A 53,862-nucleotide genomic window follows, 5' to 3' on the forward strand; every position below is an offset into this window, starting at 1 on the left:
GAGCGTTGGGACGACGCCATCGCCGCCGCCCGCGCGGTGCCCGACGGCGACATCGAGTACGTCGCCGAGAAGGCGCCGCTGCACAGTTACCTGATGAAGGGTCTCTACGAACTCAAGCTCGGCTGAGGAGCCTGCCATGTCCGAAAAGGAACGCGACCGCGAAACGCACGAGTCCGGCGGCCCCGGGAAGTCGGGACGGCCGAACGAGAACCCGCCCAACGCGCCGAAGCAGAACCAGCCCCCCTACGACGAAGGGCGCTCGGAGGGCGGCAGGGCTCCGGGCCACCCGAAAGGCTGAACTGCCGACAGTGGTACTCCCGAGGGGCATTTGCGCGAATATCGTTAAAATGTTCCAAGGGTGCGGAGGACGCGCGTGTCCTGGACCGCATACCTGGAACGAGCCGTGACTGCCGCCGAACGTGCCATCGCCGAGCTGAAGAGCCTGATTCCGGATACGCCGGGCCCGCGGCGGGTCGCGATCGAGCGCATCATCGCCCGGTTGGCGACCGCCTGCGGGACCGGCGATTTCCTGGACGTTCGCATGCCTCTCCCCCCGGAGCCGGCCCCGGCACCGGTCAGGCCGGCGGCTGCATCGGCGTCTCGACCGTCTGGGGCGGCCCTTCGATCAAGGGCTGGAGCGTCGGCGCGAGCCCCTTCAGCAGCTGCGCGGGCAGGGCGCTGGTGAAGCGGTAGCGCGCCGCTTCCGGCCCGCGGACATGGGCCGTGATCGTCCCGAAGAACCTGTCTCCGATGAAGAAGACGAAGGTCGCGGTGCGGGCGACGACCCGGTCGCCGTAACGGTGGTCGCCCGTGCCGGTCTTGCCGCCGACGGGGAGGATCTCGCCCGAGCCGGTGGTGAACGCGCCCTTGAGGCGGCGGGCGGTGCCGTTCTCGGCGACGTCGACGAGGGCGCGCCGCACGGTCGCGCACAGTTCGGGCGACAGCACGCGCTCGCCCGGCCCGGGCGAGAAGCCCATCACCGTCTCGTAGGGCGTGCCGGCGGCCATGCGCAGTCGCTCGACCCGCAGGGTCGGCAGCCTGACGCCGTCGTTGAGGATGATCCCCATCAGGTCGGCCAGCGCGCCCGGACGGTCAGCCGAGCTGCCGATCGACGTGGCGTAGGACGGGACCAGGCTGCCGAACGGATAGCCGAGGCGTGCCCAGGCCGCATGGATGCGCTTGAACGCGTCGGCCTCCAGCAGGATGCGGATGCGCGAGTCCTGGGCGTGCTTGCGGCTGGTCTTGAACAGCCAGGCGTAGGTGTCCTGGCGCTCCTGGGCGGAGGCGGCCACGATCTCCGCGCGCGGCGCGTCGGGGCGCGTCTGGAGATAGTTGACCAGCCACAGCTCCAGCGGGTGGCGCCGGGCGACGTAGCCCCGGTCCGCGAGGTTGAATTTGCCCGGCGCGTATCTCTCGTACAGGCGATCGAGCTCGCGGTCGCTCAGGCCGGCATTGGGCAGCCTGGCGCGCATGAAGGCCGCGAAGTCCGCGAAGGATGCCTCGGGGCGGACCGAGCGGAAGGTGACGGCGAGGCGGGGCGGCGCCGCCCGGACCCGGCTCGCCAGCAGCGCCAGCGCCTCGTCCGGCGTCTTGCCCCGGTAGTCGGTCATGAAGCGGTTCAGGAAGACCGTGCCTTCCTGGTCGGCGAAGCGCATCAGGTAGTCCTGGCGCGCGGGGTTGTTGGCGTCGGTCAGGGGATTGCTGCCGTCCCCCCGGCCTTCGGCGACGTAGTACTGGACGATGTCGCGCATCATCCGGATGAAGGGCAGGTTGATGCTGTGCCGGATCGCCTCGGCGACGGTCGGGACGGAGCCGTTGTCCTTGCCGTCGAAGTTCTGGAAGGTGTGGACGCCGCCGCCGGTGAAGAACCGCTCGCCCGGGCTCGCGGAATAGCGCCGCTGCATCGCCGCGTCCAGGAGTGCCGTCACCGACCGGTCGTTCGCCGCCGCGAGCTGGCCCGCGACCCAGCGCGTCAGCGGATCGTCGCCCTCCGATGCCACCGCCCGGAGCTCGGCGCGCGGCAGGTGGCCGTAGCGTCGGTGCAGCTCCTCGACGATCTCGAGATAGGTGATCATGGTCCTGAGCTTGGCCGTCGAGCCCAGGTCGAGCTTCGCCCCCTCGTTGATGTCGAGCGGCTGGTCGAGGTTGTCGGCCTGGACCCGCACGTAGTTTGCGTCCTTGCCGCGCTCGTACAGCACGACGCTGTAGATCACCTTGTCCGCCGCCGCCCCGCCGGTGTCGAGCAGGCGAAAGCCGATCAGCCCGAACTCCTCGACGAAGCCCGGCTCGCCGAGCCGCTCCAGCACGCGTACGACCTGGTCCTGCATCGGCGCGTCCAGGGTCGTCTCCGCGCTGAGGTCCAGGCGGTCCAGCTCGTACAGGCTCGGCACGCCCATCAGGCGGAGCAGGCGGGTGCGGATCGCGTTCGCCGCCTTCTGCTCGATGAAGGAGACGCCGGGCGGGCGCGGCGTGTCGGTCCGGAAGACGAGACGCGTCGCCAGTGCCGCGTCGCGCAGGTCCTCGTCGATGACGCCTTGCCGGGCGAGCAGCCGCAGATGGCTGTTGGCGAGCTGGTCGAGCGCCGCCCGGTCGGCGATCAGGTAATGGCTCGGCCGCCGCTGGGCGAGCAGCAGGCCGAGCACCTGCTTGTAGACGCGGGCCTTCTCGGCCAGCGCGCCCGGGTCATTGGCCGGCGCGGACAGGACGCGGGACGCGTGGTCGAGCTCGGTGCCGAACCACGCCCACAGCCCGTCGCCCAGGCCGTTGACCTCGCCGAAGCCCGGCCGCGCCGTGAGCGGCGTGGAGTTGAGATAGTCGACGACGATGCGGCGGCGGGCATAGGTGGTGTCCTGCCCGTCCAGATACGCCCGTACGCTGGCCGAGGCCATCTGGCGCAGCTTCTCCGACGCGTCCGTCGTCTGGCCTTCGGGGGAGTGGCGGTATTTCTCGATCTGCGTCGCCAGCGTGCTGCCGCCCGGGATGCGCATTCCGGGATTGAGCCACTGCGCCGGCAGCCCGAGGGCGGCGTAGACGAACCGGTCCCATTCGACCGCGGGGTTGTGGGTCGGGGACGGCGCGCTCAGCAGTTCGCGGTTCTCGATGAACAGCAGCGTGCCCACGACCAGGCCGGGGATCGACTCGAAGCTTTCGAACACGCGCTCGGGGAACCGGGCCGAATAGATGGTGCGGCCGCCGCGGTCCTGCAGCGTCAGGCCGGCATGGGTCTTCTCGTGGAAAACCGCGAAGCCGCCGCGATGAACGAAGTCCACCAGCCGCTCCGACATCCGGGCCTGCCGCTCGACGGCGTAGCCGCCGGCCATCAGGCGGTCGGCGTAGCCGGGCACGCGGGTGTAGCCGAGCCGGTCGTTGTAGGGGCCCTGGACGGGGAAGGCGATGCTCGGGCTCGGCCCCGGCTCCACCTCGTAGGTCAGCTCGCGCGCGAATTTCGACAGCAGGCCGGCCTGCAGCCAGGAGCTGCGGATCTCGGCCGATGCGAGCCAGGCCACGCCGGCCAGCGCACCGAGCATTACCCCGCCGATCAGCAAACGCTCCCAGATCGACAGCCGCATCGAAGCCGTGCCTTCCTCATGACGGGCGCGGCTTTCCTTGCCGCGGACCAGCGACCGTCGAGTTTAGGCAGGATTGGTTAACAACGCGTATCGGGACGGCCGCGACAATCGCAGGATGACACGGGCCGGAGCGGCTTCCCGCCCGGAACGGTTGCCGGGGGAGACCTTCAATCGGCGCGGCCGCGCGCCTCTATCGGCATGCTGCCGGCGAGCATGCCGCCGCGGGTGCAGTGGAAGGCGTCGTGCAGGTTGATCGTCGGGTCGCAATGCGGCACGACGAAGAGGATGCGCTCGCCCGTCCGCGGGGCGGCGGCGCCGTCCGGCAGCACGACTCGGCCGAATTCGTCGCCCGCCGGCTCGTAGACGGCGCCGGGCGGGGCGCCGGCCGCGACCAAGGGCATCGGGCCGTCGAGCGGGAAGGTCTTCGAGCCGGCATCGACCGTCGCGATGCCGGGATGGTTGGCGCTCACCACCTGCGCCAGCACGAACAGGGCGTTGCGGAAGGGTCGCCGCCCGTCCCCCGTGAGGTCGACCGCGTCGTACTCGACGTCGCTGAACAGGTAGGAGCCCGGCTGCAGGTCGGTGTAGAGCCCGAACCGAGGGTCGATCGCGAAGGTTCCGGTCCCGCCGCCGGTGACGATCGGGCAGGGATGCCCCTGCGCCGCCAGCGCGTCGCGGGTCGCGCGCAGCACCGAGGCGGCGTCGGCCGCGCCCTGCCGGCGCTCCGCGAAGCCCGGGATGTGCTGGACGTGACCGGCATAGCCCTGGACGCCCCGCAGCGACAGCGCCGAGGCCGCGGCCCGGACGCGGCGCGCCGTCTCCAGCGCCATCGGGATGCCGGTCACGCCGGTGCGTCCCCGGACGGGATGGACGTCGACGTCGATCAGCACGGCGAGCGGCTCGCGCCCGCCGGCGAGCGCGGCCGCCAGGGCGTCGGCCTGCTCCGGGCTGTCGACGACGACGGTCAGGCCGGGGCGGCGCGCGTGGAGTGCCGCCAGCCGGGCGAGCTTGCGCGCGCCGGCGAGGGGCGAGGTGACCAGCAAATCCCCGATCCCCGCATCGGCCAGCACCTCCGCCTCGCCCAGCTTGGCGCAGCACAGGCCGACCGCGCCGTCGGCCATCTGCAGCCGGGCCAGCGCCGCGGATTTGTGCGTCTTGGCGTGGGGCCGCAGGCCGATCCCGGCTTGGCGGGCCGACGCGGCGAGGACGGCCCGGTTCCCGTCCATCGCGTCGAGGTCGAGCACGAGGGCCGGGGTGTCCAGCGGCAGTTCCAGCAACGGCTCCAGCAGCGGCTCCGGCAGCCGTTCGGGCGCCACCTCAGGCCGTTCCCGCCGCATCGCGCAGGTGGCCGGCGACCTCGGCCCGGGGCAGTTCGACCTGGGTGCCGCGCGTCAGGTCCTTGACGGTCGCGGTGCCGCGCGCCGCCTCGTCCGCGCCGATCAGGACGGCGAAGCGGATGCCGACGCGGTCGGCGTATTTCAGCTGCTTCGCGATCTTCGCCGGTTCCAGGGTCAGCTCGGTGTTGATGCCGGCGGCCCGCAGCTCGGCCGCGAGGCTGTAGCTCTCGGCGGCCAGCGCCGGGTCCATCAGCGCCACGAGCGCCGCCGCGGTGCTGGCATGGGCGGCGATCACCCCCGCCTCGCGGAGCTGGTAGAACAGCCGCGTCGCCCCGATCGAGATGCCGACGCCGGGCAGCCGCGAGCGCGTGTAGTTGCTGGCGAGGTTCTCGTACCGCCCGCCCGAGCAGACGCTGCCGATCCCGGGATGGTCGTCGAGGAAGGTCTCGTAGACCGTGCCGGTGTAGTAGTCGAGCCCGCGGGCGATGGCGAGGTTGACCCGGTAGTGCCGCTCCGGCACGCGCAGCGCCGCCAGCCCGTCGAGCACCGTCTCCAGCTCCGACAGGCCGGCGCGGAACGTCTCGTCCGCGATGTCCATCCCGCGCAGCGCCGCGACGACGTCGGCATTGCTGCCCGACAGGCCGATCAGGTCGAGGATGCGCGCGGCCGTATCGGCTGCCAGCGCCAGCTCGCCGCCGGTCAGGCTCTCCAGCACCTTGTCCCGGCCGACCTTGTCGAGCCGGTCGATCTCGCGCAGGACCAGCGCCTGGCGCCCGGGCTCGCCGATGCCGAGCCCGGCCAGCAGGCCGGCGAGGATCTTGCGGTTGTTGAAGTTGATCGTGAAGCCGCCGACCTTCAGGTCGCTGAAGACCTGGTGGATCACGGCCGGGATCTCGGCGTCGAAGGCGAGCGGCAGGGCGTCCTTGCCGATCACGTCGATGTCGCACTGGTAGAACTCGCGGAAGCGGCCCTTCTGGGCGCGCTCCCCGCGGTAGACGCGCTGCATCTGGTAGCGGCGGAACGGGAAGGCCAGGTCGTGCTCGTGCTCGGCGACGTAGCGCGCCAGCGGCACCGTCAGGTCGAAGCGCAGCGCCATCTCGGGGTCGCGGCCCTGCTGGCGCGCGCCGGTGGACTGGACGAAGTAGACCTGCTTCTCGGTCTCGCCGCCGCTCTTGGTCAGCAGCACGTCGGTCAGCTCGAACACCGGGGTCTCGACCGGCAGGAAGCCGAACCGCTCGTAGCCGCGCCGGATGGTGTCCAGGAAGGACTGGAACGCGATCTGCTCGCCGGGCAGCAGCTCCATGACGCCGGACGGCGTCCTCGGTTGGATCAGGCTCATCTTGCGCGGACTTCCACGGGAAACGACGGGTCGGGCGGCAGTTTTAGCGGCTTTGCCGGCCGGACGCCACGCCGGAAGCGACGAAAGCACCCTCGCGGATGTTGAGCGCGGGGGGCAAAGCCCCTAAAAGGCGGGGATTCGAAACCTGGGATGCCCATCATGCCCGCCGGCCGAGAGACCGACCGCCTGATCCTGCGCCGCCCCGACGACTGGCACCTGCATCTGCGCGAGGGGGCGATGCTCCGCGCGGTGCTGCCTTTCACCGCGCGCCAGTTCGGCCGCGCGATCGTGATGCCGAACCTGAAGCCGCCGGTGACGACGGTCGCGCGGGCGCAGGCCTACCGCGACGAGATCCTGGAGGCCTTGCCCGAAGGCGCCGGCTTCACGCCGCTGATGACCTGCTACCTGACCGACGGCACCGACCCGGCCGAGGTCGCGCGCGGCTTCGCCGAGGGCGTCTTCGCGGCGGCCAAGCTCTATCCCGCGAACGCGACGACCAACAGCGCCCACGGCGTCACCGACGTGGCGCGGATCCGCCCGGTGCTGGAGCGCATGCAGGAGATCGGCATGCCGCTGCTGGTCCATGGCGAGGTGACGGACGCCGAGGTCGACGTCTTCGACCGCGAGGCCGTGTTCATCGACCGCGTGCTGGCGCCGCTGCTGCGCGACATGCCGGGCCTGCGCGTCGTGCTCGAGCACGTCACGACCGAGGACGCGGTCGCCTTCGTGCGCGCGAACGCCGGCACCGGCCGGCTCGGCGCGACGATCACCGCGCATCACCTGCTGATCAACCGCACCCACATGTTCCAGGGCGGCATCCGCCCGCATCTCTACTGCCTGCCGATCGCCAAGCGCGAGCGGCACCGCCTCGCGCTGCTGCGCGCCGCCGCCTCGGGCGAGGCGGCCTTCTTCCTCGGCACCGACAGCGCCCCGCACCCGGTCGCGGCCAAGGAGACGGCCTGCGGCTGCGCCGGCATCTTCACCGCCGCCACCGCCATCGAGCTGTACGCCCAGGCCTTCGACGAGGCCGGCGCGCTCGACCGGCTGGAGGCGTTCGCCAGCCTGAACGGCCCGCGCTTCTACGGCCTGCCGCCGAACGAGGACACGATCGAGCTGGTCCGCGAGCCGGCCCCGGTTCCCGACCTGGTCGAGGTCCCCGGCGGCGAGGCGGTGCTGCCGTTCCGCGCCGGCGAGCGTCTGCCCTGGCGCCTCGCGGGCTGAACTCACGCGTGAGAGTGCCTCGCCGGCACGGCGTGGGGGAGGTTGTCCGGCAATGCCGGATAGTTGCGGCTGGCCTTTTGGGCGGCGGCGGGTGTAGGCTGGTCGATGGAATTCGAATGGGACGGCAACAAGGCGGTCGCGAACATCGAGAAGCACGCGATCGACTTCGTCGACGTCGTCGACGTCTTCGAGGATGGCCGCCTGTTCGTTGAGGTCGACGGTCGATTCCCCGAGCCTCGCTGTCGAGCGATCGGGATGGTCGAAGGCGTTGTCCTGTCCGTCGTCTACACGATGCGGGGCGACGTGTGCCGCATCATTTCCGCCAGGAGGGCGAGCCGCCGTGAGCGAAGAGCGTATCGTTCGCTATGATCCCAAGAGGGACCGCAAGCCCGAATCCCGCACGGATTGGGACCGCGTGCGTGCCATGTCCGACGACGAGGTCGAAGCCGCCGCCGCGGCCGATCCGGACAACCCGCCTCTGAGCGAGGCGCAACTCGCCGACGTCTTCCGACCGGCCGACCTGCGCGAGCTGCGGCGCTCGCTCGGGCTGAGCCAGGCGCAGTTTTCGCGGCGCTACGGCATACCGATGGCGACGCTGCAGGATTGGGAACAGGCGCGGCGCGTGCCGGATACCGTCAGCCGCAACTATCTCCGCGTGATCCGGCGCGACCCGGAGGCGGTTGCAAAAGCGCTGGCGTCGTGACCCGGCGCGCTCGGGCGATCTGGGTTGCCCACGGCGCACCCGCAGCCTAGAAAGGCGCCAATTCACACCCAGGAGCCCCAGCCATGACCCCGCTTGCCGCCCAGCCCGATCCCGACCTGGTCGCGACCCTCACGGCCCGCATGCTGATCGAGATCAAGGCGGTGCATTTCAACCGCGAGACGCCGTACATCTTCACCTCCGGCTGGGCGAGCCCGGTCTACATCGACTGCCGCAAGATCATCTCCTTCCCGCGCGCGCGCGCCGCCGTCACCGACTTCGCGGCCTCGACCATCCTGCGCGAGGTCGGCTTCGAGAGCCTGGACGCCGTCGCGGGCGGCGAGACCGCTGGCATCCCCTTCGCGGCCTGGATCGCCGACCGGCTCGGCCTGCCGATGCAGTACGTGCGCAAGAAGCCCAAGGGGTTCGGCCGCAACGCCCAGATCGAGGGCGACCTGGAGGAGGGCCAGCGCACCCTGCTGGTCGAGGACCTGACCACCGACGGCAAGAGCAAGGTCAACTTCGTCAACGCGCTCCGCAACGCGGGGGCCGAGGTGGCGGACACCTTCGTCGTGTTCCACTACGGCATCTTCCCGCAGAGCGTCGAGACGATGCGCGAGATCGGCGTCCGCCTGCACGCGCTGTGCACCTGGTGGGACGTGCTGCGCGTCTCCAAGCAGCACGGCTATTTCGACCCCGCGACGATCGACGAGGTCGAGAAGTTCCTGCACGCCCCGGTCGACTGGTCGCGCACCCACGGCGGCAAGTCCGAGCTGGGGTGAGCTACTCCAGCGCGTCGGCGAGGAAGCGGTCGACCTCGGCCCAGGCGGCGGCGCGGATCTCCGCGCGCTCCATCAGCACCTCGTGCATCGCGTCAGCCAGCACGTGCACCCGGCAGTGCCGGTACCGGGCGCACGCCGCCCGCTGGCTGTCCGGCGGCACGACCACGTCGCACCCGGGGACGAGGGCCAGCATCGGCGTCTCGACCCCCACCGCGGCCTCGGGGCGGGCGAGCTCGGCGAGAGAGCGGTAGGTCGCGTCCAGCCAGCCATGGGTGACGCCTCCGACGACGAGCGCGGGGTCGTGCCGGAACCACTGGTGATGGACGGCCCACGAAGCGGGGTCGCTGGTCACCGGGTTGGCCGCGAAGCTATGGCGGGCGGGGTCGTAGTCGCCCTGGCCCGGCAGGTAGCGGGCACCCAGGCCGAGGCGGACGCCGGCGCGCGCGAGCGCCCGGGCGACCGGCCGCGGAACCCATCCCGGTTGGGTGTAGATGTCGGTCATCGGCGCCGAGAGCACCACGGCGTCGAAACCGCGGGGAGACCGGGCCAGATGGCGCAGCAACAGGTGGGCGCCCTGCGAATGGGCGCAGGCGACCAGCGGACGGCCCGCCTCCGGCACCGCGACCGCCTCCAGGAACCGGGCCAGGTCGTCGAGCCAGAGGCCGTAGTCGCAGACGTGGCCGCGCTGGCGCAGCGGCGGGTCCTCCGACAGCAGGCGGCTCGATCGTCCCTGGCCGCGCCAGTCCATCCCGATCGCCTGGAAGCCGCGCTCCCGCCACGCCCGCGCGACGCCGTCGTATTTCTCCAGGAACTCCGAGCGGCCGTGCAGCAGCACGACCGTGCCCCGGCAGGCGTCCGGGGCCGGCCATCGCGCGTGCCGGATCCAGCCGCCGTCCGGCAGGTCGAGGCGGGCGAAAAGCGGCGGCGGCTCGCCCAGGCGCGGCGGCAGCGGCAGGTCGGCGGCGGTGATGCCTTCCGCTGTCGGGTCTCTGGGGTCCGGGTCTCTGCGGTCCATGAGGGGGAGGGACCACGGAAGGGTGGGGCTTGGCAAGCCGGCGCGTGCCTGTATCGTTGAGCCTCCCAACCGGAGCGGAAGATCGATCCATGAGCTATGCAGCGCGGCCCCGGCTCGACCCGAGCTGGGAGGCGGCGGTCGGCGGCGAGTTCGACCAGCCCTACATGCGGGCGCTCGCCGCGTTCCTCGATGGCGAGGCGGCGGCCGGCAAGCGGATCTTCCCCGAGCCGGCCCTGGTCTACGCGGCGCTGGAGCTGACGCCGCTGTCGGCGGTGCGGGCGGTCGTCATCGGCCAGGACCCCTATCACGGCTCCGGCCAGGCGCACGGGCTCGCCTTCTCGGTGCGGCCGGGCACGCGGCCGCCGCCGAGCCTGCGCAACGTCTTCAAGGAGCTGCGCGCCGACCTCGGCATCGCGCCGCCGGGGCACGGCAGCCTCGTGCGCTGGGCCGAGCGGGGCGTGCTGCTGCTCAACACCGTGCTGACCGTCGAGGAGGGGCAGGCGGGCTCGCATCGGGGGCGCGGCTGGGAGCGCCTGACCGACGCGGTGATCCGGGCCGTCAGCGACCGCCGCGACGCCGTCGCCTTTGTCGCCTGGGGGCTGCCCGCGCGCCGCAAGGCCGACCTCGTCGACGGCGGCCGGCACGAGATCGTGTCCAGCGCCCATCCCTCGCCGCTGTCGGCGAGCCGGGGCTTCCTCGGCTCGCGCCCCTTCTCGAAGGTGAACGCCTTCCTGGAGCGCCGCGGGCAGGCGCCCATCGACTGGCGCCTGGACTGACCCCCGCTCCTACTCGTCCCCGCCTTGCAGCCGGCGGGAACGCCTTGCGATCTCCATCAGGACGCCGAGCCCGCCGGTGGCGAGCCGCCGCCCGGCGAGCAGGGGGGCGAGGGCGGCGCGCGTCCCCATGCCGCGGACGTGGACCCGGCTGCGGCCCAGCGCCGCGAGCGAGCCGCGCGCGACCGCCAGCGGGTCTTCCGCGCCGGGCAGCCGGCCGGCGCGGAAGCCGGAGCGCCGGCCGAAATCGGTGCGGGTCGGTCCCGGGCACAGCACCTGCACATCCACCGGCTCGCCCTCCAGCTCGACCGCCAGCGCCTCGCCATAGGCGAGCACGAAGCTCTTGGTCGCGGCGTAGGTGGCCAGCAGCGGCACCGGCTGGAACGCGACCGTGCTGGAGACGAGGACCAGGCCGCAGCGCCGTCCCTCGGCCCGCGCCCGGCCGATCATGCCCGGCAGCAGCGCTCTCGTCAGCACGGCGACCGCGACGGCGTTCAGCTCCACCGTCGCCTCCTCGGCCGCGGCCGGGTTGTCGACGACACGGCCGAACGGCCCCGTGCCGGCGTTGTTGACCAGCAGGTCCACGCCGAGCCGTTCCGCAGCCGCGGCCACGGCCTGCCGGCCCTCGCCGGTCGTCAGGTCGGCCGCGAGCGTCTCGACCTCGCGGCCCGGCCAGCTCGCCTCGTCGCGCATCGCGGCGAGCGCGTCCTCGTGGCGGGCGACCAGCAGCAGCCCCGTGGAGCGGGGCAGGGCGCGGGCGAAGGCGGCCCCTATGCCCTTCGTGGCACCCGTGACGAGTGCGGATCGGTACTGCATCGGCGGTCCTCCTGCATGTGGCCCCCATGTCGGCCGGGGCGGCAGCCCCATGTTCGGCCGGGGCGGCAGCCCCATGACGACAGGGCGGCAGCCCCCTTGACGATAGAGACGGTAGGGGCGGCGGCAAGGGGCGTCGATCGTCCGTACGGCGAGGCATCCGGCCTTTTTTGCGGGCCGGGCGGCGCCGGCCGGCCCTGAGCGGCGTTGACGGTGCCGGCTGCGCGCGCGATCCTGGCCCTGGTCGAAACCCGGATGGAGTTGCCGCCATGCACAAGCTCGCACTCGCCGCCGCCTTTGCCCTCCCGCTCTCGCTCGCCGCGGGGACGGCGCTCGCGGACTGCGCCGGACACGCCAGGGTCGCCGAGGCGCCGAAGCCCGCCCCGACGCAGCAGACCGTGCAGGCGCCCGCTCCGGTCGCGACGGTCGGCCAGGGGACCTGAGACGAAGCTCCCTCGGGGGAGAAGGAAAGGGGCTTCCCGGTCGCGGGAAGCCCCTTTTCTCATGATGGGGATGGACATCCCCGTTGCCGGGGGAAGCTGATACGCAACGTGCGTCACTAGGGCCATCCCCGCGCATGCGGGGCGACCGGCCAGCTATGCCGCGGATCGCGGCAAATGTCAAAGCCGCGAATGGCGGTGAATGTCGAAGCCGCGAATGGCGGCGAATGTCAAATCCACCCTCCCGAAGCGCGTTTGGCATCCGAGTCGGCCCCGCCCCGCGCGAACACCTGCGGATGCAAGCTCCCGCGTGCGCAGGTCCCGGTAGCGGGCGGCCGGCGGCGGATGCGGCGGAACGCGGGTGAATGCTAGGAAACCGGTTCGTTTTCGTCTAGCATGCGGTCGCATTCCGTCGTTACATCGGAAATGAATTTGACACGAGCCCGGTTTCATAAAAAGGTCACGGAGGTCTCGTGCATCGGGACATCCGAATGAATGTTTTCGCCGACCCCCTGTTCAGCGTCCGGACGCCCGGCGGGACGATATCCAGGCTGTCCTGGGCCGGCCTGCTCGCGGCGGCGGAGGACGGGTCGCTCCACGACCTGGTCCGCCTCCAGGCGCACCAGCGCCCGCGGGTCGTGCTGGAGCTGGCGGTGTGGCTGCATCTGCTCCGGCGCTTCTCGGGCGTGCGGCCGCTGACCGTCCCGGCCGCCCTCGCGGCGCTGAGGCGCGAGGGCGCGCTCGGCGCCGGCGCGCTGATCCCGGAGGAGGACGAGCCCGGCTTCGCGCAGCCGGTGGTGTCGGGCGCCGAGCGCGGATCGTGGATGGAAAAGCCGCTCGGCCTCGTCGACACGCTGTTCACCGGCGTCGGCCACGAGGCCAAGGGGCCGGTCGACCGCGTGGCCGCGCCCGAGGACGTCGTCTTCGCCCTGCTGTCGGGTGGACAGAAGATCTTCGTGAAGGACAACCCCGACAGCCTGCGCTGGGGAGTGCCGGTCGTCGTGCCCGTGGACGCGACGGGCGGCCTGGCCTTCGGCGTCCGGGCGCTGGCGGACGCCTACGATGCCGCGGGCCTGCCCGCGGATGCGCCCTGGGCCCGGTCCCGGCACCTGTCGGACCACGTGCTGTGGCTGCGGCCGTTGTCGCTGGCGCCGGGGGCGGCCCCGCTCGGGCCGGGCGAGGTCGCGTGGCCCTTCCTCGACGTCGCACGCCCGATCCGGCTGGCGCCCGGCCCGGACGGGCGGCCGGTCGCGCACCAGTTCCCGACCATGCGCCGTATGGTGGCGCCGGAACTGGCCGCGATGCTCGCCGATCCGGGCGTGCCGATGCAGCGCGGCAGCAAGCCGTTCCGGCTGGTGATGCGCCGGCCCGACCACCGTTTCCTCCATGCGGTCCTGTTCGGGCGCGAGGACGTCGATCCGGCGCCGATCGCGCTCGCGCCGCCGCCGGGAACGCGGGCGCTGCGGATCGGCGCCGTCGCGTTCGAGACCGGCAAGACGCGGGGCGTGCTGGATCTTTCGATCCGCGTGCCGACGCCCGTCGGGCCGCCCGGTGCTGCGGGCGAGGCGTCGCGGCTGGCGCTGCGGCTGGTGGGGCAGGTCGCCCGCGGCGCGTTGCGGCCGGCCTTGCGCCGGTTGCTGCAGCCCCGTGCCCAGGACCGGCTCCGGCCGCTGGAAAGCGGCGGCGTCGTCGGCCGGCGGATCGACGCCGCGGTGCGCCGGTTCGAGGACGCGGTGACGCGGCGCAGCCTCGAATGGGTGTTCGAGGCGGCGGCCGATCCCGACCCGGAGGCGTCCCTGGTCCCGGAGCTGAAGCGGGACCTTGCCGCCGCCGCATGGTCCGGTTTCGACGAGGAGATCGCGGGCGGCGACCCGGCCCGGCCGGACGCCCAGCTCGCGCTCGCGCGCGCCCGGCTCGACCTCGCGGCGCTGCTGGGCTCCGCCCTCGACCTCGATGCCGATCTCCCCTCGGCCGATGGCGCGGGGGACGGGGCGGCGGCCCGCGTGGCCGACGCGCTCGGCGAGGCCATGCGCCGGGACCCGGACCTGCGCGGCATGGACCCGGACCGTCCGCCGCTCGCCTATTGGTCCCTGCTCGCCGGTCCGGCGGTCCCTTCGGGATGGGCGGAGGCGGAGGCGCTGCAGCCGGCCTGGCGCGCCGTCCTGTCCGCCTTCGCGGCCGTGCCGCACCGCCCCGGCGCGCGCTGCGCCGGACGGGCGCTGGCCGAAGCCGGGTTCGGCACGGCCCGCCTCTCCGGCCTGCTGGAGGCGCGCGGCCCTCTTCTGCTCGCCGCCTTCGCGCAGGCGTGGCGCTTCCTCGCCGCCGCCGGAACGCCGGCCGTCGACTGGGGGAACGCGTTCGCCCTCCTGGCCGCCGACGCTTCAGGCGACCGGGAAGGCGAACGCCGGGCCCGCGCCCGGCTGGCGCTCGCCGCCGCCGGAGCCCTGCGCGACGCCGGCCGCCCGGCCATGCCGTCCGCCGCCTGACCCATACCGTGTAGATCCAGGAGCCTTCATCGCATGTTCGTCCAGATCCACGTGCTCAAGGACTACAGCGCCGCCCTTCCGAACCGCGACCTGTCCGGGCTGGCCAAGCGCATGCCCTACGGCGACGCGCTGCGCCAGCGCATCTCCTCCCAATGCATCAAGGCGGCGCTGCGCTCGCCGGACGCCGTCCTGTTCCGCACCGGGCCGGACGGGTCGCTGGCCGAGGACACGCTGCCGCGCCTGGGCGCCGATCTCGGCCTGGGCATCTCGTGGCGTTCCCGCCTGATCTTCCCGCGCCTCGTGCTGCCGCGCGTCGCCGAGCGGATCGGCGACCGGACGCTCGCCGGCGCCTATGTCGATGCCGTGGCCGGCCTGTTCGCCCGCAGCGCCAAGGGCGCCGAGGACGAGGACGGCGACCTGGATGCCGACGAGGGTGCGGTGGCCGGGGCCGAGCCGGCGGAGCCCGGACGCCTGCGGCAGCCGATCGTGCTCGGCGAGGCGGAGATCGACGCGATCGCCGCGACCACGGCCGAGCTGGCCCGGCACCGGGTCGACCCCAAGCTGTTCGCCGACCTGCTCTTGAAGGAGCGCGGGCTGCGCAAGCTGCCCCAGGCCGTCCAGGATGCGGTCGAGCGGATGCGCGCGATGCGCCGGCATTGCGGGCTGGACGGGGCGCTCTTCGGCCGCATGGCGACCAACGAGATGGTCTCCAACGTCGAGGGCTGCGTCGCCGTCGCCCATGCGCTGACGGTCCACGGCATCCAGAGCCAGCCCGACTACTTCTCCGTCCGGGACATGCTGAACCGCGACGACGAGGCGGGCGCGTCGCACACCAACACGACGGAGCTGACCTCGGGTCTGTTCTATTCCTACGCGGTCGTGGACCTGGGCGGGCTGGCGCGCAACCTCGTCGGGCTCGACGCACGCCAGCGCGCGGGGATCGTCGGCTGGCTGGTCCGCGCGTTCCATTCGGTCGAGCCGGCGTCCAAGCGCGGCTCGACCGCCCCCTTCGGCACGGTGCACGAGATGGTGGTGGAGATGGGGCGCCGCCAGCCGCGCAGCCTGATGGGGGCGTTCCAGAAGGCGATCGTGCCGCTTGCCCGCTCGGAGCTGAGCCTGAGCGAGCGGGCGGTGGCCGTGCTCGGCGACTACCGCGCCCGCATGGGCGCGCTCTCCGGCGCGCCGGAGAGGAGTTGGACCCTGACGGCTTCGGCGGCCGGCCCGCTGCCCGCCTTCGAGGCGCTGGCGGCGGAGGTCGAGGCGGCGGTCGCGGCGCAGGGGCCGGCGCGCACCGGCGCTTCGGCGGAGCGGGCGGCATGAGGCGCTTCCTGCACCTTCATTTCGACGCGCCGATGATGAGCTTCGGCGGCATCCGCATCGACGCGCTGCCGGACGCGTATCCCGTGCCGACGGCCTCCATGGTCGCCGGCCTGATTGCCAACGCCTTCGGCGTGCTGAGGGCGCAGACGGACCTGCTCCAGCGGCTGCAGGACGCGATCGCGGTCGCGAGCGGCGTGGTCCGCCACGGCACGCGCGTCGTCGACTTCCAGACCGCCGACCTGGGCAAGCCGCACATGCGCGGGCCGATGTGGACGAGGTCCGGCCCGCCCTTCGCCCGCGCCGGCCAGGGCGTCGCCGAGAAGAGGCAGCTCCAGTGGCGGCCCTACGTCGCCGACGCGGACGTCCACACGGTGGTGTGGTGCGTCGGCGACCCGCCCTGGACCCTGGAGCAGATGGCCGAGCGCATCGCGGAGCCGGCGCGCCCGCTCTTCATCGGCCGGGCGAACTGTCCGCCGGTGCGGCCGCTGTGCCCGGGCATCGTCGAGGCCGAGACCGCCGAGGCCGCGTTGCGTGCCGCGGCCGGCGACCGGCTGCGCGAATTGCACCTGCCGCTCGACGAGGCGGGCATGGAGCCGGAGGACCGGCTGGTCAGCGTCCATGGTCGCCGGCTGTGGGACCTCAACGTCCATGCCGGGGCCGACCCGGTGGTGGTCAGGACCGTGAGGGCGGCATGACCGCGATCGAGGTCGCGCAGGTGCCGATCGGCCTGCCGGCGGCGGTCCGCTGGTTCCGGGAGATCTGGCCGGCCGAGGGGCCGTGGGCCCGGGACGAGGGCTTCCTCGTCAAGTCGGCGCTGACGGAGCTGTTCGGTACCGAGGCGGCGCCCCGGCCATGGCGCGTGCAGACGCGCCTGGACGACGGGCGGGTCCTGGTCGTCGGCTATTCCCGTCACGACGCCCAGGCCCTGCGCGAGCGGGCGCTGCTGGCGCTGCCCGGCCTGCGCGCCGCGGTGGAGGCCGACGCGATCATGACCGCGCCGCTGTCCGTGCCTGCGGCGGGGCGGCGGGTGCAGGGATGGGTCTCGCTGTGCCCGACCCGGCGCACCGACCTGGCGGCTGACGGCGCCGCCGGCCGCCGGCGCGAGCTGGACGCCTATCTGGCCGAGGTCGAGCGGGCGCGGCGCGAGGGCAGGCCGCCGCCCGCGCGCGAGGAGGTCTATGCGGACTACCTGCGCGCGGCGCTGGCGGGCGCCATGGACGTCGGGCCCGTCGCCCAGCGCGCGTTCGCGATCGCCCGCATGGCGCGCAAGGACGCGGCCGGCCGGCCGATGCGGCAGGTCGGGTTCCCCTCGGCACTGCTGCAGTTCGAGGGCACGGTCGCGGACCCCGGGCTGCTGCGCGAGAGGATGGCGTCGGGCATCGGCCGCGCCCGCGCCTTCGGCTTCGGCATGCTGCTGTTGAGGCCGTCGGGCGGCATGACCTGACCGGCACGGCCGCGACGCAGCCGCGCCCCGGCGTTTCCGTCAGCGTCCCCGGGGCGCGATTTGACTCCCGCGCGCCCGCATCGGTAGTATCGCGCCGCAATACGGGCAGGGCCGGGGCATAGATGGACGACGTGCGCAAGACTCTCGACGGCCTCGCCGGCTACTTCATCGAGGACCTGTCGGTCGGCATGTCGGCGGCCTACGCCAAGACGATCACCGACGCCGACATCGTGCTGTTCGCCGGGGTGTCGGGCGACACCAACCCCGTCCACATGAACGAGGACTACGCGCGCGGGACGATGTTCGGCGGCCGCATCGCCCACGGCATGCTGTCGGCCAGCTTCATCTCGACCGTGATGGGCACCCGCCTGCCGGGGCCCGGCTGCATCTACATGACCCAGAACCTGCGCTTCAAGGCGCCGGTACGCGTCGGCGACACCGTCGTCGCCCGGGTCACGGTCGCCGAGCTGATGCCGGAGAAGCGGCGCGCCGTGATGCAGACCGTCTGCACCGTCGGCAAGACCGTCGTGATCGAAGGCGACGCCCTGGTGATGGTCCCCTCGCGCGTCTGACGAGCCCTTCCCCGCCTGCGGGCCCGCACCCGGTGCCGATGGACGGCGGGCCGGAACTGTTGGTATTCACAGCCGCGGATTTTTGGGCTAAGCGAGGGTGGGCCGAGAGGGGGGCCCGTGATGCGTATCTTCAGACACACGGGCTGCCTGCCCGCGGACGCCCGCGGCGCGGTGGCAGCGCTCGGCAATTTCGACGGCGTGCATCTCGGCCACCAGGCCGTGATCGGCACGGCCGCCGGCATCGCGGGCCCGGCCGGCGCGCCGCTCGCGGTGCTGACCTTCGAGCCCCATCCCCGCCGCGTGTTCCGCCCCGACGACCCGCCGTTCCGGCTGACGCCGTTCCGCATCAAGGCCCGCCAGATCGAGGCGCTCGGCGTCGACCTGCTGTTCGTGGTCCATTTCGATCCCGACTTCGCGAAGCGGACGGCCGAGGCCTTCGTCGAGGAGGTGCTGGTCCGCGACCTGGGCGTGCGCCACGTCGTCGTCGGCTACGACTTCGTCTTCGGCCGCGGCCGGGGCGGGAACGTCGGCCTGCTGTCCGCGATGTCCGGCCGGCTCGGCTTCGGCGTCACCTCCGTGGAGCCGGCGACCGGCCCGGAAGGCACGGTGCTCTCCTCGACGCGCGTTCGCACCCTCCTGGCGGAGGGCCGCCCCCGCGACGCGGCCCTCGTGCTCGGCCGGCCGTGGGAGATCGAGGGCCGCGTCGAGGGCGGGTTCCAGCGCGGCCGCACGATCGGCTTTCCGACCGCCAACGTGGCGCTCGACGACTATCTCCGCCCGGCCTTCGGGGTCTATGCCGTCCGCGCCGGGATCGACCGGGGCGTCGGCACGGACTGGCTGCCGGGGGTGGCCAATCTCGGCCGCCGGCCGACCGTCGGCGGCACGGCGGAACTGCTGGAGGTGCATCTGTTCGACTTCGGCGGCGACCTCTACGGCCGGCACCTGCGCGTCCAGCTCGTCGAGTTCCTGAGGCCGGAGCGCAAGTTCGACGGCCTCGACGCGCTCAAGGCGCAGATCGCGCTCGACGCCGAGGCGGCCCGCCGGCTGCTTTCCAGCGGCTGAGCCGTCCGACACTCCTGGCCATGGACCGCCCATGAACCCCGCAGAGATCCCCCAGGTCGCCACCCCGGTCATCGCGATAGACGGCACCGCCGCCAGCGGCAAGGGCACGGTCGCGCGCCGCGTGGCCGAGGCGCTCGGCTTCGACCATCTCGACACCGGGGCCCTCTACCGCGCGGTCGGGCTGGCCGTCCTGCGGTCCGGCGGCGATCCGGGGGACGCGGCGGCGGCGGCGCGCGCGGCCCAGTCGCTGCGGCCGGGCGACATCGGGGGCCTGATCGGCGACCCGGCGCTGCGCAGCGAGACGACCGGCTCGGCGGCCAGCAAGGTCGCCGTCGTGCCGGCCGTGCGCGAAGCGCTTCTCGACTTCCAGCGCGGCTTCGCCGGCCACCCGCCGCGCGGCCGCGGCGCGGTGCTGGACGGGCGCGACATCGGCACGGTCGTCTGTCCGGACGCCGCCGCCAAGCTGTTCGTGACCGCGGACGTGGAAGTACGTGCCGAACGCCGACTCAAGGAGTTGCTCGGCCGCGGCGCACCGGCTATATATGCCGCTGTCCTGGAGGACATGAGGGAACGCGACGCGCGAGACAGCCAGAGGGCGGTGGCACCGCTCCGGCCGGCCGCCGACGCGTTTCTGCTCGATACGTCGTCCCTCGATGCCGACCAGGCGTTCGAGGCGGCCATGTCCTTCATCAGGACGAAGGCCGGGATCGGCTGAGATCCGGCCTTTCGACGATCCAGGACGATAATCCAAGTCGCCGGGCATGGGGTCCGGCGCGGCGGACGGTTCCCTGTTAACACGAGTGTGCCGACAGGGAGCCGGGCGCTTTCGTATCAACCAAGGAGTTTCAATGGCACAGCTTGCAGCCAAGTCCGACAGCATGGGCGACAAGGAAAGCTTCGCCGCCCTGTTGGAGGAGTCGCTCGGCACGTCCGACAGCCTCGAGGGTACCGTCGTCAAGGGCCGGGTCGTCTCGGTCGAGAACGACATGGTCCTGATCGATGTCGGCCTGAAGTCCGAGGGCCGCGTCCAGATGAAGGAATTCGCCGGCCCCGGCGGTCAGCCTGCCGAGCTGAAGGCTGGCGACACGGTCGAGGTCTACCTGGAGCGCATGGAGGACAAGAACGGCGAGGCCGTCCTGTCCCGCGAGAAGGCGAAGCGCGAGGAGGCCTGGACCCAGCTCGAGAAGGCGTTCAACGAGCAGCAGCGGGTCACGGGCATCATCTTCGGCCGCGTCAAGGGCGGCTTCACCGTCGACCTCTCGGGCGCCGTGGCGTTCCTGCCCGGCAGCCAGGTCGACATCCGTCCCGTCCGCGACATCTCCCCGCTGCTCGGCACCCCGCAGCCGTTCCAGATCCTCAAGATGGACCGCTCGCGCGGCAACATCGTCGTGTCGCGGCGCGCCGTGCTCGAGGAGAGCCGGGCCGAGGCGCGCTCGGAGCTGGTGGCCAACCTCAAGGAAGGCCAGGTGCTCCAGGGCGTCGTCAAGAACATCACCGACTACGGTGCGTTCGTCGACCTGGGCGGCGTGGACGGCCTGCTGCACGTCACCGACATCGCGTGGCGCCGCATCAACCACCCGTCCGAGGCGCTGCAGATCGGCCAGACCGTCACGGTCCAGGTCATCCGCTTCAACCCCGAGACCCAGCGCATCAGCCTCGGCATGAAGCAGCTCGAGGCCGACCCGTGGGAAGGCGTCGAGGCGAAGTATCCGGTCGGGGCCAAGTTCAAGGGCCGCGTCACCAACATCACGGACTACGGCGCGTTCGTGGAGCTGGAGCCGGGCATCGAGGGGCTGGTCCACGTCTCCGAGATGTCCTGGACCAAGAAGAATGTCCACCCCGGCAAGATCGTGTCGACCTCCCAGGAGGTCGAGGTGATGATCCTCGACGTCGATCCGCAGAAGCGGCGCATCTCGCTGGGCCTCAAGCAGTGCCTGGAGAACCCGTGGGAGTCCTTCGTGGACAAGTACCCGGCGGGGACCGAGCTCGAGGGCGAGGTCAAGAACATCACGGAGTTCGGTCTGTTCGTGGGCCTTCCGGGCGACATCGACGGCATGGTCCACATGTCGGACATCGACTGGAACAAGGCCGGCGAGGAGGCGATCGCCGAGTTCAAGAAGGGCGACCACGTCCGCGTCAAGGTCCTCGACGTCGACGTCGAGAAGGAGCGCATCAGCCTCGGCATCAAGCAGTTGGGCAGCGATCCGTTCGAGTCCGCGGCGGCCGGCCTGCGCAAGGGTGAGGTCGTGACCTGCACCGTGACCCAGGTGACCGACAACGGCATCGAGGTTTCGGTCGGCGACGGCTACCAGGGCTTCATCCGCAAGTCCGACCTGTCGCGCGAACGTTCGGAGCAGCGCCCCGACCGCTTCGCCGTCGGCGATAAGGTCGACGCCAAGGTGACCCAGGTCGATCGCAGCTCGCGCCGCATCGGCCTGTCGATCAAGGCGAAGGAAGTCGAGGAGGAGAAGCAGGCGATGGCCGAGTTCGGTTCGTCCGACAGCGGCGCCTCGCTCGGCGACATCCTCGGGGCCGCCCTGCGCCGCAGGCAGCAGGAAGGCGACGAGTAGTCCTCGTCTCCGAGCCAGACGGGAAGGGCCGCCGCGGGAGACCGCGGCGGCCCTCTTCGTTTCTTCGTAAATGCTTGTTCCAGAGACACTTAGCTTGACGGTTGCGCCTCCGGTTTGGCACGCTCGTTCCGCCCGGCGTGTTCGACCGCATGCGCGACCGCGCGTTCGGGAGGGCCGGGGAAAGCCAACGGAACGATCGATGACCAAGTCGGAGCTGATCCTGCGTCTGGCGGAACGCCACCCCCATCTCCTGCAGCGCGACGTCGAGCGCATCGTCACCACGATCTTCGACGAGATCTCCGCGGCGCTCGCGCGCGGCGAGCGGGTCGAGCTGCGCGGGTTCGGCGCCTTCTCGGTGAAGCGGCGGGACGCGAGGGTGGGGCGGAACCCGCGCACCGGTGCCAGCGTTCAGGTCGATGAGAAATTCATCCCGTTCTTCAAGACCGGCAAGCAGCTTCGCGAGCGGCTGAACGCGGAGTGAACGCCCGCGTCGCACTGGGAGACCGTCTTTGCGCCATCTGTCCTGGGTCATCACCATCCCGCTCGCGCTTCTCGTCATCTCGTTCGCGGTCAGCAATCGCGACGAGGTCTCGCTCGGCCTGTGGCCACTGCCGGGCCGGATGGAAGTGCCGCTGTTCCTGGTCGGGCTGCTGGGGCTGCTGATCGGCTTCCTCGCCGGCGGCATCGTCGCCTGGGTGGCGGGGCGCCGGCACCGCGTCGCGGCGAGGCGGGAGGCGCGCCGCGCCGCCCGGCTGTCGCAGGAACTGGACGACGAGCGCCGGCGGCACGCGACGGCGGAGGCGAAGCTGGCCGAGGCGGCGCGCGAGGTGTCGGCCGCGGCGTCGGCGCTGCCGGTCGGACCGTCGGCCAAGACGCGCCTGGAGCTGGCCGGCCCGAAACAATGATCCTTCCGGCGGCCGCGCGCCGGAACACGTGACGCGAGGAAGTCCGCGATGCGCATCATCAGTGCCGCCGAACTGGAGGCCGTGCTCGATTTCGGCCCCCTGGTCGAGAGATTGCGCCGGATGTTCCGCTCCGGATGCGAGGCACCGGTGCGTCATCACCACACGGTGCCGACCTTGGGCCAGCACGCCGCGACGCTGCTGCTGATGCCCGCCTGGCAGATGGGGCGCCACATCGGCGTCAAGATCGTGACCGTGTTCCCGGAGAACGGCGAGAAGTCCCTGCCCTCCGTGATGGGGGCCTATCTGCTGCTGGACGGCAAGACCGGCACGCCGCTGGCGCTTCTGGACGGCCCGACCCTGACGATCAAGCGGACGGCCTCGGCCTCGGCGCTGGCGGCCTCCTATCTCGCGCGGCCCGACGCGTCGCGCCTGCTGATGGTCGGCACCGGGGCGCTCGCGCCCAACCTCGTGCTCGCCCATGCCACGGTCCGGCCGATCCGCGAGGTGCTGATCTGGGGCCGCTCCGTGGCCAAGGCCGAACGGCTGGCCCGGGCGCTGGGCCGCAAGGGGCTGTCCGTCTCGGCCACCGACGACCTCGAGGCGGCGGCCCGCGGCGCCCACGTGATCTCCTGCGCCACGCTGGCGCGCGAGCCGCTGATCCGGGGCGAGTGGCTGCCGGACGGCTGCCACCTCGACCTCGTCGGCGGCTTCACGCCCGAGATGCGCGAGGCCGACGACGAGGCGGTCCGGCGCGCCCGCGTCTTCGTCGACACCGTCGAGGGGGCCACGAAGGAGGCGGGCGACATCGTGCAGCCGATCGCCGCCGGCGTGCTGGACGCCGGGGACATCGCCGGCGACCTGTTCGCGCTGACCCGCGGCGAGCGGGCCGGCCGGCGCTTCTACGACCAGATCACCCTATTCAAGTCGGTGGGCACCGCGCTGGAGGACCTCGCCGCGGCCCAGCTCGCGGTCGAGCTCGTCTGACCGGAGAAAGGATTTCCATGCTGCCCGCGCACCGCATCTTCGCCGCCGTCGACACTACCGGGACCGAGGAGGCGTCGGCCCTGATCGGGTCGCTCGCGGGCTCCGTCGGCGGCATCAAGCTCGGGCTCGAGTTCTTCGTCGCCCGCGGGCCGGACGGCATCCGCGCCGCGATGGGCGGCACGGGCCTGCCGCTGTTCCTGGACCTGAAGCTGCACGATATCCCCAACACCGTCGCGGGGGCCGTGCGGGCGGCCGTGCCGCTGGCGCCGGCCTTCCTGACGCTGCACGCGTCCGGCGGGCTGGCGATGATGCGGGCCGCGCGCGACGCGGCGCAGGACGCGGCGGCCCGGGCCGGCGTCGCGCCTCCCCGCCTGCTGGCGGTCACGGTGCTGACCAGCCTCGACGACGCCGATCTCGGCCGGGTCGGGCAGGCGGGCCCGGCCGCCGACCAGGTGGTGCGTCTGGCCGCCCTCGCGGCGGAGGCCGGCATCGACGGGATCGTCTGTTCGCCGGCCGAAGTCGCCGAGCAGCGCCGCCGCCACGGGCCGGGCTTCGTGCTGATGGTGCCGGGCATCCGGCCCGCCGGTTCGGACGTGGGCGACCAGAAGCGGGTCATGACCCCGCGCGAGGCGGTGGAGGCCGGGGCCGACTACCTCGTGATCGGGCGGCCGATCACGCAGGCCGCCGATCCCGCGGCGGCCGCGCGCGCGATCGTCGGAAGCCTGTCGTGACGGTCGCGGTCAAGATCTGCGGCATCGGCGATCCGGCGGCGATGACCGCGGCGGTGGAGGGCGGGGCGCGCTGGGCCGGCCTCGTCTTCTACGAGCGCTCTCCCCGCCACGTCGCGCCGCCGCTGGCGGCCGAGCTGGCGCGGATGGTTCCGACGGGGATACGCACGGTCGGCCTGTTCGTCGACCCCGACGACGAGTATCTCGCCAGCGTCGTGACGCGGGTGCCTCTCGACCTGATCCAGCTCCACGGCGAGGAGACGCCGGCGCGCGTCGCCGCGATCCGGGCCGCCCATGCGATCCCGGTCATGAAGGCGCTCAAGGTCGGCGAACCGGGCGACCTGGACCGTGCCGCCGCCTATGCGGGCAGCGCCGACCGGCTGCTGTTCGACGCCCGGCCGCCGGCGCGCGTCTCGGCGCTGCCGGGCGGCAACGGGATCCCGTTCGACTGGACGATCCTCGCCGGCCGCAGCTTCCCGCTGCCCTGGATGCTGTCCGGCGGGCTGACGGCCGCCAATCTCGGCGAGGCGGTCGCCGTCAGCGGGGCCGGCGCGGTCGACGTCAGCAGCGGCGTCGAGGACCGTCCCGGCCACAAGGACCCGGCGCTCGTCCGGGCGTTCCTGGCCGAGGCGGCCCGTCTCTGACCGGAAGTGGCCAAGTGACGCTCGTTCAACTGATCATCGGCTTTGCGCTCCTGATGGGCGGGGGCGAGGCGCTGGTGAAGGGCAGCGTCGCCGTCGCCCGCCGCCTCGGCATCTCGCCGCTGGTGATCGGGCTCACCCTCGTCGGCTTCGGCACGTCGATGCCGGAGCTGGTGGCGAGCGTCCAGGCCGCCCTGATCGGCTCGCCCGGCATCGCCGTCGGCAACATCGTCGGCAGCAACATTGCAAACATCCTGCTGATCCTCGGCGTCTCAGCCGCCATCCTGCCGGTGGCGACGACCCGCGAGGCGTTCCGCCGCGACGGCTCGGTGCTGGTCGGGGCCAGCGTGCTGCTCCTGGCCGTGGCCTTGTACGGCTTCCTCGACCGTCTGGTCGGCCTCGGCTTCCTCGCCCTGCTCGCCGCCTACGTCGTCTACACCTACGTCTCCGAGCGGCGCAGGGAGGACGCAGCGGCGCGGATGCACGCCGCCAGGGCGCAGGAGCGGCCGGACCTGCCGCCGCGCGGCCTCGGCCTGGGCTTCGGCCTGCTGCTCGCGGCGGGCGGCATCGCGGCCGTCGTCGTCGGCGCGGACCTGCTGGTCGGCGCGGCGCTGACGGTCGCGCGGGCGGCCGGCATCTCCGAGACGGTGATCGGCCTGACCCTGGTCGCCGTCGGCACCTCGCTGCCCGAGCTGGTCACCTCGGTGATGGCGGCGCTGCGCAGGCACGGCGACGTCGCGTTCGGCAACGTCGTCGGCAGCAACATCTTCAACATCCTCGGCATCGCCGGGGTGACGGCCGTGGTGAGCCCGTTCGCCGTCCCGGCCGAGATCGTGCGCTTCGACGTCTGGGTGATGGTCGGGACCACCCTGCTGCTGGTGGTCTTCGCCGTCACGGGGTGGCGGGTCAGCCGCCGCGAGGCCGCCGTCTTCCTGGCCTTGTACGCCGCGTACCTCGCGGCCCAGCTCTCGCCCGGCGCCCGGACGCTGCTGGGGCTCGCCTAGAAGGCGTCGCCCCGGGCAGCGGCCGGCGTCAGGCCCGCGCTCCCTGCGCCTTGATGTGCGCGACCATCTGATCGACCACGGTGCCCCAGCCCTCGAAGAACCCCATGTCCTCGTGGTTCTTCCGGGCTTCCTCGTCGCCATGTATCGCGATGGCCGTGTACTTCGTTCCAGCCCCGTTCCTGGCAAGCTCCAGCACGGCGGTGAAGAAGGGCTTCGCGGCCGGGCGATATCCGGGCAGGAGCGCATCCGTGAAGATCAGCCGCTCGTTCGGCGTCACTTCCAGATAGCAGCCGGCGTTCGGGAACTCCTTGCCCTCGGGCGAGCGCATGACGGTGCTGAACACGCCTCCCGGACGCACGTCGAGTTCGCAGGCGGTGATGGTCCACGGCTTCGGCACGAACCATTCGCGCAGGTGCTCGGGCGTCGTCCACGCCTTCCAGACGAGTTCGACCGGGACGTCGATCTCGCGCACCAGCACGAGGTCGAGTTTCGGGTCGATCTTGATCACGGGCGACGTCATTCGGATTCCTCCTCCTTCATTTTCATGAGATAGCTGTCGAGCTGGTCGAGGCGGCGTTCCCACAGCTTGCGCTGTCGCCCGAGCCAGTCTTCCACCAGCTTGAGCGGCTCGGGTTCGAGCTCGTAGGTGCGCACGCGGCCGACCTTGCGCGAGCGCACCAGACCGCTTCGTTCGAGCATCCTCAGGTGCTCGACGAAGGACGGAAGGGCCATGTCGTAGGGCGCCGCCAGTTCGCTCACCGAAGCCGGCCGGGAACTGAGCCGTTCCAGGACATGTCGGCGCGTCGGATCGGACAGGGCGCGAAAGACGCCGTCTATCATGCCCGCCGTCGGGATCTGCCGTCCCTGCTCCTGGCTGCGGCCTGCCTGCGGCATCGCTGCGTTCTCCTCCGGTTTCGCCCCCCGCGCTCCGGCTCTCCGTGGGGCGTTGATACATGGACCAGATACTTAGGGCAATCCCTAAATATAACGACCCGGCAGGGAGCGGGGCATGCGTCGGGAGCATGCCGTGCGGGCCGTGGTCGGGATCGGATATGGGCGTGGCGGGATGGTCGAGAAGGCGGGAAGCCGGCGCGACGGCGCGTCCGTCACGCCGGTCCCGCGCAGGCTTCCCTCGGCGGCGCGGGCCTAATCGCGTGCCGCCGGCTCCTCCGTGCTGCGCCGCTTGGCCGGGGAGCCGGGCACCCACCAGCGCGGCGCCTCGGCGGGGACGGCCCCTTCGGGCTCGCCCCGCGTCTTCAGCACCGAGATCAGCATCGAGCCGCCGATCAGCGCCGCGGTGACGCCGAGCGCCAGCGCCGTCGGCACCTTGTAGATGTCCATGATCAGCATCTTCGTGCCGATCGCGATCAGGACCAGGGACAGCCCGTATTTGAGGTAGTGGAAGCGGTGGATCACCGAGGCCAGACCGAAATACAGCGCCCGCAGGCCCAGGATCGCGAACACGTTGGAGGTCCAGACGATGAACGGGTCGGTCGTGACCGCGAACACGGCCGGGATCGAATCGACCGCGAAGACGAGGTCGGTGATCTCGATCAGGATCAGCACGAGGAACAGCGGCGTCATCATCCGCACGCCGTCGCGGACGACGAAGAAGCGCTCGCCTTCGTAGCCCTCCGTCATGCGGAAACGGGAACGGACCAGCCGGACGACGCGGTTGTTCTCCATGTCCGGCTCCTCGTCGACGGCCCGCAGCATCCGGATGCCGCTGAACACGAGGAAGGCGCCGAACAGGTACATGATCCAGTGGAACTCCTGGACCAGCGTGGTCCCGGCCAGGATCAGGATGCCGCGCATCACCACCGCGCCCAGGATGCCCCAGAACAGCACCCGGTGCTGGTGCTGCGGCGCGACGGAGAAATGCGAGAAGATCAGTACGATGACGAAGATGTTGTCGATGCTGAGGCTGTATTCGATCAGGTAGCCGGTCAGGAACTCCAGCGCCTTGCCCGAACCTTCGAAGTAGAGGATCCCGGCGCAGAACATCATCGCGATGACGAAGTACGCGCCGCAGCGCGCGAGCGCCTCGCGGCCGGTGATGGTCTTCGCGCCCTTGGTGAGGACGCCGAGGTCGAAGGCCAGCAGAGCGGCGATAAGGGCCGCGAAGCCCAACCATGGCCAGATGGATGCGTCCACGGGACGTCTCCTGATGAATCGCTTCGGAAAAGGGGGCGGCTCGGCGGCGAGGCCGTCAGTTCGGCGCCGGCGGCGGTATCGAGGTCGTTCCGGTCATCGTCTTGTCCAGCAAGGGGCGCGAACGCCCGCCCGATGCCGCTCTCGGCGCGGGGGCCGCGGGAAGCGTACCGGCTCTCACGGGAATGGTCGCGGGAGCGGCTTTCACGCGGCCGCCGTGACGGGCGGCTCAAGTGGAAAGTCCGACATCGCAGCGCCGGGCGACGCTGCCAGAGGGGCCCGGACCCGGCCCGTATGTAACTCGGGCGCGCCGCCGGTTCAAGCGCGCTCGCGCGCCGCCGGTTCAAGCGCTCCCGCCGGCTCGTGCCGGGCGTCCCCAGCCCGGTCTTGGAAAATCGGGACGCCGCCGTTATGGTGGCGCCTTGATCGGGGACGGGGTTCCTTCCGTTCCGCGCAAGTCGAGACTGGACCCGTGACCGCTTCACAACAGCCGCTGAACACGTACCGTGCCGGCCCGGACGAGCACGGCCACTTCGGCATCTACGGCGGACGCTTCGTCGCCGAGACGCTGATGCCGCTGATCCTGGACGTGGAGAAGGCCTACGAGGCCGCCAAGCGCGACACCGCGTTCAAGAACGAGCTGCGCTATTACCTGACCCAGTATGTCGGCCGGCCGAACCCGCTCTACTTCGCCGAGCGCCTGACCCGCGAGCTCGGCGGCGCCAAGGTCTACTTCAAGCGCGACGAGCTGAACCATACCGGCGCGCACAAGATCAACAACTGCATGGGCCAGATCCTGCTGGCCCGGCGCATGGGCAAGCGGCGCATCATCGCCGAGACCGGCGCCGGCCAGCACGGCGTCGCGACCGCCACGGTTTGCGCGCTGTTCGGCCTGCCCTGCGTCGTCTACATGGGCGAGGTCGACGTCGAGCGGCAGAAGCCCAACGTCTTCCGCATGAAGCTGCTGGGCGCCGAGGTCCGGCCGGTGAAGTCCGGCGGCCGCACGCTGAAGGACGCGATGAACGAGGCGCTGCGCGACTGGGTCGGCAACGTCGAGGACACGTTCTACATCATCGGCACCGTCGCCGGCCCGCATCCCTATCCCGCCATGGTCCGCGACTTCCAGTCCGTGATCGGCGAGGAGGTGCGCGAGCAGATGCTGGCGGCCGAGGGCCGGCTGCCCGACACGCTGGTCGCGGCGGTGGGCGGCGGCTCCAACGCGATGGGCCTGTTCCATCCGTTCCTGGACGAGCCGAGCGTCTCGATGATCGGGGTCGAGGCCGCCGGCCACGGGCTCGACACGCCCGAGCACGCGGCCTCGATGAACGGCGGCCGGCCGGGCGTGCTGCACGGCAACCGCACCTACCTGCTCCAGGACGAGGACGGCCAGGTGGTCGAGGGGCACTCGATCTCCGCCGGCCTCGATTATCCCGGGGTCGGGCCGGAACATTCATGGCTGCGCGACGTCGGCCGCGTGCGCTACGAGGCGGTGACCGACCGCGAGGCGCTGGACGCCTTCCAGCTCCTCGCCCGTACCGAGGGCATCCTGCCAGCCCTGGAGCCGGCGCACGCGCTGGCCCAGGTGGTCAAGGAAGCGCCGAAGCTGCCGGACGACCACCTGATGGTGATGAACCTGTGCGGCCGGGGCGACAAGGACATCTTCTCCGTCGCCGAGGCCCTGGGAGTGACGCTGTGAGCACCGGAACCGTGGGCGCCGCCCGGATCGCGGCGCGCTTCGAGAAGCTGCGCGCCGAGGGGCGCGCCGGCCTCGTCGCCTTCATCACCGCGGGCGACCCCGACCACGACACCTGCCGCGCCCTGCTGGACGGCCTGCCCGCGGCGGGGGCCGACCTGATCGAGCTCGGCATGCCCTTCACCGACCCGATGGCCGACGGCCCGGCGATCCAGGCCGGCAGCCTGCGCGCGCTGAAGGCCGGCGCGCGCATGACCCGGACGCTCGACCTCGTGCGCGGCCTGCGTGCGCGCGACGCCGAGACGCCGGTGATCCTGATGGGCTACTACAACCCCATCCACAGCTACGGCGTCGCCCGCTTCCTCGACGACGCGCGCGCCGCCGGCGTCGACGGCCTGATCGTCGTCGACCTGCCGCCGGAGGAGGACGCCGAGCTGTGCCTGCCGGCGCTGGAAGCCGGGCTCAGCTTCGTCCGCCTCGCGACGCCGACGACGGACGACGCGCGGCTTCCGGCCGTGCTCGCCAACACCAGCGGCTTCGTCTACTACGTCTCGATCACCGGGATCACCGGCACCGCGTCCGCGTCCGACGCGGCCGTCGCGGACGCCGTCGCCCGGCTGCGCCGCCACACCCCGCTGCCGGTCGCGGTCGGCTTCGGCATCTCGACGCCCGAGCGCGCGGCGGCCGTCGCCCGCGTCGCCGACGCGGCGGTCGTCGGCTCGGCGATCGTGAACCGCGTCGCCGCCGGCCTCGACGCCGAGGGCAGGGCGAAGCCCGGCCTCGTCGGGGAGACGCTGGCCTTCGTCCGGCAGCTCGCCGACGCCGTCCGCACCGCGCGTCATCATCAGGAAGCCGCATCATGAACTGGCTGACCAACTTCGTCCGTCCGAAGATCCGCGCGCTTGTCTCCAAGAAGGAAGTGCCGGACAATCTGTGGCTGAAATGCGGGAACTGCGAGGCGATGATCTTCCATCGCGACCTCGAGGAGAACCTGCACGTCTGCCAACATTGCGGCTTCCACATGCGCATCGACCCGGTGCGCCGCCTGAAGATGCTGTTCGACGAGGGCGAGTACCAGGCGATCGAGCTGCCGAAGGTGGCGCCCGACCCGCTGCGCTTTCGCGACCAGAAGCGCTACACCGACCGCCTGAAGGAGGCGCAGGCCAAGACCGGCCGTTCCGACGCCCTCATCGTCGCGCACGGGCGCATGGGCGACATGCCGGTCGTCGTCGCCGCCTTCGACTTCACCTTCATGGGCGGCTCGATGGGCATCGCCGTCGGCGAGGGGCTGGTCGCCGCCGCGCGTCTCGCCGTGCTGCAGGACGCGCCGCTGATCGTCGTCCCGGCCTCGGGCGGCGCGCGCATGCAGGAGGGCATCCTGTCCCTGATGCAGATGCCGCGCAGCGTGATCGCGGCCGAGATGGTGAAGGAGGCGGGGCTGCCCTACGTCGTCGTCCTGACCGACCCGACGACCGGCGGCGTCACCGCCAGCTTCGCGATGCTGGGAGACGTCCACATCGCGGAGAAGGGGGCGCAGATCGGCTTCGCCGGGGCCCGCGTCATCGAGGACACGATCCGCGAGACCCTGCCCGAAGGCTTCCAGCGTGCCGAGTACCTGCTCGCCCACGGCATGGTCGACATGGTCGTGCACCGCAAGGAGCTGCGCCCGACGCTGATCCGGCTGCTCGACCTGCTGCGCCGGCCGCACCCGACGGCCGAGGTCCTGACCCTGCCGACCGCCGAGGCGGCCGGGGAGGAGCGGACGCTGCCGCCGGCGTCTCAGGGAGCGGCCCAGGAGGCGGTGAAGAGTGACACCGCCGAGACCGAGCGCTGAGCGCGTAGAGGCCGCCCTCGCGCGCCTCAAACGGCTCCACCCCTCCGTCATCGACCTGACGCTGGAGCGCGTCCACCGGCTGCTGGCGCGTCTCGGCCATCCCGAGCGCGCGCTGGCGCCGGTCGCGCACGTCGCCGGCACCAACGGCAAGGGCTCGACCGTCGCGTTCCTGCGCGCCTTCCTGGAGGCTGCGGGGCTGCGGGTCCATGTCTACACCTCGCCCCATCTCGTCCGCTTCAACGAGCGCATCCGGATCGCCGGCCGCATCGTCGGCGACGACGCGCTCGCCTCCCTGCTGGAGGAGTGCGAGACGGTCAATGCCGGCGAGCCGATCACCTTCTTCGAGATCACGACCTGCGCCGCCTTCCTCGCCTTCGCGCGCGAGCCGGCGGACATCGTGCTGCTGGAGACCGGGCTCGGCGGCCGGCTGGACGCGACCAACGTCGTGGCGCGGCCGGCCGTCACCGCGATCACGCCGGTCTCGATGGACCACATGGACTATCTCGGCAGCACCCTCGATGAGATCGCGGCCGAGAAGGCCGGCATCCTGAAGCCCGGCGTGCCCTGCGTCCTGGCGCCCCAGGCGGCCGCGGCCGAGGCGGTCGTGATGGCGCGCGCCGCCGCCCTCGGGACCCCGCTGGACCGCTGCGGCGCCGACTGGCGCGTCGAGCTGCGCCGCAACGGCTTCGCGCTCGGGGACGGGGAGGGGACGCGCGCCTTCCCGATGCCCGCACTCGCCGGGCCCCACCAGCCCGTCAACGCCGCGGTCGCGATCCGCTGCCTCGCCCATCTGCCGGTCGCCGTGGACGAGGCGGCCGTCGTCCGCGGCCTCGCCGCGGTCGACTGGCCCGGCCGCCTGCAGCATCTCGCCTCCGGCCCGCTCGCGGCCCTGCTGCCGGAGGGCTGGCAGCTCTGGGCCGATGCCGGCCACAATCCCGACGCGGCCGGGCTGCTGGCCCGCACGCTCGGCCAGTGGCGGGACGGGCCGCCCTGGCGGCTGGTCGTCGGCATGCTGGCCGACCGCGAGCCGCGCGACTTCCTGGCGCCGCTGGCCGCCCATGTGAGCGACGTCGCCGCCGTCCCGGTGCCAGGCGAGCCGCGCTCGCGCCCGCCGGCCGGCTGCGCCGCCGCGGCCCGGGACCTCGGCCTGCCCGCGGTCGAGGCGCCGGGCGTCGCCGAGGCGCTCCGCTCCCTCGTCCTGTCGTCCCCGGCACCGGCCCGCATCCTGGTGACGGGCTCGCTGGCGCTGGTCGGCACGGTGTTGCGCGACAGCGGCGCCGTGATCTCGTGAGCGGCCTCGCGGACGGGGGCCCGGCTGCCTACCAGGAGGTGCTCGACGACCTGTTCCGCACCTTCCTCGCGGCCAAGCCCCTGCTGCGCGGCCGCCGCGACGCGGAGATCCGCGAGCCCCGGCTGCTGGTCGGCCTCGCGGACCGGTTCGGCCTCCTGCCGCCGCCGGAACGCACGATCCGGGTCACCGGCAGCAAGGGCAAGGGCTCGGTCGCCCGTTTCGCCGCCGCGATGATCGGCGCGGCGCGGCCGGGCGAACCGGTCGGGCTGCTGACCTCGCCGGAGGAGATCGACCATGTCGACCGCATCCGCGTCGACGGCGCGCCGATCCCGCGCGCCGACCTCGTGCGCCTCCATGCCTGGCTGAAGCCGGAACTCGCGGCGCTGGAGGCCGGCCTCGCCCCGGGGCGCTACCTGTCGCCCTCGGGGCAGTTCCTGCTGCTGGCGCTCGCCTGGTTCCGCGAGCGGGGCGTGCGCCACGTCGTGCTCGAGGGCGGGCGCGGCATGCTGCACGACGAGGTCGGCTGGGTCGCCTCGAAGGTCGGGGTCGTCACGACCATCCTGCGCGAGCATGTCGAGCATCTCGGCCCCACCCTCGACGACGTCGCGCGCGAGAAGCTGCACGTCGCGGCGCTGTCGGAGGTGACGGTGCTCGGCCCCGGCTGCGCGCGCTGGGTCGGCTCGCTGGCGCCGGCAGACGCCGTGCTCGTCCCGGCGCCGCCCCCATCGGCGGCGGCGCCGGGCTGGATCGCTCTCGACCGCGCGCTTGCCGCTACGGCGGTGGAGGCTTGTCTCGGTCCCGGTACGATCGTTCCGGCGGCGCTGCCCCTGCCCAACGTGCCGTCCTTCGGCCGGCTCGAGGCGGCCGGACGCCCGCTGTGGTACGAGGGGCTGATCGCGGCGGACAGCTTCGACGCGGCGTTCTGGGGCCCGGTGCTGGCGCGCGGGCCGGCGCTGGTGCTGGCGTCGCTGACCGACGACAAGGACGTGGACGGCGTCGACGCCGCCTTCGCGCGGCTCGGCGCGCCGCCGCTGCACGTCGTGCTCGCCGGCGAGCGCGGCTTCCTCGCCTATGGGCGCGCCCGCGCCGCGTTCGGCGGGCGCGTGGCCGGCCCGGTCGGCTACGACGACGGGCCGGCGCTGCGCGGCCTGGTCGCCGGGCTCCTGCGCGAGCACCGGGCGGAGCTGGCCGTCGCCGTCGGCACGCAGACCTTCCTGCGCCTGCTCAAGCAAGCGTTCGTTTCCTGACCGGAACGTCCTGGCGCATGGGCCGGCATACGGGCGGGGCACGGCTGACCCGCGAAATGGTTCGGGCTTCGGCGGCGGGCTTTGAGCGATAGTCGCGCCATGACCAGCATGACCACCGCCGCCCGCCCCGGAGTCCAGGCCGGACTTCCGAGCAGAGGCATCGCGTTGATTCTCGGCGCGGTGATCCTGTTCGTCGTGATGGACTCGCTCGGCAAGTATCTCGGGGCCCGGTATCCGATCTGGCAGGTGGTATGGGCGCGCTACGCCTTCCACATGCTGCTGATGGTGCCGCTGCTGGCGAGCGGGCGGGTGATCATGCGCCCGGCGCGGCCGGGGCTGCAGCTGTTCCGCTCGCTGATGCTGGTCTCGGTGACGTCCCTGTTCTACACGGCGCTGCAGTTCATGCCGCTGCCGGTGGCGAGCTCGATCGGCTTCCTGGCGCCGCTGCTGATGACGGCGCTGTCGATGCCGCTGCTGGGCGAGCGGGTCGGCCCGCGCCGCTGGGCCGCCGTCGTCGTCGGCTTCGCCGGCGTGCTGATCGTGATCCGACCGGGGCCGGACATGCATCCGGCGATGCTGCTGCCGCTGCTGATGGCGGTCTGCTATGCGCTGTACCAGATCTCGACCCGGGTGCTGAGCCGGAGCGACAACTCCCTGACCACGCTGTTCTGGACCGCGATCGGCGGGCTCGTGATTTCCAGCGCGATGCTGCCGTTCGGCAACTGGAAGACGCCGGACGCCGAGGGCTGGGTGATGCTGGTCTCGCTGGGCGTGATCGGCTGCGTGTCGCACATGATGCTGATCCGCGCCTACGCGCACGCGCCGGCCGCGGTGCTGGCGCCGTTCACCTACACGCAGCTCGTCTGGGCGTTCCCGGCGGGCTGGATCGTGTTCGGCGACGTCCCCGACGCATGGTCGCTGGTCGGCGGCGCCGTGATCGTCGCAAGCGGGCTGTATGTCTGGCACCGGGAGCGGGTGCGCGCGCGGGCCGCGCGCGAAGCAGCGGCGGTCTGATCCTCCCTCTGCGCGTCCGGCGCCGCCGCCCGTCCGCCTCCCCACGAATCGAGCCTGCGGCCGGTGAACCTCGGGGGCGATCCGGGCGCGACTGCAAACGCCCGCCAGCCGGTCCGACCGCGAGGCAGAACGTCAGTCGACCTCACCGGGGCCCGACTTCCAAGGAAAGCCAGGCGTAAATTCTCTCGATGGTTGAGCGTCGGTTGCCGGGACCGGAAACGGGCATGGGAGACTTCGAGAACTGGAGCCGGGGTTTCTAACGCTCTACCAGGCCTTGCAGTCGCGTGCGCCCGCTTTCCACCCGATGCGAAGCAGCCCGATCCGGCAGGAAATCCAACCGAAGGGAGTGGAAGGTATCCTTGACTCCCTTAATTGGAGATGAGATTGAACGCTATAACCTCTTATGCGTTCCGCTGCCTCCGGGGTGAGCTTTGGAAACGGTCCTGACCGCCGCACTGATCGCGTTCGCGGCATATCACTTCAAGTTCCGTGCGGAACTGCAGCGCAAGCGCGAAAACTCCGCCAGGTTCAGCACGAGGGACACTGCCAATCAGCTCCGTTTCGTCATGAACGCCGCCTTTCGCAAGAAAAGCGTGATGAGCCGGGCGGAATACCTCGTCTTCCGGACCATCGAGGGTCTGGTGAAGGCTTCGGGCAAGGGGCACCGGGTCTTCGCGCAGACCAGCCTCGGCGAGATCATCGGCACCGAAGACCGCAAGGCGTTCGAGTCCATCAACAGCAAGCGCATCGATATCCTGATCATCGATCCTTTCGGCCAGCCGGCGGTCGCCGTCGAATACCAGGGCGGCGGCCATTACCAGGGCGACGCCGCCGGGCGCGACGCGGTCAAGAAGGAAGCCTTGCGCAAGGCCGGGGTCGCGTATGTCGAGGTTCAGGACGGTGAAAGCGATGAGGGGGTCAGGCGCAAAGTGCTGGACGCCCTTGGGTGGAGCCATGCCGCCGCGGGGAGCACGAAGGCCGAGGCCGGATGAAGGCTGCGGCGCATTGCGTGGCGCGGGCTGCGGTCCCGCCCTCGCCGCGGACATGAATCGGCCCGGCCCCCGAAGGGGCCGGGCCGTTCGTTTCGGTGCCGGTCGGACCTCGTCAGAGCGAGGATTCGACCCACTGCTGCAACTGGGTCTTCGGCAGCGCGCCGATCTTGGTCGCCGCCACCTTGCCGTCCTTGAACAGCATCAGCGTCGGGATGCCGCGCACGCCGTACTGCGCCGGGGTGTTCGGGTTCTCGTCGACGTTGAGCTTGACGACGGTCAGCCGGCCCTGCAGGTCGTTCGCGATGTCCTCCAGGGCGGGGGCGATCATGCGGCACGGGCCGCACCACTCCGCCCAGAAATCCACCAGGACCGGCTGCTGGGAGTCCAGCACGTCGGACTTGAAGGTGGCGTCGGTGATTTTCGTGGTGCTCATGGTGTCCCTTGTCTCCGGTGAACGGGCCGGCTTCGGCCGGTGCCGTGGAGCTGCCTAGGCTGCCTGCGTTGCGGTTCGCTCGAATGTAAGGGCACCACCCACCCCGGTCAAGTCGCCCACTCTCCTTATAGTAGCAGAAATTACTTCTGCTTATCGTCTCGGTGCTTCTTCGCCGACTTCCTGTCCTCTTCGACCTCGCGGCCCAGCTCGTCGACGGCCTTCGGGTCGATCCCGCGGGCCTCGTCGAGTTTCTTCTCGCCCTTCTTGCGGTCGCCCGAGACCATGTCGTCGAGCGCCTCCTCGGCGAGGTCGTGCGCCTTGTCGTGCTTGTCCTCGGCCATAGCCGTATCCTTTCCTGGCTGGTTCCCTGCAGCGAAAACCGGGACGTGGTTGCGAGGTTCCTGTGCCGCCGCCGCAAATTCGCCCGCGCGTCCGGGATGAAAGCCCCGCGTCGCGCGTTCTCACGGTGCGGGTTCCTTCTGCCGCCGGGACCCGCCGGCCGCGGCACCCGGGGGGGACGAATGCCGCGGCCGTCCCGGCGGTAATCGGGAAACGGACATGGACCAGAACGAGCGCCGCATCATCGACGACCTGTTCGGCAAGCTGCGCCAAGCCGAGGGCCAGGGCGGCCCGCGCGACTCCGAAGCCGAGCGCCACATCGCCGAGCGCCTGTCGGCCCAGCCGGCGGCGCCCTACTACATGACGCAGGCGATCGTGATCCAGGAGCAGGCCCTGGCCGCGGCCCAGGACCGCATCCAGGAGCTGGAGGGCGAGCTGCGCAGCCGCCCCGCCGGCGGCGGCTTCCTCGCCGGGCTGTTCGGCGGCGGCAGGCCGGACCCCGCCCGCCAGCCCGCACCCCCGCCCGCCGCCGCGTCCGGCCGGCGGCACGACCTCGCGGCAAGCCAGCCGTCCGGGCCCTGGGGCCGGCCGGGCGGCGGCAGCTTCCTCGGCGGCGCGCTGCAGACGGCGATGGCGGTGGCCGGCGGCGTGGTCGTCGGCAACATGATCGCCGGGCTGCTGGCCCCCAAGCCTGCCGTCGCCGCCGAGCCGGAGCCCGATCCCGCCGAGGACGTGGCCGCCGAGGATACCGCTGAAGAGCCGGGAGAAGAGGCCGCCGGCGACTGGGGCGACTTCGGCGACGAGGAGTTCTGACCCCGTCCCGCCCTACCGGTGCGCCCCGACGCCGACCTGCGCGCACATCGAGAACAGCGGGCAGGTCGAGCAGCGTGGGCGCACGCCCGTGCACACCGCCTTGCCGAAGGGGACGAGGCGCTCGTTGATCTCGATCCAGTAGCGTTGCGGCAGCTTGGCCGCCAGCGCGTCCATGGTCCGCTCCGGCGTCGCCGTCGCGACGTAGCCCCAGCGGTTGGCGACCCGGTGGACGTGGACGTCGACCGCGATCGCCGGCCGGTCGAACCCGACCGCGAGCGTGAGGGCGGCGATCTTGGGGCCGACGCCCCGGAACGCCGTCAGCCCCTCCATCGTGTCCGGCACGGCGCCGTCGTGGCGCTCCAGTATCTCGCGCGCGATGCGCCTGAGGTCGCGGGCCTTCGGCTCGGGGAAGGTGGCCCCGTCCAGCAGCAAGGCCAGCCGGTCCTCGTCGAGCGCCGAGATCGCGTCCGGCGTCGCCGCGACGTCGAACAGGCGCTCGCACACCACCGTCGTCGTCTCGTCGCGCGTGCGCGCCGAGATCAGCGCGCCGACCAGCTGCTCGAACGGCGAGGCATGCCCGCGGTCGCGCAGCTCGAACATCGCCGCCTTCGGCAGGCCGGCGGTCGCGATGCGCAGCCGGCGGAACGCCTCGTCGACGTCGAAGGGGGCCTTCGCTTCCATGCCGGCGCCAACAGCCGGCGCGCGCCCGCGGTCGCGCGCATCTCCAACTTTCATTTGATTCGGCTGCCGAACGCGACCATGTTCCGCCGACGGCCACGAGGCCGGTTCCGGGATCGGACCTGACCCAGGTGCCCCTGCGCGTTCGCGACACGGTCATGAAGCTGCTGGCGGTGCTGTTCGCGGTCCTGACCGCGTCGGCGTCGCTTTCGGTCGTGCCCCACCGGGGCCCGCTCCCGGCGCCCTCCGGCGCGCTGGAGGGCGGCTACGCCCAGTGGGCGGCGGGCGGGTTCCTGCACGCCCTGCATCCGGCACCCCTCGTCCAGGAAAAGAAGCACCCGCCGCGCGCGGACGGCCCGGACGAGCTTGCCGCCGATGCCGCGCCCGCCGCCCACGCCGCGCTGGCCGCCGGCCGGCAGCCGGACTCGGGCGCACCGCCTCCGGCGCGGGGGCGTGCCGGACCCCGTTTCCCGACCGGGCCGCCGTTCGCCTGAGACGATTCCTTCTCCAGCGAACGCAACCCCATCGGGACATCCGCCATGACGACCCCCCGCGACCCGGCGCGCCGCCCGCGGCTCGAAGCCGTGCTCGGCGCCCTCAGCGCCACGTTCTTCCTTCTCGTGACCCTGCTGCCCATCCCCCTCGGCCTGGTCTGGGTCTGCGCCGACTATGCCGGCCTGCCGGACGTCGTGCGCGACGGCCTGCCGATCCCCGTCGCCGCCGCCGGCCTCGTCGCCGCCTTCCGCTTCCTGCGCCAGGGCATCGCGCTCGAAGCCGAGCGCCTGTACCAGTAGGAGAAAATCCCCCTTCCGTGCAACGGGAGGGGGTGGGCCCCGCCGCTAGGGCGCCCAGCGGTCCAGCAGCGCCGGGCTCAGCGGCATCAGTCGCGGCCCGTCGGTCCACAGCAGCAGGCAGTGGACCGGCCGGCCCGGGTAGATCAGCGCCAGCGCGGCGCGATACGCCGCCATCTGCTGGAGATAGACCGGCGAGACGTCCTCCTCCCGGAGCGGAGGGGGACGGTTCGTCTTGTAGTCGACGACCCACACGCCGTCCCCGTCGACCAGCAGCCGGTCGATCTGGCCGGACAGCACCCGGTCGGGCGCCACGACGCCGACCACCGGCACCTCCGCCCGGCTGCCCGGCCCGAACAGCCGGGCGAAGCGGGCGTCCTCCAGCACTGCGACCGTCTCGCGCGCGATCTCGTCCCGCAGTTCCGCCGTCAGCCCGTGCGCGGGGCGCGCCAGCCAGGTGCGCGCGGCCTCCGCGCGGCTCTCCGGCGCCAGTTCGGGCAACGTCTGCAGCAGCCGGTGGACCAGCGTCCCGCGCAGGAACCGCGCCCCGTCCCCGGGGCCGAGCGGCGAGCGCACGGCCGGTTCCGGCTGGTCCGGGCGCGACGGCGTCAGTGGGCGCGACGGCCGCGGCTCCTCGGGCGGCGGCTGGTGCGCCCAGGCCGGCAGCCGGTGGTGCGCCCGTTCGCGCGCGACGCCCATGCCGTCGGCGCGCGACGGCACGGTCTGGTGCCCCTTCAGCCGCCAGCCCGGCCCCCGCCAGCCCTGGGGGCTGCGGTCGGTGAAGTCGAACTCGACCGGCTCGGCCGATTCCTCCATCGCCGCTTCGGCCAGCCGGTACCAGCAGGCCGCGCCGGGGGCGCGCCGCCCCTGCCAGCCGCAGATGTAGAGGCGGTCCTCCGACCGGGTCAGCGCGACGTACAGCAGGCGGCGGTATTCCTGGTCGCGCCGCCGGTCGGCCCGTGCGCGCGCCTCGGCGCAGCTCCTGTCCTCCGAGGTCCGGCGCGGCGCGAACAGCGGCACGTCCAGCTCCCCGTCCGGCCACAGGACGCGCGGTCCCTGGGTCGGCACGCCCATGGTGTCGGGCAGGAACACGACCGGCGCCTGCAGGCCCTTGGAGCCGTGGACGGTCATGATCCTGAGCCGCCCGCCGTCCTCGCCGTCGTCCTGCTCCAGCTCGCGCTTGATCTCGGCGTCGCTGGTCTCCAGCCAGTGCTGGAAGCCCTGCAGCGACGGCGGATGGCCGCGCTCGTAGGCGAGGCAGGCGGACAGGAACTCGTCCAGCGGGTCCTCGGCGTCGGGGCCGAGGCGCGAGAGGATCGCGCGCCTTCCGCTGCCGCCGACGCCGGGATCGGCGGGGCAGGGCGCGCTCAGCACGCCGGCGAACAGCTCGAACGGGCGCACGAAGTCGGTCTCGGCCAGGCGCGCGGCCAGCCAGTCGTGGGCGGCGCGCCAGATCCCCGCGAACAGCGTGCCGTCGGCCTCCGCCCGCGCCGAGAGCGCCTGCCAAAGCGAGCCGCGGCGGTTCCAGGCGATCTCGAACAGCTGCTCCTCCGACAGGCCGATCAGCGGCCCCTTCAGCACGGTGGCGAGCGTCAGGTCGTCGTCTGGCAGCAGCAGGAAGTTGCCGAGCGCCAGCAGGTCCATGACGCTGATCTGGCTGGTCAGCACCATGCGGTCGACGCCGGCCACCGGCACGCCGCGTTCCTTGCAGGCGCGCACCAGCTCCTCGACGAAGCCGGTACGCCGGCGCACCAGGACCATGACGTCGCCGGGCTGCACCGGCCGGCCGCGCGCCTCCAGCCGTTCGCCGCGATCCAGCCAGCCGCGCACCGTCGCCGCGATAACGGCGGCCAGCCGGGCCGACGGCGCGTCGGCGCGCTCGCGCGCCAGCGGCGGCGCCCAGGGCTCGGGGTCGGGGCGTTCCTCCGGCACGACCGGCGGCCACAGCTCGACCAGCCCGGCATGGCCGCGCCGGAACGGCACGTGGCGGATCACGGTCGAGGCTTCGAAGGCGACGCCGTCGCGCGCGGCCTCCATCCGGAATACGCCGTCCACCACCTCCAGCACCGTGGCGGTGGAGCGGAACGAGATCTCCAGGTCGACGCGCGACCACAGCGCCTGCGCCTCGGCGACGTGGCGGCCGAAATGGTCGCGCATGCGCGCGAATTCCGCCGGGTCGGCGCGCTGGAAGCTGTAGATGGACTGCTTCTCGTCGCCGACCGCGAACAGGGTGCGCGTGACGTCGCGCGCCCCGGCGCCGGCGAAGAACTCCTCGGCGATCGCGGCCACGACCTGCCACTGGTCGGGGTTGGTGTCCTGTGCCTCGTCGATCAGCAGGTGGTCGAGCCCGCCGTCGAGCTTGAACAGCACCCAGGGTGCGCCGGGATCGCGCAGCAGGTCCAGCGCGCGCAGGATCAGGTCGTCGTAGTCGAGCCGGGCGCGCCCGCCCTTCAGATCCCCATAGCGATCGAGCAGCGCGTCGGCGAGGCGCAGCAGCGCCGCCGTCCCCGCGGCGACGCCGGCCGCGCGCACGCGCTCGGTCGCCTCGACGAGCCGTGCCGCCTCGCGCTCCAGCGCCTCGGCCGCCGCGGGCAGGCCGGCGGCGGCCTTCTTGGTGATCAGCGTCTTGCGAGGCTGGCCCTCGGCGGTCAGGAACAGGCGGGCGAAGGTCTGGAAGGTGACGGCGCGCCGGTCGGCCGTCTCCAGCCAGGCGCGGATCGCGGTCGCGCGCTCGCGGTCGGCGTCGCTGCCGCCGTCCAGCGCGGTGCAGGCGTCGCGCAGCCCCGGCCCGTCGAAGGCGTCGTCGCGGCAGATCTCCTCCAGCACGCCGGCGTCGTCGGTGCCCGGCGGCACGCCGAGATGGGCGTACACGGCGGCGATGGTGCCCTCCAGCCCGCCATGGCGTTCCAGGATGCGGCGGATGCGCCCGCGCTCGGAGGCGAGCATGCGCAGGATCTCGGCGAAGTCGTCCTGGCCGACGTCGCGGGTGAGGCGCCGCAGCGCATGGCCGAGCGCGGTGTCGGGCGCGGCGCGCGCGCCGCGCAGCACGCCGTCGCGCGCCTCGGCCAGCAGCTCTTCCGCCGTGCGGTCGTCCATCACCTCGAAATGCGGCGGCAGGCGCGCTTCCAGCGGGAAGCGGCGCAGCAGCGACTGGCAGAAGGCGTGGATGGTCTGGATCTTCATGCCGCCGGGGCAGTCGACGACCTGGGCGAACAGGCGGCGCGCGGTCGTGCGCGTCGCGGCGTCGGGGCGCTCGCCGCACAGGTCGAACAGCCGGTCCTCCAGGTCCGCGTCCTCGGCGGTGGCCCAGCGCGCGAGCGTGGCGTTGATGCGGTTCGCCATCTCGGCGGCGGCCGCCTTGGTGAAGGTGAGGCACAGGATGCGGTGCGGCGGCGTGCCCGACAGCATCAGGCGCAGCACGCGGTCGGTCAGCACCTTGGTCTTGCCGGTGCCGGCCGACGCCCCGACCCAGACCGAGCATTCGGGATCGGAAGCCGAGCGCTGCTTCACGTTGGGATCGATCGGGACGACGCGGTCGGCGAGGATCATCGGGCTGCCCGGCTGCGGATACCCCCTTGTACCGGAGCGGGCGGGGGAGGGGGAAGGGCGTTGGCCATGCTCCCCGTGGGCACGTGCGGCGGTGTGCTATATGCGTGGGATTGATGGCCGCGAAGCAAGCCGGCGGTATCCTGATCGATGAAGCGACGCTCCTTCCTGCTTTCATGCCTCGGGCTCGTCATGGCCGGGAGCGTGCCGTTGGCCTGGCGCGCCTATCCGGCGCCCGAAACGGCCATACTGCCGCCGGGCGTCCAGGCCGACCGGATCGTGGTTCGGAAAGCCCGGCGGGAAATGACGCTCTGGCGAGGTGGAGAGCCGTTCAAGACCTATGAGGTGGCCCTGGGGCAGGGTGAGCCGGGACCCAAGCGGCGCGAAGGCGACAACAGAACGCCGGAAGGGATCTACCGCATCAGCGGACGCAATCCGAACAGTGCCTATCACCTCTCGCTGCGCATCAGCTATCCTGAACCTCGCGACGTCGCAGCGGCGCAGGCCCGTGGAGAGCCGCCGGGGAGCGACATCATGATCCACGGCATTCGCAACGGGTTCGGCTGGCTCGGTACCCTGCACCGGCAGTTGGACTGGACCGCCGGATGCATCGCCGTGACCAACGCCGAGATCGAGGAGATCTGGCGGGCGGTCCCGGACGGAACGCCCATCGAGATCCTGCCATGACCGGCCCGAAGGCTCTCCTCCCGGGGGAGGGGCAATGGATGAAAAGCCTCCATCCAGGACCGTGCACAGATCAAGCCGCATCCAGCGCGGCTACGACTGCCTCGGGGTTCCGCTCGATCACCGTGAGGTAGGCTTGGGACGCTGCATCGGGCACGCGCCGTCCCTGCTCCCAGTCGCGGACGGTCGCGAGCGGAATGCGAAACCGCTCCGCGAAAGCCGCTTGCGACAGTCCGAGCCGGCCGCGGATGTTCCGGATGCGGCCGGCGACCGCGAGGCGATCCATTTCCGCATCGGTGAGGATCGGTGCGGCGTCCGGGTTCTCTGCGACCTGACGGGCAATATCGTCGTCGGTCATGGCGTCGACGACCTTCCAATCGACTTCGCGGAGAGCCTTCTCGGCATCTTCCCTGGTCATCTTCACCGTAGCCATCTGCGCTGCTCCCTGGCGTTGGCCTTACGGACGGAGATGAGGCGGTAGGCGTCGCCTCTCATCGTGTAGACGCAGGCGAAGAGGCGTCCGGCAACCAAGCCGTAGGCGACCCGTCGGCTTTCGCTGTACTCGCGAGCGTCAGGGATATCGGCGACACAATGCTCCAGGACCATCTGACCGAGGGCGAGCGACACCCCGTGCTTGCTCCGATTGGCCTGATCCTTGGCCGTGTCGAATTCGATATCCATGAAGGAAAAATACGGCAATGCCGTATGGCGCGCAAGAAGGAAGCGGCAGAAGGCGACCGGCCCGCGCTTGCTCCTGCGCGACGCGCTCGTCCGTGCGCGCAGGGTCAGTCCAGCGTGCGGACGGTGCCGTCCGCAAGGCGGAACTCGGCATCGAGGCCGGGAGCCCCATCGGTTCGGGTCACGTCGACCAGGCCTTCGCCGCCGAGCGCCGACAGGCAGGCGGTAATGCGCTCGGGCTTCGGATGGCCGACCCTCAGGCGCACCAAGCGGATGCCGAGGTCGGTCATGGAGGCTGAGGGGTGCGGACCGTCCGGCCAGCGTATCAGGATGGGCAGCGCTCCTTCTCCAGGGATCGCGCCGTCGTCCCGGACCGCGATGCGCCAATGCAGGTCGTCCCGCCGCACCTCCACCGGCCGCCCCAGATCCTCCGGGCAGCGCCGAAGGCTCGCCTCCAGCTCCGTCGTGCCCGCGACCCATGCGATCAGCCCCGGGCGCCGCTGCAGGCGGGCGGCCATCGCCGGGTCGTCGAGCGCGAACCACCGCCGCCTTCCAGGCGGCCCGGCGTCCGGGTCGACGGCGATGATCTCCAGGAACACGCCCTCGCCGACCCGCATCAGCCTGTTGTGCGTCCCCATCGACGGATGCTTTCCGCCCGCGGGCATCTCTACTCCCAGGACGTCCCGGACGTACTCGACGCCCTGCTCCAGCGTCAGGGCCCCGACGACGAGGTGGTCCATGACCAATCGAATACCGGACATCTCTCCCTCCGTACCGCGCCTTGATCGGCCTCGGGACGAAGCCTACAGCCCCAGGCGAGCTAAAGGTGTTTGGAGTTGAGCGCGATAACCCTCGTCCGTAAAATGTGTTTTCATGAAGCTGGATCAAACCGATAGAAAGATTTTAAGGGAACTCCAGGAGGACGCCTCCCTCAGCCTCGGCGAGCTTGCGGGCCGTGTCGGCCTGTCGCAGATGCCGGTATGGCGCAGGGTCAGGAGGATGGAGGACGAGGGCGTCATCAGGAAGCGGGTGGCGCTGGTCTCGCCCCACGCGGTGAATGCCAGGGTCACGGCGTTCGTGATGCTGAAGACCAGTCATCACGACGCGGACTGGTTCGAGCGGTTCTCGGACGCGGTCGCGGCCATGCCGGAGGTCATGGAATTCCATCGCCTGTCGGGTTCCGTCGACTTTCTGCTCCGCGTCGCGCTCCCCGATCTCGACGGCTACAGGGATTTCTACAGGCGCCTGATCGGGGCGGTGGACTTCGTCGACGTCTCCACCGCCTTCGCCTTCGAGACCCTCAAGCAGACCACGGCCCTGCCTCTCGATTTCGTCCAGGACCCCTGAGGCCGCGGGCCGGGGCGACCGCGCGCTCACTCCCCGCCGTCGCCCCCGCCCGTAGCCCATTCCTGCACCCGCGCCAGATGCGCATAGTCGCTGTAGCGCGGTGCGCGGTCCGGGCGCGGCAGCGCGCGGTAGGGGGTCGCCGGGTCGTCGAAGGCGCGGATCAGCGCCAGCAGCCCGTCCCGCGCCTCGGCGACGAGGCGCGCCACGTCCGATCCCTCGATCGGGATCTCCTGGCCGGCCGGCTCGCCTCCGGTCAGCTTCCAGAACGCCAGCTCCGTCACCGGGCGCGGCTCCAGCCCCTCGAAGGCGCCGGCCGCGGCCATCGCCGCTTCCAGCGGCAGCTGCGGCGCGAAGCCCAGTGCGATCTCGCCCGCGCCCGGCGGGCTGCCGGTCTTGTAGTCGAGGATCGCGAGGCTGCCGTCCGGCAGCAGGTCCAGCCGGTCCGCGGTGCCGGTCAGCGTGAACGGCCCCGCCGGCCCGTCGAGGACGAGGGTGCCCTTCGCCTCCGTCGCCAGCGTGCGGATCGTCGCCCGCCGCTCGGTCTCGCGCGCGACGAACCAGTCCGCGATCCGCTCGAACCGCGGCCACCAGAACGCCCACACGTCCGGCCGGGCGAGGTGGTCGCCGAACGCCCGCTCGCCCTCGGCCTTCAGGCGCTCGGCCGCATCCGCCGGCAGCGCGCCCGGATGCGCGCGCAGGAACGCGTCCAGCGCGGCATGGATGAACTGCCCGCGCTCCGCCGCCCCCGGGTCGGCCGCGATCGGGTCGAGGGCGGACAGCCGCAGCACGTGGCGCGCATAGACCGCGTAGGGGTCGCGCATCCAGGTCTCGACCTGCGTCACCGACAGCTTGCGCGGCCGGGCGCGCACCGGCGGGCGCGGTTCCGGCGGGGCCGCCGGGCGCACCGCGCCGGGCCGGTCCAACTCGGCCGCCCAGGCGAGCCAGCGCGCGCCCTCGCCGCCGATGCGGTCGTCGAGGCCGAGGCGGGCCAGCACCGTGTCCAGCCGCAGCAGCCAGCGCGACGGCACTGTCGGCGTCCCGTCCACCCGTTCCGACCGGGTCAGCACGACCTCGTCGGCATGGGAGAGCTGGGCGAAGTCGTGCGCCGACAGCCCGATCCGCCGCTCCGGCGTCGGCAGGCCGAGCGACTTGCGCATCGGGCGCGACAGCCACGGATCGGCACCGGGGTCCGGCGGCCAGGTCCCCTCGTTCAGCCCGCCCAGGATCACAAGGTCGGGCCGCTGCAGCCGCGCCTCCAGCAGGCCGAGGATCGCGAGCCGCGGATGCCGGCCGTAGCGCGGCCGCACCGCCGGTGCCGCCGCCAGCAGCGCTTCGAACAGGCGCACGTAGCCGGACCCCGTCAGCGGCGGGAAATCGGCCGCCGCGCGCAGCAGCTCGTTCAGGAACCGCGCCGCCGCCTCGCCGTCCTCGTGCCGCCACAGCCGCTCCGGCCCGATCTCCCGGTTGGATGCCGCCAGCGCCTCGGCCAGCTCGCCATGCAGCGCCAGCCACTGCGCGAGGGGACGGGGCTCCGGTGCCGCCAGGGCGTCCAGCCATGGCTGCATCAGCGTGCCGAGAGGCTCCAGCCAAGCCGCCAGCCCTTCCGGTGCGCGCTCCGCCCCCGCCAGCGCCGCTTCGATGCCGGGGAAGCCCGGCCCCGGCCGAGGGCCGCGCAGCACCGCCAGCTCCAGCCGGCGCGCCATCGCGCGGAACGCGGCCGGGTCGCGCCCGGCGGAGGTGAGGGGGTGCTTCAGCAGCTCCAGCAGCCGCACCGGTTCCGCCTGCCGGAAGCCGCAATCCGCGACGAGGCGCAGGAAGGTGCCGGCGGCGGTGTCGCGCAGCGGGCGGCCGCCCGAATCGTCGATCGCGATGCCCCAGCGGCCGAGCGCAGTCGCGACCCGGCGCGCCAGATTGCGGTCCGGCGTCACCAGCGCCGCCGTCCGGCCCGGCGTCTCCAGCGCCTCGCGCAGCATCAGCGCGATCGCGCCCGCCTCCTCGCGAGGGCCGGGGCAGTCGATCCGGGTGACGCCGGCCAGCGCCGCCTCGTCGATGTCCGCGAGGTCGCGCCACGCCTCGGTCGTCGCCGCCGGGCGCAGCGCCTCGGCGATCAGGCGCGTGCGCGCGGCGCGGGGCCGGCTGGCCCGGGACTGGCCGGCATGCACGTCCTCCCAGGGCCGGACGTCCTCGCGCCGCGCGCCCAGGGACTTGAGCAGGCAGGACAGCTCGTATTGCGGATGCGCCTCGTCCAGCGCCTCCCAGCTCCGCTCGTCCATGTCGCGGTCGAGGCCCGGCAGCACCACCATGCCCCGGGGCAGCGCCGCAACCACCGACAGCAGGCCGGCGGCCGCCGCGCTGACATGGGTGTGGCCGGCGGCGATCACCGGCCCCGCCGGCGGGCGTTCGCGCCACAGCGCCGCCTGCGCCTCCAGCATGGCGCGGCTGCGTGTCGCCGCGTCCACCGCCCCCTCGGCCGCCTCGATCAGCGGCCACACCTCGCGCAGGATCTTCAGGAAGTCGAGCGTGATCTGCCAGTGCCTGGCGTGGTCCTCGGGCACGATGCCGTCCAGGCGCTCCGCGCCGACGCCCTCGGCGATCATCTGGTCGCGCAGCCGGCACAGCTCGACCGACAGGCGCGCCGCCTGGTCGGGCGCCTCGGTCGCGCCCGACCGCAGGATCGCCTGCGCCAGGAGGAGCTGGCGGCGCACCTCGTCCATCGCCGGCGGCAGCTCCAGCCCTTCCGCCAGGCCCGGCAGGTCGGCGAGGCCGAGCGACAGCTCGTCGGCGTCCAGGTCGCCGATCGGGCTCATCCTCGGCAGCAGCTGCGGGCTCCCGCGCGAGATGCGCAGGAACGCCTCGCGCAAGGTCCGGCAGGCCCTGCGGTTGGGCAGCAGCACCGTGCACCCCGCCAGCGCCAGCGGGTCGTGGCCGATCCGCTCCAGGATGCCCGCCGCCAGCGCGTCCACGAAGGGCAGCGCCGGCGCGATCGTGTACAGGCCCGGGATCAGCTCTCCGCGCATGGGCGCACGTAGTCCATCCGGACCTCGACCTCGGGGATCGCGTCGGGCGTGCCGACATGGAACCACAGCCCGTCGTGCCGCACGCCGTACAGGCGCTCGCGCGCCAGCGCGCGGTCCCAGACGAGGTTGTTGGAGAACGGGCCGTCCGGCATGTCGGCATAGGCGGCGGCCGTCGTCACCTGGACCCCGGCGAACACGAACGGCGCCAGCAGGCCGGCGGGGCGGCGATGCACCTTGCCGTCCGGGTCCATGCGGAAGTCGCCCGGCCCCTCGAACCCGACCGCCGCGACCGTGGGGTGCAGCAGCAGCAGCACGTCCATCCGCGCCGGGTCCCAGGCGCGCGCCAGCCGGTCGAGCGCGCGGCTCGGCCCGTCCAGCCACAGCGCGTCGGAGTTCACGGTGACGAAGGGCCCGTCGCCGAGATGGGGCAGCGCCCTGCGCACGCCGCCGCCGGTCTCCAGCAGCTCCGGCTCGGGCGACAGGACCGTGCGCGGGCTCGCGCGCTCCGCGAGGTGCCGCTCGATCATCTCCGGCTTGTAATGCGTGTTGACGACGACGGTCCCGATCCCGGCCTCCTCGAGCCGGTCGAGCGCGTGGTCGAGCAGGGTGCGGCCCGCCACCCGCACCAGCGGCTTCGGCCGCTCCAGGGTCAGCGGCCTCATGCGCAGGCCGAGGCCGGCGGCGAGGATCATGGCATGCGTGAAGGCAGGGGTGCAGGTGGTCATGTCGTCATCGTGGGGCAAAGAGAGGGGCCCGGAGGCCGGGCGGAAGGTGCAGGTCGAACCACGCCCGGACCGGCGCCAGCGCCGGGTGGCGCAGGCTCGCCTCGATCTGCCGCCACACCCGCGGCAGGTGATCGAGATAGCCGGGCTTGCCCGCGCGCGACCACAGCCGGACGAAGACGGCGGCGATGCGCGCGTGCCGCACCGCGCCGACCACGGCCATGGCATGGCGGAAGCCCGTCGGGTCCAGGTCCGGAAAGGCGCGCAGATAGCGTGCGGTCATCGCTTCGGCCAGGTCCGGCGGGACGTCGCGCCGCGCATCCTCGAGGAGGGAGACGAGATCGTAGCATACCGGCCCGATCCCGGCGTCCTGGAAATCGAGCAGCCCGCACGCCGCCACTCCCGGCCGGCCGGGCAGCAGCATCAGGTTGCAGGCGAAGAAGTCCCGGTGCAGCAGCGAGGCGGGCAGGGGCGGCACGCCGGACAGCACCTCGCGCCACGCCCGCTCCAGCCCCGGCCGCTCGCGCTGCGCCGCGTCGTGCCCCAGGGCTTCGGGCAGCCACACGTCCGCGAACAGCATCACCTGGTCGAGGAAGCGCGCCGCGTCGTAGACCGGCAGCCCGGCTGTGTCGCGGGCGGCATCGAAGCGGCGGTGCAATTCGGCCAGCGTGTCGACGGCCAGCGCGAACAGCGGCTCGGGCACGGCCCCGCGGTCGAGCAGTGCCGCGAACACGTCGTCGCCGAAATCCTCCATCAGCACCAGCCCCGCGGCCGGGTCGGCCGCGAGGATGTCGGGCGCGCTCAAGCCGGTGGCGCGCAGCAGCCCGGCGACCCGCAGGAAGGGTGGCACGTCGGCCGCCGGCGGGGCGCTGTCCATCAGCACGGCGCTGCGCCCGCCCAAGTCCAGCCGCAGGTACCGGCGGCCCGACGCGTCGCCGGCCAGCAGGCTGAGCCCGGCACCTGCCCAGCCGGCCTCGTCCAGGAACCGCTCGACCGCCTGCGCGCGGCCACTCATGCCGGCGCCACCGCGTCCAGGCGCGCGGCCCAGCTTCCCGTCCCGGCGAGCGTCGCGCGCCGCCGCTCGCCGCCCAGGATCTCGAGGCCGAGGTCGAGCCGCTCGGCCGGCAGCATCGGGCCGAGGCGGTCCGGCCATTCCACCAGGCAGACCCCCTCGCGCGCCTCGTCCCAGCCCAGCTCCACCACCTCCCACGGATCGGACAGGCGGTAGAGGTCGAAGTGCCAGATCTGGGCGACCGGCGCGTCGTAGACCTGGACCAGCGTGAAGGTCGGGCTCGGCACCTCCTCGTCCTCGCCGGCCAGCGCCTGGATCACCGCGCGCGCGAACGCGGTCTTGCCCGCGCCGAGGTCGCCGGCCAGCGCCACCACGTCCGACGGGCGCAGCTGCCCGGCGAGGCCGCGGGCGAGTGCCTGCGTGGCCTCCTCGTCGGGAAGCTCGAAGACCCGTTGCGCGGCGTCGGCAGGCATCGCGAAGCTCCGGGGTTGATTGCCCGGGGAAAACCGGACATGAACATGGGAGACGCTGTCCCCTCTTGGCCCTTTCCTAGCTGTTCCGGAGTCGTCATGTCGAGTGCTGTGGAGCGAACCGACGTCGCCATCATCGGTGCCGGCCCGGTCGGCCTGTTCGCCATCTTCGAATGCGGCATGCTGAAGATGCGCTGCCACGTCGTCGACGCGCTGGACATGATCGGCGGCCAGTGCTCCGCCCTCTATCCGGAGAAGCCGATCTACGACATCCCCGCCCATCCCTCGATCGACGCCGCCGACCTGATCGAGCGGCTGGGCGAGCAGGCGGCCCCCTTCGACCCGGTGTTCCACCTCGGCCAGCAGGTCACGGCGCTGACCCCCGCCGAGGGCGGGCGCTGGCTGGTCGAGACCTCGGCCGGCCGGCGGATCGACGCGCGCGCGGTGATCGTCGCGGCCGGCGTCGGCGCCTTCGGCCCGAACCGCCCGCCGCTCGACGGGCTGGAGCGGTACGAGGGCCGCTCCGTCCACTACCTGGTGCGCCGCCGGCAGGACTTCGCGGGCAAGCGGGTGGTGATCGCGGGCGGCGGCGACTCGGCCGTGGACTGGGCGATCAGCCTGGCCGAGGTCGCGTCCCGGATCATGGTCGTCCACCGCCGGCCCAAGTTCCGCGCGGCACCCGAGAGCGTGTCGCGCATGGACCAGCTCGTGCGCGACGGCCGGATCGAGATGGTCGTCCCCTACCAGCTCTCCGGCCTGGAGGGGCGCGACGGCGACCTGACCGGCGTGCGCGTCGCGACGCTGGAGGGCGAGGAGCGGGTGCTGGAGGCGGACGTGCTGCTGCCCTTCTTCGGCCTGTCGATGAACCTCGGCCCGATCGCGGAATGGGGCCTGGGCCTGGACCGCAGCCATATCGTGGTCGATCCCTCGACCTGCGCCACCAGCGCCCCCGGCGTGTTCGCGGTCGGCGACGTCGCGACCTATCCGCGCAAGCTGAAGCTGATCCTGACCGGCTTCGCCGAGGCGGCCCAGGCCGCGCACGCGATCCATCCGCTCGTCCACCCGGACGAGGTCCTGCATTTCGAGTACTCGACGACCAAGGGCGTGCCCGGCGCCTGAGGCCCGTCCTCTCCAAATCGTCCTCGTGCGCGACCGGCTTTCGGAGTAGTCTCCGGCCCATGGGCGAGGACGGGACCGGCGGTCCGGGCAAGGGCACAGGCAGGGGCGGGCGCGGCGGCTTCAGGGCGGTCGCGCTGGCGCTCGTCCTGTCGCTGCTGATGTCGTTCCTCGGCACGACCGTCGAGGCGGCCGGCGGCTGGGGCGCTCCCGGCCCGGCCGATGCCGCGTCGCCCGGCCTGGTCGACGGGGAGGACGCGCTCGACAGCTTCTTCCTGCCGCGCCCGGTGACGCTGGAGACCTCTCGCCACGCGCTCGCGGCGCCGCCCGCACCTCCCGCGCCGGACATGGCGCCGGCCGACCGGGTGGCGGTCCTGCCGTCCTCGTGGCGGATCCCCTTCGTCGAGACCGTCTCCACCCCCGCGTCCGAGGCCGGCCGCACCGGCCCGCGCTCGCCCACCGGCCCTCCCGCCGCCTGAGGACGGGTTCCCCGTCCGGGTGGCGCCGGCCCGCGTGGCCGGCCTTCCCCGATCAGCCGAGATATACGGTCGGTCCCCGCGCGATGCCTGGGGACCGCATGTCGGCGCCGGCCCCGCGGCCGGCGCCCGGGAAGGGTGCGGGAAAATGCTGGAACACCTCTACGTCGAAAGCCTTGTGGGCTTCGGCCTCTTCATCCTGTCCGTCGCCGTGGCGCGGCCGCTGCGCCGGTTCTACCTGCGCACGCCGACGCCGGCTCTGCTGCGCGGCGAAACGCGCTCCGAGCTGATCCTGCTCGGGTACTTCTGCCTGGTGCTGCTGAGCTTCGTCGTCGGCATCCACGGCCTGATCTGACCCGGAGACCTGCAATGCTCGCGATGAAGATCTACCTGTGGAGCCATTTCGGGCTCGCCTTCGCCGTGGCCGCCACGGGCCTGCGCCGCTACGTCCGGCGCGACGCCTTCGCCCTGTTCGGCGACGACGTGCTCCGGCTGCTCCTCGCCTTCATGGTGCTGGGCGGGGCGGCCGTCGTCTTCGTCCAGCAGGCCGGTTGAGGGAGGCGGGAATGAGCGTCGGAATCTGGCAGATCGTCCTGATCCTCCTTGCCGTGCTGGTCCTGTTCGGCGCCGGCAAGCTGCCGAGCGTGATGGGCGACCTCGCCAAGGGCGTGCGGAACTTCAAGTCCGGCCTGAAGGAGGTCGAGGACGGGCCGGCCGACGAGACCAGGCAGGGCTGACGCGGGCCGGGGCGGTCGCCCCGGCCCGCATACCCTCAGCGGTGGTGAGGTCCGCCGCGGCCGCGGCGCATCATCTCGTCGGCGATCTTCTGCTGCTCGGGCGTCAGCTCGGCGTACAGGGTCTCCACCGCGGGCCGGATCTCGCGCAGCTGCGCAAGGCCGGCCTCGGCGACCTGCTCGAACCGGGCCATGCGCTCGGGCAGGGTCGTCGGCTGCTCGGCCGTGCCGATCTGCTCGCACAGCCGGTCCATGGGCCCGGTCGAGGTCGTGACCTGCTGCTCGAAGGCGTCCCAGGCGGCCTGCTGCTCGTCGGTGATGCCGAGGCGCGTCTCGGCGTAGGCCAGCATGCCGGCGAGGCGGGCGTCGCTGCCCTCGCCGCAGAAATGGGCCAGCGGGCCGCCCGCCCCCCGGCCGCCCCAGGCGTGCCCCGTCCCGGGGGCGGCGACGGCGATGCCGGCGGCCAGGATGCCGGTGCCGGCGAGGGCGAGAAGAAGCTTCTTCATGGGTTGGTGCCTTTCACGTCGATGGGCTGATGGGCCGATCTTCGGCCGGGCGTGTAACCGCTTGATGTCGGGGGCCGGGGAGATTTGTAACCGTGTGTAACCGGGACCGGCTCCGTAACGGGCGGTAACAAATTTCCCCTACGCGCCGGGCCGGAAATGCCGAATGATCCGGCCATGGACCGCCAGCCCCACCTCCTCATCGTCGACGACGACCGCGAGATCCTCTCCCTGGTGTCGAGCTTCCTGTCGCGCCACGGCTACCGCGTCAGCACGGCGCGGGACGGGGTCTCAATGATGCGCGTGCTCGACGAGGCGCGCATCGACCTGGTCGTGCTCGACCTGATGCTGCCGGGCGAGGACGGGTTGAGCCTGTGCCGCCGGCTGCGCGCCACGCGCCAGACGCCGATTGTGATGCTGACCGCGATGGGCGAGGAGACGGACCGGATCATTGGCCTCGAGATGGGGGCCGACGACTATCTGGCGAAGCCGTTCAGCCCGCGCGAGCTGCTGGCGCGGATCAAGGCGGTGCTGCGCCGGGCCGGCGGCGGGTCCGGCGGGACCGCGGAGCCGGCC

General features: G+C 72.3%; 60 protein-coding genes (1 of these 60 only partly in view). 40 read left to right on the top strand and 20 right to left on the bottom strand.

The features are described from left to right. Positions 1–136 precede the first annotated feature (136 nt). Positions 137–298 (top strand): hypothetical protein, encoded by a 162-nt coding sequence (locus tag VGO20_RS20005; protein ID WP_327502590.1) that lies wholly within the window; start codon positions 137–139, stop codon positions 296–298. A gap of 277 nt (positions 299–575) precedes the next feature. Here VGO20_RS20005 and VGO20_RS20010 read toward each other — a convergent pair whose 3' ends face one another. From VGO20_RS20010 to hisS, 3 genes are all read right to left on the bottom strand, one after another. Beyond that, positions 576–3,569 carry a transglycosylase domain-containing protein gene (locus VGO20_RS20010; RefSeq protein WP_327504146.1) on the bottom strand — a complete coding sequence of 998 codons (2,994 nt, stop codon included), beginning with the start codon at positions 3,567–3,569 and terminating at the stop codon, positions 576–578. 167 nt (positions 3,570–3,736) lie between these two features. Further along, a complete protein-coding gene (locus VGO20_RS20015; protein WP_327504147.1) occupies positions 3,737–4,885 on the bottom strand; it encodes a DSD1 family PLP-dependent enzyme in 1,149 nt (382 codons plus the stop codon). Position 4,886: 1 nt separating this feature from the next. Next, entirely contained in the window at positions 4,887–6,245 is a 1,359-nt protein-coding gene (gene hisS, locus VGO20_RS20020) for a histidine--tRNA ligase (RefSeq protein ID WP_327504148.1), read from the bottom strand. A 159-nt stretch (positions 6,246–6,404) separates the two neighbouring features. Here hisS and pyrC point away from each other — a divergent pair, with 159 nt between their 5' ends. From pyrC to VGO20_RS20040, 4 genes are all read left to right on the top strand, one after another. Next, complete coding sequence (gene pyrC / locus VGO20_RS20025; protein WP_327504149.1) at positions 6,405–7,466, top strand: dihydroorotase; 1,062 nt, start codon at positions 6,405–6,407, stop codon at positions 7,464–7,466. Positions 7,467–7,529: 63 nt separating this feature from the next. After that, positions 7,530–7,835: a BrnT family toxin gene (locus VGO20_RS20030; protein WP_327504150.1), complete on the top strand. Its 306-nt coding sequence runs from the start codon at positions 7,530–7,532 to the stop codon at positions 7,833–7,835. Next, positions 7,807–8,169: a helix-turn-helix domain-containing protein gene (locus tag VGO20_RS20035; RefSeq protein WP_327504151.1), complete on the top strand. Its 363-nt coding sequence runs from the start codon at positions 7,807–7,809 to the stop codon at positions 8,167–8,169. Before VGO20_RS20030 ends, VGO20_RS20035 begins: the two co-directional genes overlap by 29 nt. Before the next feature lie 83 nt (positions 8,170–8,252). Further along, the gene (locus tag VGO20_RS20040; RefSeq protein WP_327504152.1) at positions 8,253–8,948 is read left to right on the top strand and encodes an orotate phosphoribosyltransferase; all 696 of its coding nucleotides are present in this window, start codon (positions 8,253–8,255) and stop codon (positions 8,946–8,948) included. A 1-nt stretch (position 8,949) separates the two neighbouring features. Here VGO20_RS20040 and VGO20_RS20045 read toward each other — a convergent pair whose 3' ends face one another. Next, on the bottom strand, positions 8,950–9,963 hold the full coding sequence (locus tag VGO20_RS20045; RefSeq protein WP_327504153.1) for an alpha/beta hydrolase: 1,014 nt from the start codon (positions 9,961–9,963) through the stop codon (positions 8,950–8,952). Between the two features lie 89 nt (positions 9,964–10,052). On the opposite strand from VGO20_RS20045, the gene ung reads away from it, so the two are divergent. Then, entirely contained in the window at positions 10,053–10,739 is a 687-nt protein-coding gene (gene ung / locus VGO20_RS20050) for a uracil-DNA glycosylase (RefSeq protein WP_327504154.1), read from the top strand. Between the two features lie 9 nt (positions 10,740–10,748). On the opposite strand, the gene VGO20_RS20055 is transcribed toward ung, so the two are convergent. Next, a complete protein-coding gene (locus VGO20_RS20055) occupies positions 10,749–11,552 on the bottom strand; it encodes an SDR family NAD(P)-dependent oxidoreductase (RefSeq protein WP_327504155.1) in 804 nt (267 codons plus the stop codon). Positions 11,553–11,818: 266 nt separating this feature from the next. Here VGO20_RS20055 and VGO20_RS20060 point away from each other — a divergent pair, with 266 nt between their 5' ends. The 15 genes from VGO20_RS20060 (at position 11,819) to VGO20_RS20130 (ending at position 25,705) form a co-directional block, all read left to right on the top strand. After that, on the top strand, positions 11,819–11,992 hold the full coding sequence (locus VGO20_RS20060) for a hypothetical protein (protein WP_327504156.1): 174 nt from the start codon (positions 11,819–11,821) through the stop codon (positions 11,990–11,992). A 488-nt stretch (positions 11,993–12,480) separates the two neighbouring features. Continuing rightward, on the top strand, positions 12,481–14,475 hold the full coding sequence (locus tag VGO20_RS20065; protein WP_327504157.1) for a hypothetical protein: 1,995 nt from the start codon (positions 12,481–12,483) through the stop codon (positions 14,473–14,475). A 33-nt stretch (positions 14,476–14,508) separates the two neighbouring features. Then, positions 14,509–15,795, top strand: coding sequence for a type I-E CRISPR-associated protein Cas7/Cse4/CasC (locus tag VGO20_RS20070; protein ID WP_327504158.1), 1,287 nt, complete (start codon positions 14,509–14,511; stop codon positions 15,793–15,795). Beyond that, on the top strand, positions 15,792–16,490 hold the full coding sequence (cas5e, locus tag VGO20_RS20075; RefSeq protein ID WP_327504159.1) for a type I-E CRISPR-associated protein Cas5/CasD: 699 nt from the start codon (positions 15,792–15,794) through the stop codon (positions 16,488–16,490). The genes VGO20_RS20070 and cas5e overlap by 4 nt, the downstream gene beginning before the upstream one ends. Then, entirely contained in the window at positions 16,487–17,239 is a 753-nt protein-coding gene (locus VGO20_RS20080) for a type I-E CRISPR-associated protein Cas6/Cse3/CasE (protein WP_327504160.1), read from the top strand. Before cas5e ends, VGO20_RS20080 begins: the two co-directional genes overlap by 4 nt. A 122-nt stretch (positions 17,240–17,361) precedes the next feature. After that, positions 17,362–17,811 (top strand): MaoC family dehydratase, encoded by a 450-nt coding sequence (locus tag VGO20_RS20085; RefSeq protein WP_327504161.1) that lies wholly within the window; start codon positions 17,362–17,364, stop codon positions 17,809–17,811. Positions 17,812–17,931: 120 nt separating this feature from the next. Further along, positions 17,932–18,873 carry a bifunctional riboflavin kinase/FAD synthetase gene (locus VGO20_RS20090; protein WP_327504162.1) on the top strand — a complete coding sequence of 314 codons (942 nt, stop codon included), beginning with the start codon at positions 17,932–17,934 and terminating at the stop codon, positions 18,871–18,873. A 31-nt stretch (positions 18,874–18,904) separates the two neighbouring features. Then, positions 18,905–19,588, top strand: coding sequence for a (d)CMP kinase (locus VGO20_RS20095; protein ID WP_327504163.1), 684 nt, complete (start codon positions 18,905–18,907; stop codon positions 19,586–19,588). Positions 19,589–19,721: 133 nt separating this feature from the next. Further along, on the top strand, positions 19,722–21,443 hold the full coding sequence (gene rpsA / locus VGO20_RS20100) for a 30S ribosomal protein S1 (RefSeq protein WP_327504164.1): 1,722 nt from the start codon (positions 19,722–19,724) through the stop codon (positions 21,441–21,443). Positions 21,444–21,642: 199 nt separating this feature from the next. Next, positions 21,643–21,924, top strand: a complete 282-nt coding sequence (ihfB, locus tag VGO20_RS20105; protein ID WP_327504165.1) for an integration host factor subunit beta — start codon at positions 21,643–21,645, stop codon at positions 21,922–21,924. Between the two features lie 28 nt (positions 21,925–21,952). Next, a complete protein-coding gene (locus tag VGO20_RS20110; protein ID WP_327504166.1) occupies positions 21,953–22,348 on the top strand; it encodes a lipopolysaccharide assembly protein LapA domain-containing protein in 396 nt (131 codons plus the stop codon). 48 nt (positions 22,349–22,396) lie between these two features. Next, positions 22,397–23,332 (top strand): bifunctional Delta(1)-pyrroline-2-carboxylate/Delta(1)-piperideine-2-carboxylate reductase, encoded by a 936-nt coding sequence (gene lhpI, locus VGO20_RS20115; RefSeq protein ID WP_327504167.1) that lies wholly within the window; start codon positions 22,397–22,399, stop codon positions 23,330–23,332. Positions 23,333–23,349: 17 nt separating this feature from the next. Further along, complete coding sequence (gene pyrF, locus VGO20_RS20120; RefSeq protein WP_327504168.1) at positions 23,350–24,063, top strand: orotidine-5'-phosphate decarboxylase; 714 nt, start codon at positions 23,350–23,352, stop codon at positions 24,061–24,063. Then, complete coding sequence (locus tag VGO20_RS20125; protein WP_327504169.1) at positions 24,060–24,704, top strand: phosphoribosylanthranilate isomerase; 645 nt, start codon at positions 24,060–24,062, stop codon at positions 24,702–24,704. Before pyrF ends, VGO20_RS20125 begins: the two co-directional genes overlap by 4 nt. 14 nt (positions 24,705–24,718) lie before the next feature. Then, positions 24,719–25,705, top strand: coding sequence for a calcium/sodium antiporter (locus tag VGO20_RS20130; RefSeq protein ID WP_327504170.1), 987 nt, complete (start codon positions 24,719–24,721; stop codon positions 25,703–25,705). 28 nt (positions 25,706–25,733) lie between these two features. Here VGO20_RS20130 and VGO20_RS20135 read toward each other — a convergent pair whose 3' ends face one another. Beyond that, positions 25,734–26,225, bottom strand: a complete 492-nt coding sequence (locus VGO20_RS20135) for an SRPBCC family protein (protein ID WP_327504171.1) — start codon at positions 26,223–26,225, stop codon at positions 25,734–25,736. After that, the gene (locus VGO20_RS20140; RefSeq protein WP_327504172.1) at positions 26,222–26,599 is read right to left on the bottom strand and encodes an ArsR/SmtB family transcription factor; all 378 of its coding nucleotides are present in this window, start codon (positions 26,597–26,599) and stop codon (positions 26,222–26,224) included. The genes VGO20_RS20135 and VGO20_RS20140 overlap by 4 nt, the downstream gene beginning before the upstream one ends. A 115-nt stretch (positions 26,600–26,714) precedes the next feature. Between VGO20_RS20140 and VGO20_RS20145 the strand changes: the two genes are divergently transcribed. Next, positions 26,715–26,855, top strand: a complete 141-nt coding sequence (locus VGO20_RS20145) for a hypothetical protein (protein WP_327504173.1) — start codon at positions 26,715–26,717, stop codon at positions 26,853–26,855. Here the strand turns inward: VGO20_RS20145 and VGO20_RS20150 are convergent. After that, a complete protein-coding gene (locus VGO20_RS20150; protein ID WP_327504174.1) occupies positions 26,852–27,859 on the bottom strand; it encodes a TerC family protein in 1,008 nt (335 codons plus the stop codon). The two genes, VGO20_RS20145 and VGO20_RS20150, sit on opposite strands and share 4 nt — an antisense overlap. A 469-nt stretch (positions 27,860–28,328) precedes the next feature. On the opposite strand from VGO20_RS20150, the gene trpB reads away from it, so the two are divergent. The 7 genes from trpB to VGO20_RS20185 all read left to right on the top strand — a co-directional run bounded on the left by trpB (position 28,329) and on the right by VGO20_RS20185 (position 35,927). Beyond that, positions 28,329–29,552, top strand: coding sequence for a tryptophan synthase subunit beta (gene trpB, locus VGO20_RS20155; protein WP_327504175.1), 1,224 nt, complete (start codon positions 28,329–28,331; stop codon positions 29,550–29,552). Next, on the top strand, positions 29,549–30,412 hold the full coding sequence (trpA, locus tag VGO20_RS20160; protein ID WP_327504176.1) for a tryptophan synthase subunit alpha: 864 nt from the start codon (positions 29,549–29,551) through the stop codon (positions 30,410–30,412). The genes trpB and trpA overlap by 4 nt, the downstream gene beginning before the upstream one ends. Next, a complete protein-coding gene (accD, locus tag VGO20_RS20165) occupies positions 30,409–31,383 on the top strand; it encodes an acetyl-CoA carboxylase, carboxyltransferase subunit beta (protein ID WP_327504177.1) in 975 nt (324 codons plus the stop codon). Before trpA ends, accD begins: the two co-directional genes overlap by 4 nt. Next, positions 31,358–32,674, top strand: coding sequence for a bifunctional folylpolyglutamate synthase/dihydrofolate synthase (locus tag VGO20_RS20170; RefSeq protein WP_327504178.1), 1,317 nt, complete (start codon positions 31,358–31,360; stop codon positions 32,672–32,674). Before accD ends, VGO20_RS20170 begins: the two co-directional genes overlap by 26 nt. After that, on the top strand, positions 32,671–33,921 hold the full coding sequence (locus VGO20_RS20175) for a hypothetical protein (RefSeq protein ID WP_327504179.1): 1,251 nt from the start codon (positions 32,671–32,673) through the stop codon (positions 33,919–33,921). The genes VGO20_RS20170 and VGO20_RS20175 overlap by 4 nt, the downstream gene beginning before the upstream one ends. 99 nt (positions 33,922–34,020) lie before the next feature. After that, complete coding sequence (locus VGO20_RS20180; RefSeq protein WP_327504180.1) at positions 34,021–34,935, top strand: DMT family transporter; 915 nt, start codon at positions 34,021–34,023, stop codon at positions 34,933–34,935. A 431-nt stretch (positions 34,936–35,366) separates the two neighbouring features. After that, entirely contained in the window at positions 35,367–35,927 is a 561-nt protein-coding gene (locus VGO20_RS20185) for a DUF2726 domain-containing protein (RefSeq protein WP_327504181.1), read from the top strand. Between the two features lie 112 nt (positions 35,928–36,039). Here VGO20_RS20185 and trxA read toward each other — a convergent pair whose 3' ends face one another. Together trxA and VGO20_RS20195 are read right to left on the bottom strand one after the other, a co-directional pair. After that, entirely contained in the window at positions 36,040–36,360 is a 321-nt protein-coding gene (gene trxA / locus VGO20_RS20190; protein ID WP_327504182.1) for a thioredoxin TrxA, read from the bottom strand. A gap of 140 nt (positions 36,361–36,500) precedes the next feature. Then, positions 36,501–36,701 carry a hypothetical protein gene (locus VGO20_RS20195; protein ID WP_327504183.1) on the bottom strand — a complete coding sequence of 67 codons (201 nt, stop codon included), beginning with the start codon at positions 36,699–36,701 and terminating at the stop codon, positions 36,501–36,503. Positions 36,702–36,918: 217 nt separating this feature from the next. Between VGO20_RS20195 and VGO20_RS20200 the strand changes: the two genes are divergently transcribed. Next, positions 36,919–37,512 (top strand): DUF2076 domain-containing protein, encoded by a 594-nt coding sequence (locus tag VGO20_RS20200; protein WP_327504184.1) that lies wholly within the window; start codon positions 36,919–36,921, stop codon positions 37,510–37,512. 12 nt (positions 37,513–37,524) lie between these two features. Here VGO20_RS20200 and VGO20_RS20205 read toward each other — a convergent pair whose 3' ends face one another. Continuing rightward, entirely contained in the window at positions 37,525–38,193 is a 669-nt protein-coding gene (locus tag VGO20_RS20205; RefSeq protein WP_327504185.1) for an endonuclease III domain-containing protein, read from the bottom strand. 128 nt (positions 38,194–38,321) lie between these two features. Here VGO20_RS20205 and VGO20_RS20210 point away from each other — a divergent pair, with 128 nt between their 5' ends. After that, positions 38,322–38,684, top strand: a complete 363-nt coding sequence (locus tag VGO20_RS20210; RefSeq protein ID WP_327504186.1) for a hypothetical protein — start codon at positions 38,322–38,324, stop codon at positions 38,682–38,684. A gap of 45 nt (positions 38,685–38,729) precedes the next feature. Then, positions 38,730–38,984, top strand: a complete 255-nt coding sequence (locus tag VGO20_RS20215) for a hypothetical protein (protein ID WP_327504187.1) — start codon at positions 38,730–38,732, stop codon at positions 38,982–38,984. Between the two features lie 45 nt (positions 38,985–39,029). On the opposite strand, the gene addA is transcribed toward VGO20_RS20215, so the two are convergent. After that, on the bottom strand, positions 39,030–42,530 hold the full coding sequence (gene addA, locus VGO20_RS20220; RefSeq protein ID WP_327504188.1) for a double-strand break repair helicase AddA: 3,501 nt from the start codon (positions 42,528–42,530) through the stop codon (positions 39,030–39,032). A gap of 147 nt (positions 42,531–42,677) precedes the next feature. Between addA and VGO20_RS20225 the strand changes: the two genes are divergently transcribed. After that, positions 42,678–43,214 carry a L,D-transpeptidase family protein gene (locus tag VGO20_RS20225; RefSeq protein WP_327504189.1) on the top strand — a complete coding sequence of 179 codons (537 nt, stop codon included), beginning with the start codon at positions 42,678–42,680 and terminating at the stop codon, positions 43,212–43,214. Between the two features lie 70 nt (positions 43,215–43,284). On the opposite strand, the gene VGO20_RS20230 is transcribed toward VGO20_RS20225, so the two are convergent. The 3 genes from VGO20_RS20230 to VGO20_RS20240 form a co-directional block, all read right to left on the bottom strand. Then, the gene (locus tag VGO20_RS20230) at positions 43,285–43,644 is read right to left on the bottom strand and encodes a helix-turn-helix domain-containing protein (RefSeq protein ID WP_327504190.1); all 360 of its coding nucleotides are present in this window, start codon (positions 43,642–43,644) and stop codon (positions 43,285–43,287) included. Then, positions 43,632–43,892, bottom strand: coding sequence for a BrnT family toxin (locus VGO20_RS20235; protein ID WP_327504191.1), 261 nt, complete (start codon positions 43,890–43,892; stop codon positions 43,632–43,634). Before VGO20_RS20235 ends, VGO20_RS20230 begins: the two co-directional genes overlap by 13 nt. A 104-nt stretch (positions 43,893–43,996) precedes the next feature. Beyond that, a complete protein-coding gene (locus VGO20_RS20240) occupies positions 43,997–44,650 on the bottom strand; it encodes a VOC family protein (RefSeq protein ID WP_327504192.1) in 654 nt (217 codons plus the stop codon). 112 nt (positions 44,651–44,762) lie between these two features. Here VGO20_RS20240 and VGO20_RS20245 point away from each other — a divergent pair, with 112 nt between their 5' ends. Further along, positions 44,763–45,236 carry an Lrp/AsnC family transcriptional regulator gene (locus VGO20_RS20245; protein WP_327504193.1) on the top strand — a complete coding sequence of 158 codons (474 nt, stop codon included), beginning with the start codon at positions 44,763–44,765 and terminating at the stop codon, positions 45,234–45,236. A 26-nt stretch (positions 45,237–45,262) separates the two neighbouring features. Here the strand turns inward: VGO20_RS20245 and addB are convergent, their stop codons facing one another. The 4 genes from addB to tsaE are packed head-to-tail and all read right to left on the bottom strand — an operon-like array spanning position 45,263 to position 50,460. Next, positions 45,263–48,253: a double-strand break repair protein AddB gene (gene addB, locus VGO20_RS20250; protein WP_327504194.1), complete on the bottom strand. Its 2,991-nt coding sequence runs from the start codon at positions 48,251–48,253 to the stop codon at positions 45,263–45,265. Further along, positions 48,238–48,978, bottom strand: a complete 741-nt coding sequence (locus VGO20_RS20255; protein WP_327504195.1) for a nucleotidyltransferase family protein — start codon at positions 48,976–48,978, stop codon at positions 48,238–48,240. The genes addB and VGO20_RS20255 overlap by 16 nt, the downstream gene beginning before the upstream one ends. A gap of 4 nt (positions 48,979–48,982) precedes the next feature. Further along, on the bottom strand, positions 48,983–49,990 hold the full coding sequence (locus tag VGO20_RS20260; protein WP_327504196.1) for an aminoglycoside phosphotransferase family protein: 1,008 nt from the start codon (positions 49,988–49,990) through the stop codon (positions 48,983–48,985). Next, a complete protein-coding gene (gene tsaE, locus VGO20_RS20265) occupies positions 49,987–50,460 on the bottom strand; it encodes a tRNA (adenosine(37)-N6)-threonylcarbamoyltransferase complex ATPase subunit type 1 TsaE (RefSeq protein WP_327504197.1) in 474 nt (157 codons plus the stop codon). Before tsaE ends, VGO20_RS20260 begins: the two co-directional genes overlap by 4 nt. 96 nt (positions 50,461–50,556) lie before the next feature. On the opposite strand from tsaE, the gene VGO20_RS20270 reads away from it, so the two are divergent. The 5 genes from VGO20_RS20270 (at position 50,557) to tatA (ending at position 52,786) form a co-directional block, all read left to right on the top strand. Beyond that, positions 50,557–51,576: an NAD(P)/FAD-dependent oxidoreductase gene (locus VGO20_RS20270; RefSeq protein ID WP_327504198.1), complete on the top strand. Its 1,020-nt coding sequence runs from the start codon at positions 50,557–50,559 to the stop codon at positions 51,574–51,576. A 59-nt stretch (positions 51,577–51,635) separates the two neighbouring features. Next, a complete protein-coding gene (locus VGO20_RS20275; RefSeq protein ID WP_327504199.1) occupies positions 51,636–52,052 on the top strand; it encodes a hypothetical protein in 417 nt (138 codons plus the stop codon). Between the two features lie 145 nt (positions 52,053–52,197). Continuing rightward, positions 52,198–52,404, top strand: coding sequence for a hypothetical protein (locus VGO20_RS20280; RefSeq protein WP_327504200.1), 207 nt, complete (start codon positions 52,198–52,200; stop codon positions 52,402–52,404). Positions 52,405–52,418: 14 nt separating this feature from the next. Next, entirely contained in the window at positions 52,419–52,604 is a 186-nt protein-coding gene (locus tag VGO20_RS20285; RefSeq protein ID WP_327504201.1) for a hypothetical protein, read from the top strand. Positions 52,605–52,615: 11 nt separating this feature from the next. Further along, on the top strand, positions 52,616–52,786 hold the full coding sequence (tatA, locus tag VGO20_RS20290; protein WP_327504202.1) for a twin-arginine translocase TatA/TatE family subunit: 171 nt from the start codon (positions 52,616–52,618) through the stop codon (positions 52,784–52,786). Positions 52,787–52,821: 35 nt separating this feature from the next. Here the strand turns inward: tatA and VGO20_RS20295 are convergent, their stop codons facing one another. Beyond that, entirely contained in the window at positions 52,822–53,289 is a 468-nt protein-coding gene (locus tag VGO20_RS20295) for a Spy/CpxP family protein refolding chaperone (RefSeq protein ID WP_327504203.1), read from the bottom strand. Positions 53,290–53,463: 174 nt separating this feature from the next. Here VGO20_RS20295 and VGO20_RS20300 point away from each other — a divergent pair, with 174 nt between their 5' ends. Beyond that, on the top strand, positions 53,464–53,862 hold the 5' portion of the coding sequence (locus tag VGO20_RS20300) for a response regulator (protein WP_327504204.1). 321 nt of this gene lie beyond the right edge of the window; the window shows 399 of its 720 coding nt (coding positions 1–399); the start codon lies at positions 53,464–53,466; its stop codon lies beyond the right edge, outside the window.

Source organism: Arenibaculum sp. (genome assembly GCF_035998295.1).
In the GTDB taxonomy this organism is placed as follows: domain Bacteria; phylum Pseudomonadota; class Alphaproteobacteria; order Azospirillales; family Azospirillaceae; genus DASYHS01.

What these genes read in the sequence shown, in the direction of transcription:
- VGO20_RS20005 (WP_327502590.1), top strand. Translation starts at nt 137, where the DNA reads ATGTCCGAAAAGGAACGCGACCGCGAAACGCACGAGTCCGGCGGCCCC.
- VGO20_RS20010 (WP_327504146.1), bottom strand. Translation starts at nt 3,569, where the DNA reads ATGCGGCTGTCGATCTGGGAGCGTTTGCTGATCGGCGGGGTAATGCTC.
- hisS (WP_327504148.1), bottom strand. Translation starts at nt 6,245, where the DNA reads ATGAGCCTGATCCAACCGAGGACGCCGTCCGGCGTCATGGAGCTGCTG.
- pyrC (WP_327504149.1), top strand. Translation starts at nt 6,405, where the DNA reads ATGCCCGCCGGCCGAGAGACCGACCGCCTGATCCTGCGCCGCCCCGAC.
- VGO20_RS20040 (WP_327504152.1), top strand. Translation starts at nt 8,253, where the DNA reads ATGACCCCGCTTGCCGCCCAGCCCGATCCCGACCTGGTCGCGACCCTC.
- VGO20_RS20045 (WP_327504153.1), bottom strand. Translation starts at nt 9,963, where the DNA reads ATGGACCGCAGAGACCCGGACCCCAGAGACCCGACAGCGGAAGGCATC.
- ung (WP_327504154.1), top strand. Translation starts at nt 10,053, where the DNA reads ATGAGCTATGCAGCGCGGCCCCGGCTCGACCCGAGCTGGGAGGCGGCG.
- VGO20_RS20055 (WP_327504155.1), bottom strand. Translation starts at nt 11,552, where the DNA reads ATGCAGTACCGATCCGCACTCGTCACGGGTGCCACGAAGGGCATAGGG.
- VGO20_RS20060 (WP_327504156.1), top strand. Translation starts at nt 11,819, where the DNA reads ATGCACAAGCTCGCACTCGCCGCCGCCTTTGCCCTCCCGCTCTCGCTC.
- VGO20_RS20065 (WP_327504157.1), top strand. Translation starts at nt 12,481, where the DNA reads ATGAATGTTTTCGCCGACCCCCTGTTCAGCGTCCGGACGCCCGGCGGG.
- VGO20_RS20070 (WP_327504158.1), top strand. Translation starts at nt 14,509, where the DNA reads ATGTTCGTCCAGATCCACGTGCTCAAGGACTACAGCGCCGCCCTTCCG.
- cas5e (WP_327504159.1), top strand. Translation starts at nt 15,792, where the DNA reads ATGAGGCGCTTCCTGCACCTTCATTTCGACGCGCCGATGATGAGCTTC.
- VGO20_RS20080 (WP_327504160.1), top strand. Translation starts at nt 16,487, where the DNA reads ATGACCGCGATCGAGGTCGCGCAGGTGCCGATCGGCCTGCCGGCGGCG.
- VGO20_RS20085 (WP_327504161.1), top strand. Translation starts at nt 17,362, where the DNA reads ATGGACGACGTGCGCAAGACTCTCGACGGCCTCGCCGGCTACTTCATC.
- VGO20_RS20090 (WP_327504162.1), top strand. Translation starts at nt 17,932, where the DNA reads ATGCGTATCTTCAGACACACGGGCTGCCTGCCCGCGGACGCCCGCGGC.
- VGO20_RS20095 (WP_327504163.1), top strand. Translation starts at nt 18,905, where the DNA reads ATGAACCCCGCAGAGATCCCCCAGGTCGCCACCCCGGTCATCGCGATA.
- rpsA (WP_327504164.1), top strand. Translation starts at nt 19,722, where the DNA reads ATGGCACAGCTTGCAGCCAAGTCCGACAGCATGGGCGACAAGGAAAGC.
- ihfB (WP_327504165.1), top strand. Translation starts at nt 21,643, where the DNA reads ATGACCAAGTCGGAGCTGATCCTGCGTCTGGCGGAACGCCACCCCCAT.
- lhpI (WP_327504167.1), top strand. Translation starts at nt 22,397, where the DNA reads ATGCGCATCATCAGTGCCGCCGAACTGGAGGCCGTGCTCGATTTCGGC.
- pyrF (WP_327504168.1), top strand. Translation starts at nt 23,350, where the DNA reads ATGCTGCCCGCGCACCGCATCTTCGCCGCCGTCGACACTACCGGGACC.
- VGO20_RS20135 (WP_327504171.1), bottom strand. Translation starts at nt 26,225, where the DNA reads ATGACGTCGCCCGTGATCAAGATCGACCCGAAACTCGACCTCGTGCTG.
- VGO20_RS20140 (WP_327504172.1), bottom strand. Translation starts at nt 26,599, where the DNA reads ATGCCGCAGGCAGGCCGCAGCCAGGAGCAGGGACGGCAGATCCCGACG.
- VGO20_RS20145 (WP_327504173.1), top strand. Translation starts at nt 26,715, where the DNA reads ATGCGTCGGGAGCATGCCGTGCGGGCCGTGGTCGGGATCGGATATGGG.
- accD (WP_327504177.1), top strand. Translation starts at nt 30,409, where the DNA reads ATGAACTGGCTGACCAACTTCGTCCGTCCGAAGATCCGCGCGCTTGTC.
- VGO20_RS20180 (WP_327504180.1), top strand. Translation starts at nt 34,021, where the DNA reads ATGACCAGCATGACCACCGCCGCCCGCCCCGGAGTCCAGGCCGGACTT.
- trxA (WP_327504182.1), bottom strand. Translation starts at nt 36,360, where the DNA reads ATGAGCACCACGAAAATCACCGACGCCACCTTCAAGTCCGACGTGCTG.
- VGO20_RS20195 (WP_327504183.1), bottom strand. Translation starts at nt 36,701, where the DNA reads ATGGCCGAGGACAAGCACGACAAGGCGCACGACCTCGCCGAGGAGGCG.
- VGO20_RS20200 (WP_327504184.1), top strand. Translation starts at nt 36,919, where the DNA reads ATGGACCAGAACGAGCGCCGCATCATCGACGACCTGTTCGGCAAGCTG.
- VGO20_RS20205 (WP_327504185.1), bottom strand. Translation starts at nt 38,193, where the DNA reads ATGGAAGCGAAGGCCCCCTTCGACGTCGACGAGGCGTTCCGCCGGCTG.
- VGO20_RS20215 (WP_327504187.1), top strand. Translation starts at nt 38,730, where the DNA reads ATGACGACCCCCCGCGACCCGGCGCGCCGCCCGCGGCTCGAAGCCGTG.
- addA (WP_327504188.1), bottom strand. Translation starts at nt 42,530, where the DNA reads ATGATCCTCGCCGACCGCGTCGTCCCGATCGATCCCAACGTGAAGCAG.
- VGO20_RS20225 (WP_327504189.1), top strand. Translation starts at nt 42,678, where the DNA reads ATGAAGCGACGCTCCTTCCTGCTTTCATGCCTCGGGCTCGTCATGGCC.
- VGO20_RS20230 (WP_327504190.1), bottom strand. Translation starts at nt 43,644, where the DNA reads ATGGCTACGGTGAAGATGACCAGGGAAGATGCCGAGAAGGCTCTCCGC.
- VGO20_RS20235 (WP_327504191.1), bottom strand. Translation starts at nt 43,892, where the DNA reads ATGGATATCGAATTCGACACGGCCAAGGATCAGGCCAATCGGAGCAAG.
- VGO20_RS20240 (WP_327504192.1), bottom strand. Translation starts at nt 44,650, where the DNA reads ATGTCCGGTATTCGATTGGTCATGGACCACCTCGTCGTCGGGGCCCTG.
- VGO20_RS20245 (WP_327504193.1), top strand. Translation starts at nt 44,763, where the DNA reads ATGAAGCTGGATCAAACCGATAGAAAGATTTTAAGGGAACTCCAGGAG.
- addB (WP_327504194.1), bottom strand. Translation starts at nt 48,253, where the DNA reads ATGCGCGGAGAGCTGATCCCGGGCCTGTACACGATCGCGCCGGCGCTG.
- VGO20_RS20255 (WP_327504195.1), bottom strand. Translation starts at nt 48,978, where the DNA reads ATGACCACCTGCACCCCTGCCTTCACGCATGCCATGATCCTCGCCGCC.
- VGO20_RS20260 (WP_327504196.1), bottom strand. Translation starts at nt 49,990, where the DNA reads ATGAGTGGCCGCGCGCAGGCGGTCGAGCGGTTCCTGGACGAGGCCGGC.
- tsaE (WP_327504197.1), bottom strand. Translation starts at nt 50,460, where the DNA reads ATGCCTGCCGACGCCGCGCAACGGGTCTTCGAGCTTCCCGACGAGGAG.
- VGO20_RS20270 (WP_327504198.1), top strand. Translation starts at nt 50,557, where the DNA reads ATGTCGAGTGCTGTGGAGCGAACCGACGTCGCCATCATCGGTGCCGGC.
- VGO20_RS20275 (WP_327504199.1), top strand. Translation starts at nt 51,636, where the DNA reads ATGGGCGAGGACGGGACCGGCGGTCCGGGCAAGGGCACAGGCAGGGGC.
- VGO20_RS20280 (WP_327504200.1), top strand. Translation starts at nt 52,198, where the DNA reads ATGCTGGAACACCTCTACGTCGAAAGCCTTGTGGGCTTCGGCCTCTTC.
- VGO20_RS20285 (WP_327504201.1), top strand. Translation starts at nt 52,419, where the DNA reads ATGCTCGCGATGAAGATCTACCTGTGGAGCCATTTCGGGCTCGCCTTC.
- tatA (WP_327504202.1), top strand. Translation starts at nt 52,616, where the DNA reads ATGAGCGTCGGAATCTGGCAGATCGTCCTGATCCTCCTTGCCGTGCTG.
- VGO20_RS20295 (WP_327504203.1), bottom strand. Translation starts at nt 53,289, where the DNA reads ATGAAGAAGCTTCTTCTCGCCCTCGCCGGCACCGGCATCCTGGCCGCC.